The organism is Brevibacillus sp. NRRL NRS-603, assembly GCF_003013445.1.
Taxonomy (GTDB): Bacteria; Bacillota; Bacilli; order Brevibacillales; family Brevibacillaceae; genus Brevibacillus; species Brevibacillus formosus.
This window is the reverse complement of the sequence record NZ_PXZN01000039.1, coordinates 1-41,954: the sequence shown is the minus strand read 5'-3', so window position 1 is coordinate 41,954 and position 41,954 is coordinate 1. Positions and strand designations below refer to the sequence as shown.

The following is a 41,954-nucleotide window of genomic DNA, read 5'->3' as shown; positions in this document are numbered from 1 at the left end:
GGTGTGGAAGCGCGGTAACGCGTGGAGCTGACGAATACTAATCGGTCGAGGACTTATCCACACACTTAGCAATCATGCGTATTCAGTTTTGAAGGAATGAGACGAAAAGCTGTATTCCCGATTACTTGTAAAAGTAATGGAGAATGCAGCTTTTTTTGTTATGTAATAGGTTAACCGTGCAGATCGAATGCACGGTTTTTTCGTTTTCTTTTTTTGTCCCTCTATTCTCCCCTACGCTAGAAACAATGGAAGGAGGGGGAGAATGTCCATACATCCGTTACGACTTTTGGCTATATTGCTTCTCGTTACAAGTATTGGTGTAGCGACCTACAGCATTTTGAAGCCGCATCAAGTGACCTATATTCAATTGCGATCAACAGTAGAAAAAGAAAGTGGTCAATTACTTGAAGCAAGGGATATGGAGCCATTAACACTGAGACTAGGAGGGATCTTTCAACAACCCATTGCCCCAATTCCAGGCTTGATTCCATGGGAAGAAGGACAGAGTCTTGTCGGTTTAGCATTCACCCGTCAAGTGAAGGGAGGCCGACCGTTATTGCAAAGTGATTTGGAACTGACCAGTAATGCGCAAGGCAGCGGAGTGATCACAGAAAAAATGACAGGTATGAGCATCCCCGTAGACAATGTAGCAGGAGTTTCACCGCATGTATCAAGCGGAGAAAGGGTGCACGTCTATGCTTCCTTTGAAGATGAGACAGGAGCACATTCTGGACTCCTATTGCAAAACATGCCAATCATTGGCATTCAACGCGAAATGGAGGGAGATCATCCCAATTTGGTAGCTGTGACTCTCTCCCTGACACGAGATGAGGCTGTTCTGCTAACACACGCACTTCATTATGGAAAAATCAGATTGGGCTTAGCTGCAGTGAAGGATGAGGGAAATCCGGGAATAGGAGACGCAAAATTCGCTTCAGAGTTAATGAAGACGAAAACACGCTGGGGTATTAAAAAGGAGGAGCATGAGTGAAAAGACGTTTGCTCATAGTAGATGATGATCGAGATTCAGTTCGTTTGTTAACGGCGCAACTTATAAACAGCAGATGGATCGAAGTTTGCGGGGAAGCACTCGGAGTGGAAGAGGCATGGGCAAAATTACAGGCAAACCAACCCCATTTGGTGTTGCTGGGTGGTATAAAGGGAACGGAAAGAGGTGTGTTGTGTCAGCAATTTCGGCTAGCCTTTCCTCATCTTTCATTTATTGCTGCTTGCTCAAGCAATGAATTAATGTGGGAGCCTTTTTTCCGGAACTTAGGCTTATGGGTTATTGCCAAGCCCATTGAACCAGGGCAAATCGAAGCGTTAGCCATGATGATACAGCCTCCAGGCATGGTAGCAGAAGCTGCTCCAGAACACCACCAGTATGTAATCCAGGAACAGACCAAAAGCTATCCGAGCCAGCCGCCTTCATTCTCCGAGCCAACTACAGGTAGTCTGGTTCTTGAAATGACTCGTCCCAAACAGCTTATAACTGTTTACGGTCCCAAAGGCGGCGTTGGAAAAACATTTATTTCCCGTGAGCTAGCGATTTTCTTTTCCATGCAAAAAAGGGAAGGCGTCCCATTACGGGTAATCGCTGTTGACTTCAATCTTGATCTCGGTACATTTGCGACTACTTTGAATCTCCCCCGTACCCCGAATCTTTTTACATGGGTAAAGGATCTTGATACTCAGTTGCATTCGTATATTCAGGGTCAAGGAAAAGACCCGTATTCCATTAGCAGTGAGGAATGGCAGGAATACGCACAAGCCTTGCCGTTATCTCCTCAACAAATCGAGAAATATGTGGTTGCTCATCCTGATACGGGATTGCATGTACTTACGTCCCCCCGTGATATTCGGCAAAGCTTTGAAATCCGTGACTATCATTTATATCTGATTCTCGAAACGTTAAAACAAAGCAACTACGACGTCATTCTTATCGATACGGCTCCGGATACAACAGATGCAACGATTCAAGCTCTATTCTTTGCAGAACATGTCGTGATGGTGGGAAATCCGGTGGTAGACTCCATTGAAAATATTCAACGATTGCTGAAACTGTTGAGAGAAGCAGAGTATCCTGAAGAACGCATTCAAATTTGCATGAATCGTTTGCAGCGGAAAGAAATGTTTAGCTTAGATGAAATTCGGGCCTACTTCCAACTCCACCCTAACAAAAAAATCTTCTCCATACCTGACGATGTGGAAGTAAAAAAATCGATTAACACCGGAACGCCGGTCATGCTCCAGTCAGGGAGAATTCCGGCCAAGGAAGCCATTGAGACACTAGGAAAAGCACTGTTCCCCGTAGATGAGGAGCAAATGAAGGTGGATGGAAGAGAGAAACCAAAGGAGAAAACATCTCTCTTCAAGTGGTTGTGGGGATGAGGGAGGGTGTCATGTTCGATAAAAAACAGTTACTAGGTATTTCTAATCAAGTCCGTCCTGCGCAAGAATTACGATCAGCGGGGAGGGGAATGGCGGGAGTTCCTACGACGCTACACGAGAAAATGCAAGCCCCGGATCACGAGCGGACGAATGAAAAATGGATTGGGACAGATAGAGAAACGTCGATTCGTACCCAGATTGTCGAGAAATACGGAAAGCGATTATGGGAGGAAAAGCATTCCCCACTTTTTTTAGATGAGCTGACGGCAGATATTCGAATGCTGCTGGAGTCGCAAACCACCCTGACATCCATACAAATGGAAACAGAAGTAAAACGACTGCTGCATTCCTTGACGGGTTGGGGCCCATTAGACACTTTATTAGAGGATAACGACATCACGGAGATTCTTTTTCATCGATATAATTATCTCGTCATTGAAAGAAAAAGTACTGGTCGTCTTGAATCTCCGGACATTGCTGTTTTTCGCGATGAGGAAGAGCTGCTGCGCTTATTGGAACAGATTGCAGCGACAATGGGACGTGAGTTTAATGAAACAAAAGCAGAGTTGCATACACAGCTTCCGGACGGTTCCCGGGTTGCTGCTACGCATCGCTCTATTTCTCCCGATGGTCATATGCTCACGATCAGAAAACACCGTGAGCTACTCAGTGAATCCGATTATTTGCGGTACGGTTCCATTTGCGAGCCCATGCTTCTCTTTTTAAACAGAGCCGTACGTTTATCTCGTGCATCTGGCATTGTCAGTGGAGGAACAGGCTCAGGCAAGACACACATGCTCAATCTTATCTCCCAATACGTCCCTGATCATTTAAGTATTATTACGATCGAGGACGTTTTAGAGATGAAGCTTCAGCATCCCCTTGTGCGCAGATTTTTAGCGAAACCTGCAAATTACGAGGGGAAGGGTGGGTTTTCGATCAAGGATTGTGTTCGCTTGTCCTTGCGAAAAAGGCCGGATGTCATTATGGTCGGTGAGACACGAGGTGGGGAAATCGTAGATATGCTTTGGGCGATGAATACGGACCACCCTGGTAGCTGGAGCACAGCGCATGCAAACTCACCGCGTGCTTTGGTTGATTCAACATTGCCCATTTTATTTGGAAAAGCAGATGAAGGGTATAGTTCCGAAGAGCGCAATTTAATGATCGGTTCAGCACTGGATCTGATTGTTCAAGTAAAGCGTTTTGAAGAAGACGGAAGTCGCAAGGTGGTAGCGATAACGGAGGTAGTTGGGACGGGGCAATCGCATGAAGAATGGATAAAGCGAGCCTGCAATATTAAACAGGTTCTCCCTGATCGGGTGTATTTGCAGGATATATACGTGTACGAAGCAACAGGGGTGGAGAATGGGAGAGTAAAGGGTCACTTCAAATGGACAGGCTATCGCCCAGAGCGGCTGATTAAGCGATGGCTAGAGAAAGGGCTGTCGCGAGAGGAGATTGAGCAAGTCTTTTTCACCACACCAATACCGCTATAGGAGAGGAAAGCATGGACATTAGCTTACCTGTTGCACTCGGGATGGGGATGGCCATCCTGTTATTGATCTTACCCAACAAATTGTATATGCGAGAACCGATGGGGAAGCACGAAATCGTAGAAGTGCTGCAACAGGACAGAAAAACGATTTGGAAGCAGTTTGAGGAGAGGCTGGTCAAATCGCGCTCAGGGTGGGGGGTAAACCAGTATGTGACCCTCTCTTTTTTATTGGGGATCGCGTCCTTTGGTGTAAGTAGTCAGATCTTGCAGTCTTGGTGGATGGCACTGCCTGCTTTGCTTGCGGGGATTATGTTCACTGAACGATTAGTGAGTGTATGGGGAGCTCGTCGAAAGGACGAGTTCGAAGCAGGCAATGTAAAAGCAATTCGCCTCATGGCCAGTTCTTTACGTACTTCTCCATCGTATTTGCATGCGTTTGAACAGGTAGCAGCTAGTCCGTTTTTATCAGAAATCGTTTTAGAGGAATACAGGCGTATTGTAGAGCTATTGAGGGCACAAGTCCCGTTGGAGCACGTAATGAATCGATTCTTTGAACGCACAGGATCAGCAGATGTCAAATATTTAGCGACCATTGTCCACATTCAACGTGAGATGGGCGGAGATATGGCCAAAACGCTGGATTTGGCTGCCTCTTCGATATTGCGGCGCAGACAGTCGCTCCGTAGACAAAAAGCAGCTATGGCTCAAATCGTTGCACAAGTGAATTTACTAAGTGTCATGCCGTTTGTTTTTGTCATTGCGTTGTATGTGAATAATCCGAATCATTTTGACCCACTAACGGCCACAATGGGGGGACGGTTTCTTATTTTGGCAAGCTTGGCTTCTATTTTGATTGGGGGAGAAGCGATTCGTTATGTTGCGCATAAAAGCATAAGCAGGGGAGCATAGGAGAGGATGCAATGTTCGTTCTCGTTCTTAGTACATTGGTGAGTGTTGCTATATTTCTGTACGGCTTGCCGTATTGTGTGAGTAAAGGGGAACCAATCTCCGCCACTCTATCCGGCAGGATTGACTCCGAGAAACAAGCCAAGCTTGAGCAATCGTTTCGACAAGGACGAAAAAGGTGGACACTGGTTCAAAGCTTGGAGAAAAACCAAGTACTGCTACAGCATTTCTACAAATGGACGGGTATTGATAAGAAAAAAACAGGGGAAACATTGGCTCGTCTGGGGATCGACATCAGCCTGACAGAGATTGTTTTGTTCCGGCTCATCAGTATGTGTTTCATTGTTTCATCGCTATCTTCATTGTCAGTGAGCATGGTGAACGGTGAAAAAATTGGTACGGTGGATGGGCTTCCCTTAATGTTTAGCTTATTTTTGTACTTGCTGCCGAACATGCTGCTAGATCGGGCGGACAAGCGTGCAAAAGCTGAAATTCGGGAGCAGGTCCCTATCTTTTTCAGCATTGTGCAATCACTGGTGGAAGCAGGCACGCCATTGCAGCAAGCTGTTAAGCACACAGCGAGGCGTTTTGATGCAAGACTCGGCAGAGAGCTCGCGAGCCTAGAAATGGGAGAAAAAAAGCATGGGAACTGGAGAAAGGCGCTTGAAGAGTTGGCCTTTCGGTGGGAGGTAGATTCGTTGACTACCATCGCGCTGGAGATGAACGAGGCGATGAAAAAAGGGGTAAGCATATCACAAATGTTGTCTGTCCAAGTAGAGGAGCAAGTGAGACAACAAGAAGATGAAGCTGCTACCCATATGAATCGGTTAAATATTAGGTTATTGCCTTTTGTCATTTTGTTAATGGGTCTGCCGCTGTTGTTTTTAGTGATGGGTCCTGCATTCATCGGCATCGGGGAAAGCTTGTAGAAAAATAAGCACGTGTAAATATTTTTGCGAGAGGCACTGTCTTTTGGCAGAGTGAAAATAGAACCAAAATCTCAATGAGGAGTGAATGGAATGGGAACCATAGCAGATTACGTCAAGCGTTTTTGGTATGAGGAGGACGGTGTTACGATCGTTGAAATGGTCATTATCATTGCCGTCATCTTGATTGTGCTTATTCCGACACTGACACAATTAGGCACTGCCGAAGACGAGAAGCTGAAGGAACTGCAAGAAAAGATAAGCAAATGACAAACGTAGTCTTGCTAGGCGTATTAGGGGCGGCAGCATGGATGGATTGGAGACAAAGAAAAATACCGAATACTCTTGTTTTTCCAGTGATTGCTGTCGGCTTATTGTATCAGTGGGAAGGTGAATTATTAGCCGGAGCATTGTTAGGTGTGGCAGGAGCCTTTTTGTTGACAGTTGGCCCCGTATTCTTAAAAGGGATGGGGATGGGTGATCAAAAGCTACTAATGGCTGTTGGGGCTTGGACGAGCTGGAGTGTTGTGTATTCTTTGTTTTTGCATTCTATCATGTTGTGCCTCATTGTTATTGTGTTCTATCCACATAATTGGGCTCGCCTTCACAACAATCTTCAAATCATAGCAGCCGGATGGACAGCTCATCGACAAGTTTGGCTTCCAGGCAGGGAAAAAACAGCCTTTTCATTCCCCTACGCCGTATATTTGCTGGGTGCTTTTGTGTTCCAATTCGTATGTGATGTCATCGGAGCAAGCAGATGATCATACGCATGGGACGAATGATACGTGCGAGGGTGAAAGATGAGCGAGGCAGCCAAATGATCGAGTTTATTCTAGTGTTTCCTTTAGTTTGGATCTTGATCGTATTCTCCTTTGACCAATTCAGCATGATGTACAACAAGCAAAAGGCATTGGCGGCTGCGTATGAGGCGGGGAGAATTGCTGCAGTGCAGCCCAATTTCGGTTTGGCCAAATTCCATGCGAAACAGCGAGGTACATCCGAATTAGCACAAGGTATTGGAGTCTTTCACAAAGATGTGCAGCTGGAGCTTGATGGGAACGGCTGGAGAAAAGGTAGTCATGTAAAAGCTGAAGCAACAGTTTCATTTCGGCTTCTCGCTACGGGAGAATTATTCGAGATAACGGAAAGCTATCACATGATGGTTGAAAATGCGGAGGAGAAGCAATGAATGATTCGTTGCATCATTTTTTGATTCGAGTGAAGGAAGAGCGCGGGGCAACAATGATTACTGTGCTCTTCTTTCTCTTCTGCTTGGGCGGTCTGCTCTCTATCCTGTTATTTTTGGAGCAGACAGATTATCTAAAAATGAAGATGCAACATACAGCAGATCTGATTACCAAAGGAGCACGTACGGCTGGAAAATGGGAGTACGTGGATACAAACGGAGATAAGCAAACCAGATTGTTTGCGACAACAGAAGAAGCTGAACAGCGTGATGCGGATATCATTCGCGGGGCACGTGAAGAAGCGGGGATTCTTTGGAGGCTAAACAGGCCGAATCTAGAGGGGACAAGTGATAAGGTCTCTGTCATTCACCAAAAAGGTGAACGGCCTTATTTGTACTTGCAAGGAATCTATCATTTAGAAGTAAAGGTTGAAAAGAATATACCTGTATTTTGGGATGAGCTTTTTGTAAAAATGAACAGAGTCTCCCAGTCTGGGGTCTATGAATAAAGTCACGATTTTGAACAAAGGTACTGTTATTTTTGTCCTAATCCCGCATGGTAATTTAGTAGTATATTCCAAAAATGGGGATAGGAGTGAGATGACAGTGCCCTCAAAAATAGTTGATCGGTACAAACGAATTCTTAACGGAGAGCAAAAGCGTTTTTCCCCGTATGAGTTTGAAGATGTGATGTACCGAAAGCAAAAAGTCCAATTAGTTGTTAGATATGCGATTGAAAATGTAAAAAGATGGACTCCTGAGCAGGCGAGACGTGAATTGAGCTTGCAGGATGTCAAAGAACTGAAGCTGCATTTGGTGAGAGAATTTATTGAGCCGCCTATCGAGGCAAAGGCGGAGGATGTGTATTACTTCGTCGAATTCGCTTATCCGTATTTACCTCGGCTTTCAGAAGAACAACGAGTGTTATGGGTTTACCAAGAAGTTCTTTCAGGCATAAGACGTCATTTTCCCCCAGCTTATTTTCAGAGCATAAAGGGTGAGGAACGGGCAAAAATATGCGTCGACTACATGTGCAAGCATCTGCTAAAGCTGGCAGATTTGCGTCAACTACCAAGTATCTTCAGCAAAACAGAGAGAGCCTATACGCTCCTGAAAACATATAAACTCAAGATTCTCGTCGATACACTCTACTTTTCACCGTTTGATATGGTCACTGAAATGTATCCCGAACTGAGTGATCCCTCTTATTGGGAAGAGTTATAAAAATATTTGCACAACCCTGCTGTCTTTTTTTACGGTAGAGATAGTTTCATAGGCTTATAAGCAGATGAAACGGCCGTACTCTACAGGTGAGAGAAGGAGGCGTTGCGTATGGCAACAGTAGAGGCTCACCAGAAATGCTCTGCATCCGTGGAGCAGCTTCTAGGGCGACAAGTACGCTACCAGAAGCACAAACCCGGCAGACATCTTTCGGTGGAAAGAGTTCCGCAGGGAGCGTTCCAGATCGAATCCGTACATCGATTTGGAGACAGAGTAGTACTCAATGACGGGCTAATCGTAATGGAGAATGCTCCAACCGTCATGGAGCGCGGGGGAAGGATCGCTCTTCTTTTCGCGACCGGAGAAGAACTTTACTTTGTAACTGAGTAGGTTCTCTTAATCGCCTTGCACGGGTGCGTGTGAGGCGACCCATAAAGCGAAATGCCTGGTTTATCAGGCTAAATACGATTCATCGACGAGTTGAGAACGCTGTTGGAGAATATCTATCGTTCTATAAAAAGGAAAATGGGGGTATCTTGACGTGTTGGCAAAGAGTGCAATCGAATTAGTCAACCGCTGCTATGAGGAGACAAACAAGCTGACATTGTTGTCATTGGAAGAGTTTAAGGAATCCTTTATTGCTTTTGTTTTTGGAGATTACCAGGAAGAGTTTACGGTTCAGTATGATCTGGAAGAGTTTTATGAGCATCTGAATCAGCTTCAGCTATCGAATTGCCGGAGAGATTTTGATCGAGCAGTTGAGGAATGGTACATCACAGAGTATGGAAGCGGGTATAAAGGCGTCAATTATCATGACATTTTGTTTACGCTGGTAAAGGAAGCAGTCGTTCAATACCAATCGCCAAATCGGATAGCACTCATCCGAGACGTAACCAAGCTCCTAACTATGCCAAATGGATTTCTCGCCCGATGGCAAAATGGCCAGATACGTGAACGTCCCATCCCTACATATTTTAAATACTTGATGAAGCTCGGAGTACGTACACATGAAGATATTGAAACGTTGGTAGACATGTGGCTGGTAGAGTACCCAAACGCATTTAATAAGAAGCAGCAGGAGCTATTTGCCAATCCACCAAGAAGGGGAAGACCTAATAACGTCGAGCTCGCTCTGTTAATCGAGCTAGCCATGAAAGTGAGACCAGAAATGACAGCTCAGGAACGGGAGCGGCTTCGCAAAATATACTATTATCATCGCAAATCCCTCACTGTTCGAGAGATGGTTGAGAAATTTGAGAAATACATCGCCAGTAAAAATAAATCAAATGATTCCCAGGTGGGATAATCATGTTTCACCAAATGAGCCGCTTTGTCTCCAGGTTCCGTGATTTGGAGCAGCAGGAGTTTTCACAGTCTATTGAGGAAGAGCGGCAATGGAGATTACTTAAAGAAAAGCTTGCTTCTCCACAAATAGTTGATCAACAGGAGTCGTATCAGCGTAAATGTATTGCCGTTATGAGTTTGTATGCACAGGCTGGAGCTAGTTTTCTTGCGAGTAACCTAGCGTATTCATGGTCTGGAAAAGGCATTCCTGTTACCCTTTGCGAGTTGCCAAAAGTGACATCCTATTATTATTTTGCTCTGGATTTTGAACGTAGAGCTCAACAAAGAGTAAGAGACTCTCCTACATCATTGCTCCTCATGCAGAATAACCATCTTCGCATCCAGATAGAACCCCCAGCACAACTTCAGCACGAATCTTCTCAAGCAGATACAGCCAACTGGTTACTACGAGTTTGTAAGGATAGTCCCATTGTTGTCATTGATGTTTCTTCCTACTGGAATGATATCCACTCCAAACAAATTTTTGAGCATGCCGACGAAATATGGGTAGTTTTTGATGCCGATTTGGCTAGGCTTACCCGTTTATTCCTGGTAGAGCCTATCCCTGCTTGGTGGAAGACAGAAAGGAGAAAAATAAAAATGATAGCAAACAAGTGGAATAGCCAGTTGTCTCGGACAAGCATCATGAAAAAAGTAGAAGGAACTCTCTCCCTATGGGATCAGCAGTCTGGAGGTGTACAGGTAACTGACATGATTCCGTTGATGGATGGAGAGAAAACAGCAATGGCAAGCGCCAAAGCCAATCTACTTTTAGAGCTTTTCCCCGAGGAAGAGATTGAGTTTCAGTCATTGATTCATGCTTATAAAGGAAGGATGTTATGAAGAAGCAAACATTGCTTGTTATTTGCTTAATTTCGTTTTTGCTAGCAGGGTCGTCCTTTTATGCAGCGACTCAATATATTGACGCGATAGCTGCGGAAAAGCTGTTTGCCCCAGTCGTAAAGGTAGCCGCAGGGAAAGAAATATCAGCCTTTGAGCCAATTACACAAGATGACGTGATACTTGTACAGGAAGAGGTGGATGAAATTCTTCCAGGTTCAGCGCGTGATTTGGATACCGTTCTGGGGAAAAGGAGCACGCAGACTATATACGAAGGCGAGCAATTATTAGTGGAGAAGCTGACAGATTCACAGCTTTTACCGGAAAAAGGGGAGGCGCGTTACGAGTTCCCCCTACTATCCATTCATCCTTTAACGGAATTACGCAAGGGCGATCATGTGAAAATTTGGGTCAAATACAAGAGTCCCTCGGAACTGCAAGGCTATCTTACACCAATACATTTTCAAAAAACTAATGATACGGCAGATCTATTATTTGAAAGTCAGCTTGCAAGCGTGAGGGACAGTAATGGTATTGAGATCTATACATTGAAGCCGAGCTTGTTGCCATCGCCTGATCAGATGGATTCTATCTTTCATGGATCACGAGAAAAACCGTTGCAGAATGGCGAAAAACGATATCGTGACTACAGGGTTCAGCCAACAGCACTACCTGCTTTTATCGGCTTTAATTTGACAGACGAGGAGTATGTGATAGTAAGCGAGGCAATGTCATATGGGATGCTTCAGGTAGGTCATATTATGGGTTCGAAGGAGCAAGCGTCATGAAAATTTTAGTTTGTTATCCGATGAAGTCACTCGCCAAGACGTATATGCCTGTGTACAGTGATGTGCTGGTAGCTGAGTCGGCGGCGGAGTTTTCACGGCTTGTGCAGCTTTATATGCCAGAAGCTTCCGTGATCTTTTCCGAAATGTTCAACTCTCCCGTTTGGGAATGGCTTCCGGCACTGAAAGCACAACTCCCGCCTAACTCACCGTTAATTATTGTTCCTCTCTATCGGGATGAGAAGATGATTGAGAAGGTAGCCGAGGAATCTGGGCTAGAGCATGTATACCTGTTATCAGCCCATTTATCCCAAGAAGAAATACGCCATCAAATCAGTCTGATTCTAGGCTTCGTCAAAGAGTGTGTAGATATTGGATCGTCAAAAGAAAAGGGGCTCGTTTACGCTTTATTGAGCTACGGTGCTTCTGGCATTACTACTTTTTGTATTAATTATCCAGTCATACTAGCGAGGCAGCATCCTGAAAAGCGAATTGTCGTACTTGATATGAATGACGCTAAGCCCGATTTATCACGATTCTTCAAACTCCAACAACATCAATTATCTTTATTTCGCCCTGACTTTATCGATATACAAACAACTGCCAAGCGTAACTGGAGCAATGTCTGCAAACAGAGCGCTCACTTACCTAATTTGTATTACGCTCATGCTGCTAGCAAATGGAAAAGCTCAGAATTAAGCAATCTAATTAATGTGTTTCGCATGCAGTTTGACTATGTATACGTCGATTGGGGTTACTGCTTTCCTGAGTCTGAGACTCTACAGAGGTTGCTTCATACTGTTGACCGCAATCTTTTATTCGTGAGAGCTGATCCCTTTAGTATCGATAGTGCTAGAGAGTGGTTGTATAAATGGAGAGAAAGAGGAGTGAAATGCGAGGTTCTGCTCAGTCATTTAGATCCTGGACAACCTTTTCGAATCGGAGAGGATGTTTCAGTCTACGGTGTAGTACCACGCATTTCGGAGAGCAGGCTCATGCAATCTCATCAGAGCTGCAGTGTATTAATAGAAGAGTTTTTCGCTCCCAAATCGTACATCAGCAGTTTGAAGGAAATTGCTAAAGCACAATATATGGATAGAAGTGCGGTGTTTTGCTGATGAGAGGGATAGATAGAGAACAACCAGTTAAATCGGACATCCAAACCATCGAGGACATTAAACAAGTAGCAAGAGATTATTTAAATCATTTTGGCAAAACTCGAGAAGAGAAGCTAGAGATGCAGCGAATTCTCGCTCTGGCAGAACAGGGAGACCGTGATAGTCACAATCATATTATTCTTCGTTTACAGCATTATTTTGAGGAAGTCCTCCAACGACCGGTAACCGAACAAATTTTGCCGCATGTTAACGGTTACGAAGGTCTCGCCTTTTCTACTTACGGTTGGGGCATACTCGATGCCGTCCTCCATTTGTCTCCGTGGGTAGAGGAAGTGCGAATTTCTGCAAACCGCAACATTGCGTACTTGGAGCAAGGGGTCAAAAAATTTCTCTCTTACACACCAAGCTGGAAAGAGGTTGAAACCCTACAACAAAAATTGACCAATACAGCGGGTCTATCATTTAACGAAAAAAAACCAAGATTAAGCGGATACTTACATTCACTAAAAGCGAGATTGACCATGTTCACTTTCCCTTATTCCAGAGTACCAACCATTCTGGTTCGACGATTTACAACAACTGCGTTTTCGCTCGACCAACTCCGTACACAGCAACAGCCAGCCTTCGACCAAAGAATTCAATGGCTTATCGAACAGCAAGTGTACGGACGCAGTAATGTGCTGGTTATTGGACCGATGGCTGCAGGGAAAACAACGTTGATGATGTGTATGTTGAAGCTGAAGGACCCTCGGACAGAATATATCACGATCTTTGAAAGTGAACACGAGATGCGATTTGGTGATATTTGGCCAGGGGAAGTGATTGAACTCCAAAACGTGGAGGAAATCGGCATTGAATTAGGGCACTGCTTCAAAGACATGTACCGATCAACAGCAAATACGATTTTGATTGGAGAAATTCGTGAGCCTATAGAAGCGTACCATTTTATAAATGCCGGAATCAGAGGGACAGACGCTACAATCGGAGCAATGCACGAACGATTTGCTCATAGAGCGTTACATGATTTGACCGATCTTGTTTATCAATACGGAGGACGAAGTGTCGAGCTGACCCAGGAGCGAATTAGCAGGGCAGTCAATTTTGTCAATTCGCTTACATACCGCAACAGTGGTCACCGTTTTATTGATGCCATTCATACGACGGAATGGAATTCAGCTTTTAACCGAGTCGAATCTGTTCCCCTTGTAAGTCGCAACATGCAGACGGGAGCTTATGAATGGACGGGGAATCAGCTAAGCCCACATTTAGTTGAATACATGTGTTACGTCGGCAAAGCCGACATGGAAGTGTTGAAAGAGCTACGTCTCACCGATATAAGCAGGCAACTATGATTTACACGTTTCTTTTCCCAGTGTTTCTATGTCTCTTCTCTGGCTTTTTGTTTCTCGGCTTACACTTATATAAGGGATGGAGAATTCCGCGCGTATTCTTCCCGCGCACAGTTGAGGTATGGAGAGAGAAATTCTTAAGGCATTCCACCCGGCGCATGATGTATGAACGCTTCGAGCGTTGGTGTCAAATCGTGGGAGGTAAAACAGAAGGGTACTTATTACTATCTATGATTGGCGGGATAGCGGGATTCATCTCGGGTATTTTGCTAGGAAATATGATTGTATCCTTGTCGCTTTTTCTCTTATTCCTCTTGCTGCCAACACTGATTCTATACGCACGCTATACCGTACAAATGAATAAAAAAATTAGTTCATTCTGTCGCTTCGTAGAGTTGTTTGCCCGTTATTATAACAGTCGAAAAAACATTGTCCTTACTTTTCGCGAAATGATAGAGGAATGCCCCAAAGAGTTATTGCCTGACCTCCTTCTGCTAAACAATAGCCTTTCGGATGGGGGAAACTCGGTTGCGGCAGTGGAACAGTTTGCGCAGAGACTGGACCATCCGTGGGCTTTTGACTTTGCAACGTATATTTCCAGCGGTTTGGAAGGGGAGACAGAAGATATTCAATCACCACTAAATCGGTTAACGAATGAGATGTTTGTACAACAAGATGAAAAGCATGAGCGTGATAGTGAAATATACTCCATTTGGATCAGCCTGTTAATCGTCATAGCGATTTGCATTTGCTTGATCCCCTACAATCAAGGGTTGCTTCAGGATTCCTATCGTCTCTATTTCTACACGCCAGATGGACAAGCCATATTAGCGATTGCGGTGACGGTGTGGATTTTTTCGATCCTACTGGCTTTTATTTGGGGAAGGAGATATCGCTAATGCCAATGCTTATCATGTATACCTACCTTGGATTAGGCGCTCTATTTGTCTTTAGTGCAGCGTTTATGATCGGGAAGTATTTGTTTCACAAGCAAAAGCCAAAGCTGTTTGTTTCTGGGGTGTGGTGGGAAAAGTGGGAGCAGGCACTCAAGCCTGACGAAGACGACAAATGGGAGCAGTTACTATCACGAGCAGGAAGGCCTTTTGGATGGGGTAAACCGGAGTGGGTATTTCTGCAATTGTTGACTGGAAGTACCGTTTGCATCCTGATTCTTATGTGGGTCGTCGTGAGTCGAATGGAATCATTCCCAGTTCTGTCGATGTGTCTGGCATCTGCAGGCAGTTACATGCTTCCTTACATGGGCTTGAAGATGTGGGCAAACCACAGAGAGGACATGCTGAGCACAGATATCGCCAGATTTATCAATCGCTATGTGACCCTTCTGGAAAATCAGGTGCCCATTTACAATGCTATGGTCAAGGCTGCAAGACCGACTAGAAAGCTAAAGGAATATATCCCTACTTTATCCGAGTGGAACAGAGACCCTAATGATGCGCTTGAGAGCTTTAAACGGAAAATTGGCGTCGATGACGGAATTATCCTCGTATCAAGTATGCGTACAATTGAGACGCTGAGCGAAGGACAAGTAAGTGCAACTATGCAACGAATGGAGTGGGCTGTCGATCATCGAAGAATGTTTCGTCATCGAAAAAAGATAAAGTCTTTAGGGATTGGCTACACGGTCATTGTCTACCCGGCATTTTACATGGGGTTATTGGTAGCCATGTTTCCTTGGTATAAGCTGCTGACAGAAATACTGGATAAATATTTGACCTGAGGAGGAGCAACTTATGACGAAGCTATTATCTATCATCATGTGCATCGTTTTCTCTTTAGGAATAATTGTTTCTAGCCTGTCTGAAATAAACACATCGGTAGTGAGAGAAGACGGGCTGAGAGATAGAGCAGTTGGGTGGATCGACAAAGCCATACCTTAAATCACGTATGAGAAAAGGGGAAAATTGAAATGTCGAAAATGTTTTTTATATTTTTAGCATGCGTCATGGTGTTAGGGATCGGTGTTAGCAGTTATGGCAATGAGTTAAGCCCTGCGGCAAACGATTCTGCCGAGAGCATTAACCAATCCATCACATCGCTGAACTACGATACCCGAAATGAAAACATCAACTTTAGAATGCAAAACGGCACATCCTATACGTCGTCAAACTGATGTTGCACATCCACGTACTTCTCATCATTTCGATTATGGTAGGGAGCTTGTGCGCGGTGCTTTGGAATCTCCAACCAGAGGAGCAGCTTAAACAGACACAACAAGAAAGGGTGTATCGAGCAGCGACGGTCATCTTCCATTAAAGAAGAGCTGGCGTTTCTAAAACGATGGTGAAAGCAAAAGTCTTCCTTATTTGTCTACTGGTCCTTCTATTGATCACTTCCGCACTGGGAGCTTACCACTTGTACGCAATGGAAAGGGCGATTGCCCGTGGAATCTATGCTGACTTACTGGATGATATGCAGGACATCGGGTATTTGGAGCCGACGTTAGCAGATTACTATCTTCTGAAAATGAAAGAACTGGGTTGGGAAGTGACAGGGGATGCGTTTGCTGGGAGCTGGCCTCGAACCGAGAGCGAGCGGGCTCGCAAAGAGCGGCAGGAGGCGATTATCTTGTCGCTTACCATCCAGCCTTCAAAAGTGACCCAATGGCTGCAAACATTTGTGGAGGGGGATACGTCCTTTTCCTTTACGGGAAGCCGTCCGTCCGAATACTTTGATCCAGGGTGGTAGTGCATGAATAAAATGATTAGCATTTTGGCTGTAATGGCAATTGTTTTGCCTTTGACGGTAGGTTTGCTTCTCACCGGTCCGCAAAATCTCTTTTCGGCATGTACGCAATTTTTCGGTGATTTGCTCGCTGAAGTAACGCGTTTTGGTACAGGCTAATGGGTCAATTAATCGCTGTGATACTGAACATTATGGTTATGCTACTCGTTCCATTAGGGCTTTTACAGGTACATACGGTTGTTCAGGCCAGGAACGAATTATTGGAAGTGAGCGCGGTCGCTACAAAATACGTTAGCAACCACGGGGGGACGAGTGCAGCCAACCTGCAACAAGAGGTTCGGGCATTGATCGCTCGGGAGCTGCGAGAGAAAAAGTTCTCCTTTCCAGATCAGGAGCTATCTGTCAGTGTCACTCGCACTCGTTCGCTTGATCCCGTTCTGTGGAGCCATGAAGATGAGTTTGTCGTGGAGCTGGCAATTCCATACCCCCGCTTTACCTCGTGGATTCCAATGCCAGCTGATTCCTTGCAAGTCCAGAGAATAGGTACAGTTAACATCATGGACTACGATTTGTAAAAGCTCCCGTTAGGAGGCTATCGTTACGGGTATAAATATCTTATCCATTTCTACGATGTTGTTCTTTTTGCTGGTAGGTATGTTTATTGTAGATGCAGACATCGCCATGCAGAAAAAAACAGAACTGAAGATACTCCTGGAGTTGTCTAATCATCACGCTACCTTTGCTGTTGATCCTGTATTGAAAACAGAGGGTGTGATTGATCTGCTCGAAGACGAGGCTCTTGAACGTTTTGATGACAGAATGTATGAGAATGGTGGTTACCGTCGTGAGCAAGCCATGTTTGTCCCTCAAGCAGACAGTGTGACCACTGATCCCATTCCTTTCTCGCGCTATTATGTGGATTTCCGTTCGTGGCGCAATGACCTTCAATTACGCCTGCAGTACAATGGGACAACTCTCGTGACAGAGCGAGCAACGAAAGGGCCAGCGCGTCTGGGAGGTGGAATGCTGCAGATTACCGTCGTAACTGAGCGTGGGGAGGAACTGCAGCTTGCACCGAAAACGATGGTCGGTCCATCCCATGTCGTAGTTGCCTATATCGACGAGCGACCGTTTCTGCCGATACTGCCGTCGCATTCGTTTCCGGTCGTATCTGTAGAAGAACTGAAAGATTAGTCAGACTTATTTACAAATTGCAAATTCTTCTGGTACTATGTAGGAAAGTGCTTACCCAGCTTGCGATTGTGAGGAAGTCGCTCTCCGAACATCCCGTTTGCCGGTCCGTTAAGCATAGTAAAAGTGGGGTTATTGATTTGTTTGATAAAGATACCATTTATATCGTAGGCGATGCACAGTCCTCTTCGAACAATCCGATTACACAGCAATTCAGTGCTTTTTTTATTGGATTGGTTGTCGATACTTCCAACGACAAGATCGTAGATGCGGCTTGTTCCTCCACGGTCCAACTGACGTCTGACTTTGCTCGGTCGATCTTTATCGGTCATTCGATTATGGCGTCGGAGGAAATTGGCGAAGAGATTCGCTTTCGGTATTTTGGATCTTCCCAAAAAACATTGATCGCAGCGTTTAAGGACGCGCAAAAGAAGTACAAACAAGCAGTTTCCACGAGAAATAAAGCCACAGTCACCAAATGAATACACCCGCTGCTTTATTTATTCGTATGCACGGCATACACGTAAGTAAAACCCAGCAAATGCCATGATCGCGTGCATTTGCTGGGTTTTTTGCTTATTACGAGAGGTCAGTTTTTGATGAAAAGGAGGAGAGTCCTTGCTATCTTTTGTCTTCCGCAGATTTATCTCCATGATCGTGACGTTATGGCTCATCATTACCCTCACCTTTTTCCTGATGCATGCCGTTCCAGGATCTCCTTTTGAAAAAGAAGGAAAGGCACTAAACGAAGCTGTTGCTGCGAACCTCAATGCCTACTACAACCTGGATAAGCCACTACTCGTCCAATACGGATTGTACTTGCAAAAGCTGGTGCAGTTTGACCTTGGGCCATCGATTGCCAACAGCTCGGATACGGTCAACAAAATGATCGCCCGTGGATTTCCCGTTTCTTTTCAACTCGGACTGATTTCTGTTGTCTTTGCGATCGTCACCGGTATCGCGCTCGGTGTGATCGCCGCGCTGCGACATAATCGTCTCATTGATTATCTTGCCATGATTATTGCGGTTATTGGGATATCTGTTCCCAGCTTTGTTGTCGCCTCCTTATTAATCAAATATTTGGCGGTCGAATGGAAGCTGTTGCCGACCGCAACGTGGGGGACTTGGCAGCATGTAATTATGCCAGCTCTTGCATTGGCGTTTGGTCCGATTGCGATTATCGCTCGTTTGACTCGTACCAACATGCTGGAAGTGTTGACTCAGGAATACATTGAAACCGCTCGTGCAAAAGGGCTGTCTCCAGCGACGATCGTGTTGAAGCACGCACTTCGTAATGCGATTTTGCCTGTCGTTACGCTACTAGGCGCATTGATTGCCAACGTTTTAACGGGAAGCTTTGTGATTGAAAAAATATTTGCGATTCCTGGGATGGGGAAATATTTCGTCGCTGGCATTAATAACCGCGACTATTCCGTCATTATGGGAACGACAGTCTTCTATAGCGCACTTTTGATTTTCCTAATGTTTGTCGTCGATGTACTGTATGGCATCATTGATCCACGAATTAAGCTGCATCGAAAGGAGAGCGAAGGATGATCGTTTCTGATGATTTATTTGTCCCCATGCGAAAAGACAACCTCAATGCGGAAGCGATTGTGCGACCTCAACTGACGTTTTGGCAAGAAGCTTGGCTTCGCCTGAGAGGAAACAAGCTGGCTCTGATGGGGTTGGTGGTGATTATCTTGCTTGGGGTTATGGCTACGATTGGACCGCTGATCTCTGGTCATGAATACGCCAAACAGTCGATCATTATGAAAAATAAACCGCCATCGGAAGCGAACTGGTTTGGTACTGATGATTTTGGCCGCGATGTGTTCACTCGTGTTTGGTATGGTGCGCGCATTTCCCTGTTTGTGGGTTTGACAGCAGCACTTATCGATTTTTTCATTGGTGTCTTGTATGGAGGAATTGCCGGATATTTAGGCGGGCGAATCGATAACATCATGATGCGCTTCGTCGACATTTTGTACGGACTTCCTTATTTGTTGGTTGTGATTTTGCTGATGGTCGTTATGGGGCCAGGACTTTTAACCATTATTATCGCGTTGAGTGCGACAGGCTGGATTGGGATGGCCCGGACTGTGCGCGGACAGGTTCTGCAAATGAAAAACTCCGAGTACGTACTGGCGGCAAAAACAATGGGGGCAAAGCCTTTCTACATCATTCGCAAGCACCTGCTGCCCAACACAATTGGCATCATCATTGTATATGTCACGTTATCTGTTCCATCTGCGATTTTTGCAGAGGCGTTCCTGAGCTTCCTCGGTCTCGGCATCCAAGCACCGATGGCAAGCTGGGGGGTAATGGCGAACGATGGACTCCCAACCATTTTGTCCGGCCATTGGTGGCGGCTCTTTTTCCCTGCTTTCCTCATCTCGCTGACGATGCTCGCGTTCAACGTGCTCGGTGATGGTTTGCGCGATGCGTTCGATCCGAAGTCAAGGAGGTAGGCAACATGGATAAAACGGAAAAGCTGCTGGAAGTCAGTGGGCTTCGGGTCACATTCAAGACGCATGGCGGTGAAGTGAACGCCGTTCGGGACGTGAACTTTACCTTGAACAAAGGGGAGACACTGGCGATTGTTGGTGAATCCGGATGTGGGAAAAGCGTGACTGCAAGGAGCATTATGCGTCTGATCCCGGAGCATATCGGAAAAATCGCGGGTGGAAGCATTCATTTTAAAGGGCAGGACCTGGCAAAGCTGCCGGAAAAGCAGATGCGCGAGCTGCGTGGAAAAGAAATCTCCATGATCTTTCAAGATGCGATGACGTCGCTCAACCCGACCATCACCATTGGTGAGCAGATTATGGAAGGAATCATTCGCCATCAAAAGGTCGCCAGAAGCGAAGCCAAGCGGCAAGCTATTGAAATTCTCACCTTGGTCGGAATAGCCAATCCAGAAAGTCGTCTCAAGCAGTACTTACACCAGTTCAGTGGTGGGATGCGCCAACGAATCATGATTGCGATTGCGCTTGTCTGTAAGCCGTCTATTCTGATTGCGGATGAGCCTACGACAGCGTTGGATGTAACGATTCAGGCGCAAATCATCGCGCTGTTCAAAAGCATTCAGCAAAAGACGGGAGTCTCGATCATTATTATCACGCATGACTTGGGAGTCGTCGCCAAGATTGCGCATCGGGTCAACGTCATGTATGCCGGAAAAGTGGTAGAGTCCGGACCTGTTCGCGACATTTTTTACAACCCGCAGCATCCGTACACCAAAGGCTTGCTGGCGTCGATGCCTCGTCTGGATGCGGACCGCTCCATTCCGCTCAGCCCAATACCTGGAACACCCCCGGATTTGTTCAGCCCGCCAATTGGCTGTGCCTTCGCTGCGCGCTGTGACTACGCGTTGGAAGTATGTCGGAATTACCAGCCTGCGGAGACCCATGTCCACAGCAAACACGCGGTTTCCTGCTGGTTGCAGGACCCGAGGGCGAAGAAGTTGCTTGCGTCGATGCAACCGCCAACGGGAACTTGATTCATAGCTTTGGAGGGCAGTGCATTCGTGTAAAAGAGGGTGTCGTTGACGGCGCTATCCTTTTACGACATACAAAAAATAAGGGGGAAGAAACAGTGAAAAAACTATCAACATTGTTGCTGACGGCTACGCTGGGTGTGTCCATGCTCATAGCTGGATGTACGTCGGGTCAACCAGCTGCACCGAGTGAGCCTGCACCAGGCAACACGGCTCAGCCAAACGCTCCTACGCCGGGCGATCAAGCGGCAAAGCTCCTGTTGCTGAATAATATCAAGGAACCGACATCATTGGATCCGCCGATTGGCTTCGATGAGCCGTCCTATAACATTTTGAACAACTTGATGGAGGGCTTGACTCGCCTGGATGAAAATCAAAAGCCTCAACCAGCTGCCGCTTCCGAATGGACAATCTCCGAGGATGGAAAAACCTACACTTTTACCCTGCGTGAAAATAAATGGTCCAATGGTGAACCGGTAAAGGCTCAGGACTTCGAATTCGCGTGGAAACGCATGCTTGATCCTGCACTGGCATCTCCGGCAGCATCCCTCGCGTACATTATTGAGGGAGCGGAGGCATATAACAGCGGTAAAGGACCAGCGGATGGCGTAAAAGTAAAAGCGGTGGACGACAAAACACTAGAGGTCGTGCTCGCTCAACCAGCTTCCTGGACGCTCCTGTTGGCATCCAACCCAGCTTTCTTCCCTGTACACAAAGCAACTGTAGAAAAAGACCCGAAATGGGCAGCAGAAGCAGCAAGCTTTGTTGGAAACGGACCTTTCAAGCTGACAGAGTGGGCGCATGACAGTGAACTGAAAATGATGAAGAGCGATACGTACTGGGATGCAGCTAATGTAACCCTGCCTGGCGCTGTTTGGAAAATGATTGATGACGAGAATACCGAGTATCAAATGTTTACGAACGAGGAGCTGCACAGAACGACAACCGTTCCGGCAGACATGGCAGACCAATTGTTCAAAGAAGGCAAAGTATTCGTGCGTGATGGAGCAGGTACAGAGTTCTATCGTTTCAACGTAACGAAGGAGCCGTTTGATAACGCCAATATTCGTAAAGCCTTTAGCTTGGCGATTGACCGTAAGACACTGGTCGATCTGGTGCTGATGCGTCAACAAAAGCCGGGAACAGGCTTCGTTTCTTATGGTTTGCCTGATGCCAACGGTGAAGGACAATTCCGTGAAGTAGGCGGAGAATTGGTGAACTTCAACCCAGATGAAGCGAAGAAGCTCCTGGAACAAGGAATGAAAGAAAAAGGCTACACAAAGCTGCCAGAGGTTACACTTACCTACCGCAGCGGAACGGCTAACGAAAAAACGGCACAAGCCGCGCAAGAAATGTGGAAGCAGACGCTCGGTGTAGATGTGAAGCTGCAAAAGGTAGAAGGAAAAGTTTTGACGGATATGCAAAAGCAGTTGCAGTATCAAATTGCTCGTTCTTCCTGGTTGCCTGACTTCGGTGATGCGATCAACTTCCTCGATATTTTCCAATCGAAGGCAGCAAGCAATCGTACGGGCTGGAGCAATGCGCAATTCGACAAGCTGATCCAAGACGCATACAAGGAGCCAGACGATGTAAAACGTCTGAAGCTGCTGCATGATGCAGAAAAAATCTTGGTGGATGAAGCGCCAATCGCACCGCTTTATTTCTATAACACTTCCTTGCTATCAAGCGACAAAGTAAGTGGTATACAAAGCTCTTCACTGAGCTACACAGACCTGAGAAAAGCTGTCGTGAAGTAAGAAGGAGTAAGTTGGGAGAAGTCATTTCAGGCGGGTGGAATGACTCTCCCCCTTTTTTGCTAGAATTTTTAATAGTGCTATAATTTAGTATGTCTATTAGAAAAAACACAAGGAAAGAAAGCACGAGTGCTGGAGAAGATGGAGGAAAACATGATTATTCAAGCCATCGAAGTAAAACGAATATCTGTTCCATTGAAAAAGCCTTTTAAAACGGCTTTGCGAACGGTGCATAGTCTGGAATCGATTCTGGTGAAAATCACCTGCGACAACGGTATGGTCGGGTGGGGCGAAGCTTCGGCTACGGTCGTCATTACCGGAGACAGCATCGAAAGCATTGAGTCGGCGATTATGAATACGATGAGACCTCAGCTCATCGGCTTGAATTTGCTTGCCTATGAACGGGTTTTCCAAACCTTGCACCAATCCATGGTAGGAAATACGAGTGCGAAGGCAGCGGTGGACATTGCGTTGTACGATCTCATTTCTCAGCGCGCAGGAATGCCGTTGTATCAATTCCTCGGTGGCTACCGTGACCAATTGGAGACGGATTATACCGTCAGCGTGAACTCCCCCAAGGAAATGGGCGAGGATGCGGCCGCCTATCTCAAGCAAGGCTTTCATGTACTGAAAATCAAGGTCGGCAAGGACAATATCGAGGATGACATTTTGCGCATCCAGGAAATTCGCAAATCCGTGGGCAATCAGGTGAAGATTCGTCTTGATGCCAACCAGGGATGGAATGTAAAAGAAGCGATCCAATCCATTCGCAAAATGGAGGACATGGGTCTTGGCATCGAACTCATTGAGCAGCCTGTAAAAGCCCATGATTTAGAAGGTTTGAAGCGGGTAACAGATTCAGTCGATACGCCAATCATGGCTGACGAGAGTGTGTTTTCACCAGCGCAGGCCCTGCAGGTTTTGCAAAACCGTGCGGCTGACATGATTAATATCAAGCTGATGAAGGCTGGCGGCATTTACAAAGCACAATTAATCAACCAATTGGCTGAAGAACACGGTATTCCATGCATGGTTGGCAGCATGATCGAATCGCGTCTGGCTGTATCAGCAGCTGCTCATTTTGCAGCCAGCAAGAAAAACATCACACGCTTTGATTTTGATGCGCCGTTGATGCTTTTGCACGATGGTATAGAAGGTGGCGTAACGTACGAGGGCCGCTTGATGCGCATGCCAGAAGAGTCTGGGCTCGGTATTCGTTCCGTCAGCCTGTGGGAGGGGGAGAATTAAGATGAAATCTGCCATTGTTTCTGTCTCTGTCGCCACTGTGTGGACCAAGCCGGAGTCGCCGCGTGATATTGACCAAGTAGCGCTCCAATCCCCGGTAGATGCACGAAGCTGGCTCGCTTCCCTTACTGTTGAGGAGAAGCTCGGTTTTTACGACAATAACGCGATTCAAACCCAAGCGTTGTACGGTACACGCGTAGAGGTAGTGGAGGAGCAAGGGGAATGGTCACATATTCTGATTCCTGATCAGACTACGAACAAAAGCGCAACAGGCTATCCCGGCTGGGTTCCGTCTCGTCAGCTAGCACCGTGGTCAGATGCCTTTGAGGTACAGCAAGGCCAAAAGCTGGCGATGGTCACGGCGGCGTTTACCCATCTACACACAGCCGACAAGAAGCCAGACATGGAGCTTGCCTTTTTGACCAAACTGCCGCTGATCGAGGAAGCCGCAGACTGGGTAACGGTAGCGACACCGAGCGGCACAGGACTTTTGCCAAAAGCAGACGTCCAAATCTTCAAGGCAAACGAGCCCATCGAGCTTTCCGGAAATCGTGGAGAGGCAATCGTAGAAGCGGGCAAGCGATTCCTCAACCTGCATTATTTATGGGGCGGTATGTCCTCTTACGGGTATGACTGCTCAGGATTTGCGTACAACATGCACCGATCTGTCGGTCTCCAGATTCCGCGTGATGCATCTGATCAGGCAAAAGCTGGACAGCTCGTGGAAAAAGAAGCTTTGCTTCCGGGCGATCTGCTGTTTTTTGCCCATGAAGAGGGGAAAGGCAGAGTCCATCATGTGGGCATTTACATGGGGAATGGGGAAATGATTCATTCTCCGGATTCGCGAAGTGCCATCGAGATCGTCAAGCTGGATGGCTACAAGCTCGAAAAGGAACATTGCGTCTCCAGACGATACTGGTAAACGGATAACGGGGAGGAGTGGCCAGGTGCAACGAAAGAAGCTGGTCCAGGTAAAGAACCTGACAAAAACCTTTACGTTGGGTAAAGGTCTCTCACTTACGGCAGCGGACAATGTTTCCTTTGATATATACGAGGGGGAAACGTTTGGACTGGTAGGGGAATCTGGCTGCGGCAAATCGACCACAGGCCGTACAATCATCGGATTGTATCAACCGACGACAGGGGAGGTCATTTTTGACGGGCAAAACGTCCATCAGGCATCATCTGCTGAGCGGAGCAAGCTGACACGCCATATGCAAATGATTTTTCAGGATCCGTATGCTTCTCTGAACCCCCGAATGAACATTGCGGAAATCATTTCAGAGGGCCTGCATCTTAATGGGCTATATAAAGGGAAGGAACGAATGAAACGTGTAATCGAGCTGTTGGAGATGGTTGGTTTGCAAAAAGAGCATGCCAACCGTTTCCCGCACGAGTTCAGTGGTGGTCAGCGACAGCGGATAGGGATTGCGCGGGCGCTTGCCGTCAATCCTACCTTCATCATTGCCGATGAGCCGATTTCGGCACTCGATGTTTCCGTTCAGGCACAGGTCGTGAATTTAATGAAGAAATTGCAGCAGGAACAAAAGCTGACGTATTTGTTTATCGCGCATGATTTGGCGATGGTTAAGCACATCAGTGACCGTATTGGCGTCATGTACCTGGGCAATATGGTCGAGATGACTGCCAGTGAAATCCTTTACGAATCACCAAAGCATCCTTACACGCAGGCGTTGTTGTCGGCCATTCCTGTCCCCGATCCCGATTTGGAGAAAAGCCGTGAGCGCACTATTATCGAAGGTGACGTTCCGAGCCCGATCAATCCACCTAGCGGCTGTGTGTTCCGTACGCGCTGTCCGGTAGCCAAAGCAGTATGCGCCGAAAAGAAGCCTATCTGGCAGGAAGTAGACACCAACCACTTCGTCTCCTGTCACTTGTATCAGTAGTCTTCGATTTTATCAGAAGATTCGACACTGTCTTTTTGCCATCCTTGGTTATTAGGAATGGCTTTTTCTTCATAAACTCTTAATTCTATCGCATGAAAGGGCTTTCATCAACTGTTTGCAGAGGAGAACTGTTAATATTCTGTAAACTGGCAGGAATCGAACGGGTTTTGTCGAAATACGGATACAGTAAAACATTCCGTGACTCACCTACTTCATCGTGATCTTCCATTCCAGAGAAGTGAGGGTTGCATATGACTCTGAGTACCTCCTCGTTCCATTCAACTCCCCGTCGTTGGCGGGAAGTGGAGACACAGTTGGGAATTGTTGTCCCTCGATCGCTTCGATCGGACACTTCGGCTCTACTGTTTTTGGAAAGCGTCGCTGCAACACCCATGTTGGACAAAGAAGAAGAGCTTGCTTGCCTGATTCGCTATCAAAGGGATGGCGATCTTGAAGCACGTGAAACGATTGTGCGCGCCTATTTACGATACGTAGTTAGTACTGCTTTGCGCCATTTGAAAAGAGGGATGCCGTTCCTGGATTTGATTCAGGAGGGCACGATAGGTTTGTTTACCGCGATTGAAAAATTTGATGTGGGACGAGGCGTGCGTCTCTATCATTACTCGCACTGGTGGATCTCTCAAGCGATCACCCGTGCCATCAACGACAAAGCAACTTTGATTCGCATTCCTGTCCACATGCATGAGCAGATTCGCCAGTATCAGAAGCAAGTACTACATCTCGTCCATGCTTTGAACCGGACGCCAGATCGGCAGGAGATTGCCGTACTCTTGGATATTCCATTAGAAAAGGTGGAGGCCATCGAACTGGCTCTCATGATGAAGATGGAATCCATCGACGCTGAGCTGGATAGTGAGAAATGGCAAGCTTGGCATGAAGACGAGAGCTTGAGCTACGCAGAAATCATGGATGATGGGTTGTCCTCGCTGGATGACTGGATTGAAAAGGTAGACCTTCGCTCGCAAATGCGCGCTGCGTTGGAGCGACTTAGTCCCCGCGCGCAAGAAATTATCTCCATGCGTTATGGCCTCTATGATGATCAAGTGTATACCTTGGAGGAAGTGGGGAAAATGTTTGGTCTCACCCGCGAGCGTATTCGCCAGATTGAAGCGACGACGATTGACCGATTGCGAACGCAAAAAGCTTCACACGTATTAAAAGATTATTTAACCTAACATAGGATTTGGTTATTTCGGCCCCTCTTCGTACAGAGGGGTTTTTTCTGTCAGAAATGGTCGAATTCTCAAAGTGTCAGACTCACAGCGGGAGAAGCGTAGTCTTTTTCTCCTTGTGGTAAACTGGTAAGATAGCTTCATGATTTTTTCGCTATTTTAAAGAAGGAGTTCGAAAAGGAGGATCGCTATATGGGCGATTATATGATAAGAGCAACGGGTTTTAATGGGCATGTTCGTGCATTTGCCGCACGCACGACAGAATCTGTCGAAGATATGCGTCGTCGTCACGACATGTGGAATACAGCGACAGCAGCAGCGGGACGTACGCTGACTATTACCTTGATGATGGGGGCTATGTTAAAAGGAAACGAGAGCCTCCATGTCAAAGTAAAAGGAGGCGGACCAATCGGGCAGATCATGGCGGAAGCAAACGCACATGGTGAAGGAATCGCGTATGTATCCAACCCGCATGTCCACTTTGAGCTAAACGATAAAGGCAAGCTCGATGTAGCGCGTGCAGTGGGAACAGACGGGTTTGTGTACGTAACGAAAGATCTCGGTCTCAAGGAGCCGTATCAAGGCAGTGCGCCGATCGTCTCTGGTGAGATTGGGGAAGATTTCACTTATTATTTTGTGATGTCCGAGCAAACGCCTTCAGCAGTAGGTGTGGGTGTACTGGTGAATCCTGAAGACCGTTCTGTTTTGGCTGCGGGTGGATTTATTCTCCAGCTGTTGCCAAATACGCCTGAAGAGGTTGTGGCAGCAATTGAAGAGCGTTTGGGACAGCTTCCACAGGTTTCTCGCATGATTGGCGAAGGTTTGACTCCTGAAGAGATTTTGGCCCGCGTATTGGATGATCCAAAAATCCTGAGCCGCACGGAGATTCAATTTAGCTGCAAATGTACAGCGGATAAGGTAGTTCAGGCACTGATCAGCATGGGACGCGAAGAAATGGAAGGTCTGATTGAGGAACAGGGCGAAGCAGAAGTACACTGTCATTTCTGTAATGAACGTTACCATTATGACAGATCCGCGTTGGAAGACATCCTGAAAGACATGTAAGCGCGGCGTCAAGTAGGGGAGTGTTGGCATGACCAACGTAAAAGGGTTGTGGGCATTCATTGGGGCGCTTGTATTGTTGCTGCTTGCCGTTACCTGGGCATGGTACCAGGCATCAGGCAAGCTGCAGCCTGCCGCCATCGTAGGGGATAAGACGATTAGCAACGACGAGTATGTAACGGCGCTGAAGCAAAAGTTCGGTAAGCAAGTGCTAAACGACATGATTAACCGGGAAGTCGTTTTTCAAGAGGCGAAGAGATCCGGTATCACGGTTGATCCGAAGCAGCTGGAGCAAGAGCTTTCCCAGATTCGTGACAGTTACGGCAGTCGGACAGACAGTGAGTTTGAGGCTGCGCTGTTAAAACAAGCGGGGACGACCGTGGAAGCCCTGAAGCAGGAGATTTCTTACCAAATCCTGTTGCAAACCCTGGCAACGAAGGACATGACCATCAAGGATGAAGAGATATTAAAGGTCTATAATAGTCGATCTGACCGTTATACCCGACCGATGCAGATGCGTTTAGGGCAAATCGTCGTGGCTTCACAAAAAGAAGCGGAACAAGTTTTGGCTGATTTAAAAAACGGGGCCGACTTTCAGACGATTGCCAAAGAGCGTTCGATTGATGCGGATACAGCGGTGAATGGCGGCGATGTAGGCTGGGTTTCCATCAAGGATAATCGATTGCCTGACGAGGCGAAGCCCATTGTAGAAAAGCTGGAGAAAGACAAATATAGCGAAGCGATCAAAATAGAAGATCAATACGTCATTTACCAACTGATAGAGCGCAGGGAAGCCAGTCAACGGACGTTTGAAGAGGTAAAAGATGAGCTGCGCCGAGAAATCGCATTTGCCCAGGTCGAGTCGCTGGATGTCGTGCTGGAGCGATTGCGAAAATCGGTAGGGGTCCAGATTTCTGGGCAAATGCCTCATTGACCAAATAGGCTACCGTTGATATAATTATGTCAATAAATCCTAGCGTTTTACTCGGTTATGAAAAATAGGAGGGGCAGAACATATGCGCGTGGCTAATTCCATTACCGATTTGATTGGATTTACTCCGCTTGTAAAGCTGAATCGTGTTGTCACCGAAGATATTGCAGACATTTACTTGAAGCTGGAGTTCTTCAACCCGGGAAGCAGTGTAAAAGACCGAATTGCGTTGTCGATGATTGAGGCAGCAGAGGCAGATGGAAGTCTGAAACCGGGTGATACCATCATTGAACCTACGAGCGGAAATACCGGTATTGGACTCGCGATGGTTGCTGCTGCAAAAGGATATCGTGCTATTCTGGTCATGCCAGAGACGATGAGTATGGAACGCCGCAATCTATTGCGTGCATATGGTGCGGAGCTGGTTCTCACACCAGGCAGCGAAGGGATGGGCGGAGCGATTCGCAAAGCGGAAGAGCTGGCGAAAGAAGATAGCTCGTATTTCATTCCGCAGCAATTTAAAAACCTAGCAAACCCGGCCATTCACCGTGAGACGACTGCCCGTGAGCTGTTAGATCAAGCGAAGGAAATCGGCGGCGTAGATGCGTTTATTTCCGGTATCGGTACAGGCGGAACGATTACGGGTGTAGGGCAGGTTCTGCGCGAACACTATCCGAATGTACAAATCGTGGCTGTTGAACCTGCGGCTTCGCCAGTTTTGTCTGGCGGCAAACCAGGTCCACATAAGATCCAAGGGATCGGGGCTGGCTTTGTCCCAGAAATTCTCGATACACAAATTTACGACGAAATCATTAAGGTAGAAAACGAGGACGCTTTTGAAACCGCGCGTCGTGTTGCTCGTCAGGAAGGTATTCTCGGCGGTATTTCTTCTGGAGCAGCGATTCATGCGGCTCTGCAAGTAGCAGCGAAGCTCGGCAAAGGCAAAAAAGTGATCGCTATCATTCCTTCGAATGGGGAGCGTTATTTGTCCACGCCTCTGTATCAGTTCGAAGATTAATTGGAAAAAAATACCGCAAGACCACGGAGCGCCATGTTGGCTACGTGGTCTTTTCTTTTTGTATCAGGCAACTATATAATGAACGGATAAATAGTGAAAACCGGAGCGTGAAGAGGAAGAATGTTCCCTACCTTTGCTGATTGCCAGACGTATGCCTTATCTTATTCGTTGGTTCCCCTAGCCCTGCGTAAACCGTGGTCTTCGACGATTGATCCGTGGCAGGTGCTCACAAAACTACAGCCTTCCCTGCAAAATGCTGTCCTGTTGGAAAGTGGACGAGCTGGGCGGTATACCTTTTTGGCATATGAGCCTATCGCTACGCTGCGCAGTCAGCGAGGAGAAACCATCATTTCGTACCCGGAAGGAAAAATCGAGAGCATAGAGACTCACAACCCATTGAATGCTTTACGAGAGCTGCTATCTCGTTACCGTACGCCTGCGCTTCCAGGTATGCCGGATTTTTCCGGAGGGGCTGTAGGCTATATCAGCTATGAGATGAACCGCTTTTTTGAGCCCCGCTTGCCACAGATAGCGACTGACGACTTACAGTTGCCAGACCTGTATGTTATGATAATGCAAGACCTTCTTGTCTTTGATCATGAGACCCGAGAGATAATTTGCCTGACGCATTTGAACGCGGACAATTTGACCGAAGAGAGCTATCGACAAGCAGGACTCCAGCTGGAAAAACGGATGGACTCGATTGCTTCATTTGCGATGGATCACGATGAGACAGATTGGGAAGCTTTGCGCAAAAGACCGCTTGCCAAGCTGGTCCCAGCGTCAGTATCCTTTGCCAAAGACCAATTCGAGAATGCTGTTCGCCGGGTGCAGGAGTACATTGCCCAAGGGGATGTTTTTCAGGTCAATCTGTCGGTACGGCAAAGCAAGCCGGTGCAGGTGACAGCCCCAGAAGTGTACGATGTGCTTCGCAAGCTGAATCCGTCTCCATATATGGGCTATCTGAGCTTTCCTGAATTTCAATTGGTTAGTGCCTCGCCAGAGCTACTTGTAAAGGTAAAAGGCAAGGAAGTGCATACGCGTCCGATCGCTGGTACACGTCCGCGCGGATTAACGGACGAGCAAGACGATGCGTTGGCACGTGAGCTGATTGATAATGAAAAGGAACGCGCAGAGCATGTCATGCTGGTTGATTTGGAACGCAATGACATGGGCCGCGTCTGTCGCTTTGGCAGTGTGGAGGTCAGCGAATTCATGGTCGTGGAGAAATATTCCCACGTCATGCACATCGTCTCCCACGTCAAAGGAGAGCTGGCAGCTGGCAAGGATGCGCTTGATGCGATCGAGGCGACTTTTCCGGGAGGGACGATCACCGGAGCGCCCAAGGTTCGCACGATGGAAATCATCGAAGAGCTTGAGCCAGTCAAGCGAGGCGTCTATACGGGGTCAATCGGCTGGTTTGGCTTCAATGGCGATATCGAGGTCAACATTGCCATCCGCACTATGGTGATCAAGGATGGCGTAGCTCATGTGCAGGCGGGAGCGGGTATCGTGATTGACTCGGTTCCAGAGGCTGAGTATGCCGAGTCATTGAAAAAGGCAGAAGCGTTGTGGAAAGCGCTTGAGTTGAGCGAGCAGAGAACGATGAGTTGAGAGGAGATGAGTGTACGATGATTTTGATGATTGATAACTACGATTCCTTTACCTACAATTTGGTGCAGTATGTGGGAGAGCTTGGGGAAGAGCTGCAAGTGTATCGCAATGACAAAATTACACTGGAAGAAATCGAGCGATTGGCACCAGATTATTTGATGGTGTCTCCAGGGCCGTGCACACCAAATGAAGCGGGGATCAGCATGGATGCGATCCGCCATTTTGCCGGAAAAATTCCGATTATGGGTGTTTGCTTGGGCCATCAGTCCATTGGGCAAGTGTTTGGCGGAAAAGTCATTCGGGCCGAGCGCTTGATGCACGGAAAAACGTCGGAAGTTTTCCATGACGGCAAAACTATCTTTCAGGACATCCCTTCCCCTTTTACAGCGGCACGCTATCATTCCTTGATTATTGAGGAAGCGTCCATTCCGAGTGAGCTGGAAGTAACCGCCCGGACAGCGGAAGGCGAAATTATGGCTGTGCGCCATCGGGAGTACCCAATCGAAGGTGTCCAGTTCCACCCTGAATCGATTATTACCGAGCACGGCAAGCAATTGCTGAAGAACTTCCTTACTGCATACGCGCGCCATACGACAGGTTAACACATAGAGACGACAGGAAAACCGCCTTTTTTCGAGGGCGGTTTTTTATTTACATACTCTTTATACAACATTCATGGTTCCTCGATATACGGCTTGTACAATGAAACAGAAGAAGGCAAAAAAGGAGAGATAGTAAATGGATGTAAATCGTCGACAGTTTTTGACTTATCTCGGTGTAGGGACAGCGGCGTTGGCTTCGGTAGCAACAGGAATTCCTGCTCTGGCAGCTGGTAATACCCTATCAGGAAAAACAGCCGACCATCTGTTTGGTCTCGATACAAAAAAACATAACTTCAATCCAAAATTCAAAGAAATTCATCCGACTACGAAAGACGATGTTGTGCTGCCGGACGGCTTCAAATACGATGTAGTGGCTTCCTATGGCGATAAAATCAATGCAGCAGGAGATACCTTCGGATTCAACAATGACTTCACCTGTTTCCTGCCAATCGAAGGCAAGTCCGATCATGGCCTCCTTTGGGTGAATCACGAATATTTAGGTGAGTTGGAATATTACGTGAATGGCTATGACTATCTGAATGCAGATGAAGATGACAACAAACGTACCCCTGAGCAAATCAAGAAGTACTTGTATGCACTGGGCGGTTCCGTTATTGAAATCAAAAAAGAAAATGGCAGCTGGAAGCTTGTTTCTGATTCCGAATATGGCCGTCGGGTAAGCGGACTGACCAAGCATGTGTTGACTGGCCCAGCAGCTTCTATTGCTAAAGAAGTAACCGGAACATTTGCAAACTGCTCTGGCGGCGTGACGATGTGGAATACAATTCTTTCCTGCGAGGAAAACTACATGGACGTCGTCGGTGATTGCAAGCTGCCTGAAGCCGAGCATTATGGCTGGGTTGTTGAGGTTGATCCATTTGATCCGAAATCGACTCCGAAAAAGCATACAGCACTGGGCAGATTCTCCCACGAAAACACGGCGATGGTTCTGGCTCCATCTGGACAATTGGTCGTTTACATGGGGGATGATGCGAAGGACCAATACGTGTACAAGTATGTATCTAAAGGCAAGTACGATCCGAAGGTAGGGAAAAACAATTCCAAACTGCTGGAAGAGGGTACACTGTACGTTGCCAACTTCGGTAAGGGCAAGTGGATTGCGTTGGATTTCGCAACAAACGAAGCACTGAAAAAGGCAGTCGATGCAGATGGCAAACCGATGTTTGCTTCTCAGGCTGATGTGCTTCTCAACTGCCGAGATGCATCCAAAGCAGTAGGGGCTACCCCGATGGATCGCCCAGAAGACCTGGAAGTGCATCCGATTGATGGTTCCGTCTTCATTGCCTTGACCAACAACGACAAGCATGGAAACTTCTACGGACAAATCGTTCGCCTGTTCGAGAATGACAACAACCATGCAGGCTTGGAGTTTACGTTTGAGATTTTTGCAGCAGGTGGACCACAAAGCGGTTTTGCGGCGCCAGACAACATGGCTTTCGACAGCGCGGGTAACCTGTGGGTCGTGACAGATATCTCGTCCTCGTCAATGAACAGCGGTATTTATAAATCCTTTGGAAACAATGGGGTGTTTTTCATTCCAACAACGGGTAACAGCAAGGGAGAAGCCGCACAATTCGCGTCTGCACCAGTAGGCGCTGAAATGACAGGCCCTTGGTTCACCCCTGATGAAAAAACACTGTTCCTGGCGGTGCAGCATCCAGGTGAAAACCTGAAGTCGTATGACAAGCCGACCAGCCACTGGCCTAAAGGCGGAAATGCAGTAGCCATGCCGAGCGTGATTGCTATTACAGGTTTCTAGGACAAGGAGTGTAACAGATTATGCTGTCGAGCATCGGTATTCCTGGATTAATTCTGATCCTGATCATTGCTTTGGTGATTTTCGGGCCGAGTAAACTGCCAGAGATCGGTCGTGCTTTTGGACGAACCTTGACCGAATTTAAAACCGCAGCAAAAGATTTGACTAAAGACGATGATGAAAAAGAGAAGGCTCCAGAAGAAGCGTTGAAACGAATCAACTAATCCAGCCTGAGAGGAGGCGGTGCGTACACGAGACGCACTGCCTTTTTTCCGCGCATGAGGAGGAGTTAGAGTGAGCAAAGAGATGCCTATACTTGAGCATGTTACAGACATGCGCCGCAGAATTTTGCTTGTGCTGTCTGTCCTGGTTGTCAGTATGGTTATCTGCTTTTTGTTTGTGGACCATATTTATTTGGCGTTAGCGAATCATTCAGGGGAAAAGCTGGCGATTCTTGGGCCGGGAGATATCCTATCGATCTATGTGAAGTTGTCCGCAGTCGGTGCGCTTGCAATAACAATCCCGGTTGCCGCGTATCAAGTTTGGCGCTTCGTGGTGCCCGCATTGGAAGAACGAGAGCGAAAAGTGGCGCTCATGTATATCCCGGCTCTATTCCTGTTGTTTATTTTCGGGCTTTCCTTCGCCTACTTTGTGCTCTTTCCTATGATGTACAAATTTGTACTGGGGCTATCCAACGGGAATTTTGAACTGGTCATTACAGCGAACGATTATTTCACCTTTATGCTCAATCTGTGTCTGCCGTTTGGGTTGCTTTTTGAACTGCCAGTTATCGTTTTATTTTTGAGTCATTTGGGGATTCTCAACCCGCATCGCTTGGCTAAAATGCGCAAACCCGCCTATTTGGTGCTCGCGATTATCTCGATTACCATTACGCCGCCTGATTTTCTTTCCGATATTATGGTAATTGTGCCACTCATCGTTTTATATGAAATCTCCATTACTATCTCGCGTTTCGTACATGGCAAACGTGTGCAGGAGACAGCGGTTTCCTCGGAAAATATGATATGATGCTCTCGACTATATAATCGGGAGAGAGCGAAGATGCACGTTTATGTTAACGGGACGATATGTCCAGCTCACGAGGCTACAGTATCAGTATTGGACCACGGTTTTTTATACGGCATTGGTCTGTTTGAAACGTTACGTGTATATGACCGCAAGCTATTTTTATGGAATGACCATTACGCCCGGCTCTGTTCCGGGCTTTTGGCGTTGCAGATTCACCCTGCTTGGACCAAGGAAGAATTGGCTGAAGCCATTATGCAGACAATAGATGCCAATGATTTGCGTGATGCCTATGTCCGCTTGAGTATTACGGCTGGCGCAGAAGGAGTGGGCTTGGTAGCAGGGGGGTACGAGCGTCCGTCCTTATTTGTATTTGCCAAACCCGTAGCTCCTTTAGCAGTACCTCCTTCGCCAAAACGGTTGCAGACATTGGCGTTGGCAAGACAGACAGCAGAAGGCCAGCAGCGCTTTAAATCGCATAATTACTTAAACAATGCCCTTGCTCGACAAGAACTCGGCGCACGTCCAGATGTGGAGGGTCTGTTTTTGACGCATGATGGCTTCGTGGCAGAAGGAATTGTGAGCAATGTGTTCTGGGTCAAGAACGGCAGGTTGTTTACCCCTTCTATTGATACGGGCATTCTTGATGGTGTGACGAGGCGACATGTTTTGACTTTGGCACAGCAATTATCGATGCCTGTCGAAGAAGGTCGGTATCGCTTGGAAGAACTGCTCAACGCCGATGAAGTCTTTACGACAAATTCCGTGCAAGAGATCGTTCCGATTACCGAAATTGACGGGCAATCCGTTCCTTCGACATATGGTACATATTCGTGCGAACTGCACCGCGCCTACCGTCAGTCTGTAGCGGCTAGCGAGTAAATTATGGTATGCTACTATTCAATGTGCGAAGACGGAAAAAGGGAGTTTGGTCATGAAATACAATTCATTTCGAATCCATGCTGCGACCTTCGCTGAGATGGTATCGGAGCTTGTCAAAAGGGGAGTTCCTGTTCCTGAAGCCGAACGCATGACGGAAGCGGGGACGAGCCTGAAGATTCACACGGAAAACATGAGTGTGGCAACAGCACAGAGTGTGAGAGAGATTATGCACTCTTTCGAAGCGGAAGCAGTTATCTCAGACCAACCAGGTACTGCCGATAAAAAATACGTGCTGCTGTTGGCTTCACACAAGAAGATGGATTTGGCGTTGGATTATATGAAAACCCAAACGGAAGAACTGCGAGCGTTGGCGGCAGAGGTACGGGAAGTTTTAGCTATGCCTGCCAAGCTTCGTGCGCGCCGCGGACTGAACTGTGGCCAGTATGTCCTGCCATTGGGAGAGCGTACGCTAGTCATGGGTATTTTGAATGTGACACCTGATTCGTTCTCGGATGGCGGTCGCTATGTCGATGTGGAGGCAGCACTGGCACAAGCGCGTGCAATGGTTGAGGCAGGAGCTGACCTGATTGATATCGGGGGAGAATCGACACGTCCGGGGTCGGAAGCAGTCGATGAGGCGACGGAGCTGGACAGAGTGCTGCCAGTCATTCGGCTACTTTCGCAGGAATTATCTGTTCCGCTTTCCATCGACACGTACAAAGCGGCAGTTGCAGAACGCGCCATTTTAGAAGGGGCACATATCATTAATGATGTATGGGGAGCGAAGCGTGATCCGCGGATGGCAGAGGTAGCTGCTCGTCTCGATGTACCCATTATCCTGATGCACAATCGCGAAGACACGGACTATCACGATTTTTTCCCAAACTATATCAAAGACCTGCGTGAGTCAGTACAGATCGTCTTGCAGGCGGGGGTAAAACAGGAGCAAATCATTCTTGATCCGGGGATCGGGTTTGTAAAGACTGTCGAGCAAAATCTCGAAACGATGCGCAGGCTGGATGATCTGGTAGGGTTGGGCTACCCCGTTCTGCTCGCTACTTCACGCAAGCGGATGATCGGTCATGTTCTCGACTTGCCTGTAGATGAACGTGTTGAAGGTACGGCAGCGACAGTTGCTCTCGGGGCGGCAAAAGGCTGTCATATGGTACGGGTGCATGACGTCAAAGAAATGAAGCGCGTTACGAAGATGATGGATGCGATGCTAAAAGGGGGCATTTAACCTTGGATAAAATCTACTTCAATGGTATGTCTTTTTACGGATATCATGGTGTGTTTGGAGCAGAGGCTGAACTGGGCCAACGGTTTTATGTCGATTTGGAGCTATCGCTCGATTTATCCAAAGCCGGAGCAAGTGACGATCTTCACGATACAGTCAATTACGCCGATATCTTTACTTGTGTGCAAAAAATTGTCGAGGGTGAACGATTTCATCTGGTCGAAAAACTGACTGCTGTGATAGCAGAACGTCTATTGGAGCAATTCCCTTTGCATGAAGTCAAAGCAAAAGTAACCAAGCCAAATCCGCCGATCAATGGGCATTACGAGTCGGTTGCGATTGAGATGATCCGTAGAAGAGAGGATTTTGCTTCATGACAGTTTGTGCGTATTTAGCGCTAGGCTCCAATCTCGGGGATCGGGCGCAGAACTTGCGCCGGGCGATACAGAGATTGAATGAGCAACCTGGAATTCGCGTCCTTCGTGTCTCCTCTGTTTATGAGACGGATCCATTTGGTTACGTCGAACAAGACGCATTTCTGAATATGGCGATCGCTGTGGAAACAGAACAGACCCCAGATCAGCTGCTAGAGACGGCGTTGTCAGTAGAGCGAGAGCTGGGTCGTGTGCGAACAGTTCGATGGGGACCGCGCACGATTGATATTGACTTACTGTTGTACGGGACATCTCGTGTTTCGCAAGACAATCTCATGATTCCTCATCCCGGGCTGAGCGAGCGTGCTTTTGTACTCGTGCCGCTTCGAGACGTTTGGGAAGGCGGCGTTTTACCTGAGCATAACCAAACCATTGATCATTATCTTTCCTTATTGGTAGAAGATCACAAGGGGGTACGTGAGTGGGGAGCAATCAACTGGGAAATCGAATCCGGTCCTTCCGAAAGCTAAAAGGGTATACACAACAGTCCCTTTCGGAAAAGATGGGAGTGTCACTGTCGTTTGTTGGATCGCTAGAGAGAGGAACTCGTACGCCAACAGAGCCTGTATTACGCAAGATCGCCAGCACTTTACAGGTAGACTACGATGAATTATGTGCTATAAATAAGTGATGTAATGAAGTTTGGATAGGATTGTCCTCTCCAAGACCCCGACTAATCGGGAATAAGGAGGCGAAAATAGATGAAAATCGGCAATATCGAATTAAAGAACAACGTAGTTCTCGCTCCAATGGCAGGTGTCTGTAATCCTGCTTTTCGTCTGATTGCCAAGGAGTTCGGTACTGGATTGGTTTGCGCCGAGATGGTAAGCGACAAGGGCATTGTGCACGGAAACAAAAAAACGATGGATATGCTGTTTGTCGACGAACGCGAAAAACCACTAAGCTTGCAGATTTTTGGCGGAGACAAGGAAACCTTGGTGAGTGCGGCGAAATATGTAGACCAGCATACGAACGCGGATATCATTGATATCAACATGGGCTGTCCTGTGCCGAAAATTACGAGCTGTGATGCAGGTGCGCGTCTGTTGCTCGATCCAGATAAAATCTACGAAGTCGTATCTGCTGTAGTCGATGCGGTCGACAAGCCGGTTACCGTGAAGATGAGATTGGGCTGGGACGAAGATCATCTGTACGTACTGGATAACGCCAAGGCGGTAGAACGTGCAGGTGGCAAAGCGATTGCCGTTCATGGACGCACCCGCGTACAAATGTACAAAGGGAAAGCGGACTGGGACTGGATCCGTCGGGTGAAGGAAACCGTTTCGATCCCGGTGATTGGAAACGGGGATGTGGCTACTCCTGAGGATGCGAGACGCATGCTGGATACAACGGGTTGCGATGGTGTTATGATTGGACGTGCTGCTCTCGGAAATCCGTGGATGCTGTATCGCACCATTCAATACCTGACGACGGGCGAGCTTGGTCCAGAGCCAACCGCACGTGAAAAGATGAATATTTGTTTATTGCATGCAGAGCGTTTAATCGCTCTGAAGGGTCCGAGAGTGGGGGTCCTTGAGATGCGCAAGCACGCGGCGTATTACTTGAAAGGCTTGAAGGGCTCGACGCACACGAAAAATCTCGTAAATGCGGTTGAGACAGAAGAGGAGCTTCGCAGCGTCCTCATGAACTATGTCGACTGGATTGAAAACTACGCAGATGACAGCGAAGAACCGCTGGAAACAGAACGTGACGAGGCTGTCAGCTACTAAAATTGGTGGTTCATTCCAGACATTGACAAGGGTTCCTTCATATCCTATAATACTCCGTAATATTGGGAGCCGAGCTGCCAGTCCACACTGGCAGCTTTACCTTTGAACCTCAAAGACGATTGCATTCTGCTGTATATTGTATAGAACATCTACATATAATCCTTTGTACTTTACCCAGTATAAATGGAATCATTTTTTAAAACGGGGGAATTGAACCATGTCTGAAAAAGAAGTCATCCTTACACCAGAAGGTTTAACGAAGCTGGAACAAGAGCTTGAAGATTTGAAAACGGTTAAACGCAAGGAAGTAGCTGCTCGTATTAAAGAAGCGATTAGCTTTGGAGATATCAGTGAGAACTCTGAATATGAAGAGGCAAAGAATGAGCAAGCGTTCATCGAAGGCCGCATTCTGACACTGGAAAAAATGCTGCGTAATGCCCGCATCATCACAAATGAAGATGTAGATACAGGTGTTGTAAGCGTTGGTTCCCGTGTGAAGCTGAAAGACCTCGAGTTCGGTGATGTTGTCGATTACACGATTGTAGGTTCTGCTGAATCCGATCCGATGAACAACAAGATTTCCAACGAGTCCCCGGTAGGTCAAGCGCTCCTCGGCAAAGCAAAAGGCGCGATTGTTGACGTAAACGTACCGGCAGGAGTCATTCAGTACGAGATTCTTGATATTAACCTGTAAGCAGTCGATCTATGGCGTACCTTTTGCGAGGTACGCCGTATCGCTATTATAAAAGTCTGTACAAAATTGTTAATGCAGGCATTTTCTAGAGGAGTGAGTAAAATGGCAAACGAGCAAGACCTACAGCAAGAAGAACAGCAACAGGAAGGGCTCCACGAGCTACTTCAAGTGCGTCACGACAAAATGAATCAGTTGCGTGAGTGGGGCTTTGATCCGTTCGGTAAAAAATTCGAGCAAACGCATCATGCTGCAGATATAACGAAAGCTTTTAGCGAAAAGAGCAAGGAAGAGCTGGAAGCGGAAGAGAACGTGGTTACGATTGCAGGCCGTTTGATGGCGAAACGTGGAATGGGTAAGGCGAGCTTTGCTCAACTGCTGGATCGTTCCGGTCAAATTCAAATCTACGTCCGTCAGGATACTGTTGGCGAAGAACTGAGCAAAGTATTTGATTTGGCTGATATCGGTGACATGATCGGTGTAACTGGTGTTGTTTTCAAAACAAAAACCGGCGAGCTTAGTGTAAAAGCAAAGGAACTATCCTACCTGACCAAATCACTGCGTCCACTGCCTGAGAAATACCATGGTCTCAAAGATATCGAGACTCGCTACCGTAAGCGTTACGTGGATTTGATTGTGAATCCAGAAGTTCGCGACACGTTCATTACGCGTAGCCGCATTCTGACTTCGATGCGTCGTTATTTGGACAACCTGGGCTATCTGGAAGTAGAAACACCTACACTCCATGCGATTGCCGGTGGTGCATCTGCTCGTCCATTTATCACGCATCACAATGCATTGGATATGCAGCTATATATGCGTATTGCAATTGAGCTGCACTTGAAACGTCTGATTGTCGGTGGCCTGGAAAAGGTGTATGAGATCGGTCGCGTATACCGCAATGAAGGTATCTCTACTCGTCACAACCCTGAGTTCACGATGATTGAGCTGTACGAAGCATATGCCGACTACCAGGACATCATGAGCCTGACTGAAGAAATGGTTGCTCATATTGCACAGGAAGTATTGGGCACTATGAAAATTCAATACCAAGGCAATGAGATTGACCTGACACCAAAATGGCGCCGTGTACACATGGTAGATTTGATTAAGGAAAATCTCGGTGTCGATTTCTGGAAGGAAATGAGCGACGATGAAGCGCGTGCTTTGGCAAAAGAGCATGGCGTATCCGTTGAGCCTCACCATACGTTCGGACATGTAGTGAATGAATTCTTTGAGCAAAAGCTGGAGCATACGTTGATTCAGCCTACCTTTGTTTATGGTCACCCTGTGGCGATTTCGCCATTGGCGAAGAAAAATGACCAGGATCCGCGATTCACGGATCGTTTTGAGTTGTTTATCGTAGCTCGTGAGCATGCTAATGCATTTACAGAGCTCAATGATCCAATTGACCAGCGCGAACGTTTTGAAGCACAGCTCTTGGAAAAAGAAGCTGGTAACGACGAAGCGCATGATATGGACGACGATTTCATTGAAGCGCTGGAGTACGGTATGCCGCCAACTGGAGGATTAGGAATCGGAATCGACCGTCTGGTAATGCTGTTGACCAACTCTCCTTCTATTCGCGACGTACTGCTGTTCCCTCATATGCGTAACCGCGACTAGTCTAGCAGAATAAAACCATCTGAGAAAAACTCAGGTGGTTTTATTTTTTTACTTGCACTTAAAAAGGTTAAGTGTTATATTAATACCTGTTCTTCTTTTTTACTTAATCGATCACAAAAATGATGTGAAAATAGTTCTTGCTTTTCCTTCAAGGAATGTGATAGATTAATGAGGTCGCTGAAAAACACGTTAAAAAAACTTGTTGACACGACTTGGACAACCTGATAAGATAAAGAGGTTGTTGTGAAAATGCTCTTTGAAAACT

48 protein-coding genes are annotated in these 41,954 nt (G+C 47.0%); all 48 read left to right on the top strand.

Annotation, left to right across the window (positions count from 1 at the left end; all coding sequences use genetic code 11):
- Positions 1-262: 262 nt before the first annotated feature.
- The 48 genes from cpaB to lysS all read left to right on the top strand — a co-directional run bounded on the left by cpaB (position 263) and on the right by lysS (position 41,689).
- Positions 263-991 carry a Flp pilus assembly protein CpaB gene (cpaB, locus tag C7R94_RS24850; protein ID WP_106785369.1) on the top strand — a complete coding sequence of 243 codons (729 nt, stop codon included), beginning with the start codon at positions 263-265 and terminating at the stop codon, positions 989-991.
- On the top strand, positions 988-2,391 hold the full coding sequence (locus C7R94_RS24845) for a CpaE/TadZ family protein (protein ID WP_106785368.1): 1,404 nt from the start codon (positions 988-990) through the stop codon (positions 2,389-2,391). Before cpaB ends, C7R94_RS24845 begins: the two co-directional genes overlap by 4 nt.
- An 11-nt stretch (positions 2,392-2,402) precedes the next feature.
- Complete coding sequence (locus C7R94_RS24840; protein ID WP_106785367.1) at positions 2,403-3,890, top strand: TadA family conjugal transfer-associated ATPase; 1,488 nt, start codon at positions 2,403-2,405, stop codon at positions 3,888-3,890.
- A gap of 11 nt (positions 3,891-3,901) precedes the next feature.
- Positions 3,902-4,798 (top strand): type II secretion system F family protein, encoded by an 897-nt coding sequence (locus tag C7R94_RS24835; protein WP_106785366.1) that lies wholly within the window; start codon positions 3,902-3,904, stop codon positions 4,796-4,798.
- An 11-nt stretch (positions 4,799-4,809) separates the two neighbouring features.
- Positions 4,810-5,724 carry a type II secretion system F family protein gene (locus C7R94_RS24830; RefSeq protein ID WP_106785365.1) on the top strand — a complete coding sequence of 305 codons (915 nt, stop codon included), beginning with the start codon at positions 4,810-4,812 and terminating at the stop codon, positions 5,722-5,724.
- A gap of 90 nt (positions 5,725-5,814) precedes the next feature.
- Entirely contained in the window at positions 5,815-5,991 is a 177-nt protein-coding gene (locus tag C7R94_RS24825) for a hypothetical protein (RefSeq protein WP_012683911.1), read from the top strand.
- The gene (locus C7R94_RS24820; protein WP_106785364.1) at positions 5,988-6,485 is read left to right on the top strand and encodes an A24 family peptidase; all 498 of its coding nucleotides are present in this window, start codon (positions 5,988-5,990) and stop codon (positions 6,483-6,485) included. The genes C7R94_RS24825 and C7R94_RS24820 overlap by 4 nt, the downstream gene beginning before the upstream one ends.
- On the top strand, positions 6,482-6,913 hold the full coding sequence (locus tag C7R94_RS24815; protein WP_106785363.1) for a TadE/TadG family type IV pilus assembly protein: 432 nt from the start codon (positions 6,482-6,484) through the stop codon (positions 6,911-6,913). The genes C7R94_RS24820 and C7R94_RS24815 overlap by 4 nt, the downstream gene beginning before the upstream one ends.
- Positions 6,910-7,419, top strand: coding sequence for a hypothetical protein (locus C7R94_RS24810; protein ID WP_106785362.1), 510 nt, complete (start codon positions 6,910-6,912; stop codon positions 7,417-7,419). Before C7R94_RS24815 ends, C7R94_RS24810 begins: the two co-directional genes overlap by 4 nt.
- A 97-nt stretch (positions 7,420-7,516) precedes the next feature.
- Positions 7,517-8,134 (top strand): DUF4046 domain-containing protein, encoded by a 618-nt coding sequence (locus tag C7R94_RS24805; protein WP_047074848.1) that lies wholly within the window; start codon positions 7,517-7,519, stop codon positions 8,132-8,134.
- A 108-nt stretch (positions 8,135-8,242) separates the two neighbouring features.
- Entirely contained in the window at positions 8,243-8,521 is a 279-nt protein-coding gene (locus tag C7R94_RS24800; RefSeq protein WP_047074827.1) for a hypothetical protein, read from the top strand.
- 151 nt (positions 8,522-8,672) lie between these two features.
- Positions 8,673-9,437, top strand: coding sequence for a hypothetical protein (locus tag C7R94_RS24795; protein WP_106785361.1), 765 nt, complete (start codon positions 8,673-8,675; stop codon positions 9,435-9,437).
- A gap of 2 nt (positions 9,438-9,439) precedes the next feature.
- Complete coding sequence (locus C7R94_RS24790; protein WP_106785360.1) at positions 9,440-10,318, top strand: CpaE/TadZ family protein; 879 nt, start codon at positions 9,440-9,442, stop codon at positions 10,316-10,318.
- Positions 10,315-11,103, top strand: a complete 789-nt coding sequence (locus tag C7R94_RS24785) for an SAF domain-containing protein (RefSeq protein ID WP_106785359.1) — start codon at positions 10,315-10,317, stop codon at positions 11,101-11,103. Before C7R94_RS24790 ends, C7R94_RS24785 begins: the two co-directional genes overlap by 4 nt.
- Positions 11,100-12,218 carry a hypothetical protein gene (locus C7R94_RS24780; protein ID WP_106785358.1) on the top strand — a complete coding sequence of 373 codons (1,119 nt, stop codon included), beginning with the start codon at positions 11,100-11,102 and terminating at the stop codon, positions 12,216-12,218. The genes C7R94_RS24785 and C7R94_RS24780 overlap by 4 nt, the downstream gene beginning before the upstream one ends.
- The gene (locus C7R94_RS24775; protein WP_106785372.1) at positions 12,218-13,570 is read left to right on the top strand and encodes an ATPase, T2SS/T4P/T4SS family; all 1,353 of its coding nucleotides are present in this window, start codon (positions 12,218-12,220) and stop codon (positions 13,568-13,570) included. The genes C7R94_RS24780 and C7R94_RS24775 overlap by 1 nt, the downstream gene beginning before the upstream one ends.
- A gap of 191 nt (positions 13,571-13,761) precedes the next feature.
- Entirely contained in the window at positions 13,762-14,466 is a 705-nt protein-coding gene (locus C7R94_RS24770) for a hypothetical protein (RefSeq protein WP_233220655.1), read from the top strand.
- Positions 14,466-15,305, top strand: a complete 840-nt coding sequence (locus tag C7R94_RS24765) for a hypothetical protein (protein WP_106785356.1) — start codon at positions 14,466-14,468, stop codon at positions 15,303-15,305. Before C7R94_RS24770 ends, C7R94_RS24765 begins: the two co-directional genes overlap by 1 nt.
- A 13-nt stretch (positions 15,306-15,318) precedes the next feature.
- The gene (locus C7R94_RS30400; protein WP_007725181.1) at positions 15,319-15,465 is read left to right on the top strand and encodes a hypothetical protein; all 147 of its coding nucleotides are present in this window, start codon (positions 15,319-15,321) and stop codon (positions 15,463-15,465) included.
- 484 nt (positions 15,466-15,949) lie between these two features.
- The gene (locus C7R94_RS24755; protein ID WP_233220656.1) at positions 15,950-16,273 is read left to right on the top strand and encodes a hypothetical protein; all 324 of its coding nucleotides are present in this window, start codon (positions 15,950-15,952) and stop codon (positions 16,271-16,273) included.
- A 3-nt stretch (positions 16,274-16,276) separates the two neighbouring features.
- The gene (locus C7R94_RS30395; RefSeq protein ID WP_012683926.1) at positions 16,277-16,429 is read left to right on the top strand and encodes a hypothetical protein; all 153 of its coding nucleotides are present in this window, start codon (positions 16,277-16,279) and stop codon (positions 16,427-16,429) included.
- Positions 16,429-16,845 (top strand): hypothetical protein, encoded by a 417-nt coding sequence (locus tag C7R94_RS24750; RefSeq protein WP_106785354.1) that lies wholly within the window; start codon positions 16,429-16,431, stop codon positions 16,843-16,845. The genes C7R94_RS30395 and C7R94_RS24750 overlap by 1 nt, the downstream gene beginning before the upstream one ends.
- 55 nt (positions 16,846-16,900) lie before the next feature.
- Positions 16,901-17,464: a hypothetical protein gene (locus C7R94_RS24745; RefSeq protein WP_106785353.1), complete on the top strand. Its 564-nt coding sequence runs from the start codon at positions 16,901-16,903 to the stop codon at positions 17,462-17,464.
- 137 nt (positions 17,465-17,601) lie between these two features.
- Complete coding sequence (locus C7R94_RS24740; RefSeq protein WP_012683929.1) at positions 17,602-17,943, top strand: DUF3870 domain-containing protein; 342 nt, start codon at positions 17,602-17,604, stop codon at positions 17,941-17,943.
- Between the two features lie 136 nt (positions 17,944-18,079).
- Complete coding sequence (locus C7R94_RS24735; RefSeq protein WP_047074807.1) at positions 18,080-19,018, top strand: ABC transporter permease; 939 nt, start codon at positions 18,080-18,082, stop codon at positions 19,016-19,018.
- A complete protein-coding gene (locus C7R94_RS24730; protein WP_106785352.1) occupies positions 19,015-19,932 on the top strand; it encodes an ABC transporter permease in 918 nt (305 codons plus the stop codon). Before C7R94_RS24735 ends, C7R94_RS24730 begins: the two co-directional genes overlap by 4 nt.
- Before the next feature lie 5 nt (positions 19,933-19,937).
- Positions 19,938-20,963: an ABC transporter ATP-binding protein gene (locus C7R94_RS24725; protein ID WP_106785351.1), complete on the top strand. Its 1,026-nt coding sequence runs from the start codon at positions 19,938-19,940 to the stop codon at positions 20,961-20,963.
- Positions 20,964-21,058: 95 nt separating this feature from the next.
- Positions 21,059-22,717: a peptide ABC transporter substrate-binding protein gene (locus tag C7R94_RS24720; RefSeq protein WP_106785350.1), complete on the top strand. Its 1,659-nt coding sequence runs from the start codon at positions 21,059-21,061 to the stop codon at positions 22,715-22,717.
- A 150-nt stretch (positions 22,718-22,867) separates the two neighbouring features.
- Positions 22,868-23,962: a dipeptide epimerase gene (locus C7R94_RS24715; RefSeq protein WP_106785371.1), complete on the top strand. Its 1,095-nt coding sequence runs from the start codon at positions 22,868-22,870 to the stop codon at positions 23,960-23,962.
- 1 nt (position 23,963) lies between these two features.
- Positions 23,964-24,881, top strand: a complete 918-nt coding sequence (locus C7R94_RS24710) for a C40 family peptidase (protein WP_106785349.1) — start codon at positions 23,964-23,966, stop codon at positions 24,879-24,881.
- 25 nt (positions 24,882-24,906) lie between these two features.
- On the top strand, positions 24,907-25,866 hold the full coding sequence (locus C7R94_RS24705; RefSeq protein WP_106785348.1) for an ABC transporter ATP-binding protein: 960 nt from the start codon (positions 24,907-24,909) through the stop codon (positions 25,864-25,866).
- 251 nt (positions 25,867-26,117) lie between these two features.
- Complete coding sequence (locus C7R94_RS24700) at positions 26,118-27,062, top strand: sigma-70 family RNA polymerase sigma factor (RefSeq protein ID WP_047074793.1); 945 nt, start codon at positions 26,118-26,120, stop codon at positions 27,060-27,062.
- A 189-nt stretch (positions 27,063-27,251) separates the two neighbouring features.
- Positions 27,252-28,124: an Hsp33 family molecular chaperone HslO gene (gene hslO / locus C7R94_RS24695; RefSeq protein WP_106785347.1), complete on the top strand. Its 873-nt coding sequence runs from the start codon at positions 27,252-27,254 to the stop codon at positions 28,122-28,124.
- A 28-nt stretch (positions 28,125-28,152) separates the two neighbouring features.
- The gene (locus C7R94_RS24690) at positions 28,153-29,055 is read left to right on the top strand and encodes a peptidyl-prolyl cis-trans isomerase (RefSeq protein WP_047074789.1); all 903 of its coding nucleotides are present in this window, start codon (positions 28,153-28,155) and stop codon (positions 29,053-29,055) included.
- Positions 29,056-29,137: 82 nt separating this feature from the next.
- On the top strand, positions 29,138-30,070 hold the full coding sequence (gene cysK / locus C7R94_RS24685; RefSeq protein WP_047074787.1) for a cysteine synthase A: 933 nt from the start codon (positions 29,138-29,140) through the stop codon (positions 30,068-30,070).
- Positions 30,071-30,190: 120 nt separating this feature from the next.
- Positions 30,191-31,684 (top strand): anthranilate synthase component I family protein, encoded by a 1,494-nt coding sequence (locus C7R94_RS24680; RefSeq protein WP_106785346.1) that lies wholly within the window; start codon positions 30,191-30,193, stop codon positions 31,682-31,684.
- Between the two features lie 17 nt (positions 31,685-31,701).
- On the top strand, positions 31,702-32,286 hold the full coding sequence (gene pabA / locus C7R94_RS24675; RefSeq protein ID WP_012683942.1) for an aminodeoxychorismate/anthranilate synthase component II: 585 nt from the start codon (positions 31,702-31,704) through the stop codon (positions 32,284-32,286).
- Positions 32,287-32,422: 136 nt separating this feature from the next.
- Positions 32,423-34,066, top strand: a complete 1,644-nt coding sequence (locus C7R94_RS24670) for a PhoX family protein (protein ID WP_106785345.1) — start codon at positions 32,423-32,425, stop codon at positions 34,064-34,066.
- Between the two features lie 20 nt (positions 34,067-34,086).
- On the top strand, positions 34,087-34,287 hold the full coding sequence (gene tatA, locus C7R94_RS24665; protein ID WP_017247013.1) for a twin-arginine translocase TatA/TatE family subunit: 201 nt from the start codon (positions 34,087-34,089) through the stop codon (positions 34,285-34,287).
- 70 nt (positions 34,288-34,357) lie between these two features.
- A complete protein-coding gene (tatC, locus tag C7R94_RS24660; protein WP_047074782.1) occupies positions 34,358-35,092 on the top strand; it encodes a twin-arginine translocase subunit TatC in 735 nt (244 codons plus the stop codon).
- Positions 35,093-35,125: 33 nt separating this feature from the next.
- Positions 35,126-35,971 carry an aminodeoxychorismate lyase gene (pabC, locus tag C7R94_RS24655; RefSeq protein ID WP_106785344.1) on the top strand — a complete coding sequence of 282 codons (846 nt, stop codon included), beginning with the start codon at positions 35,126-35,128 and terminating at the stop codon, positions 35,969-35,971.
- Positions 35,972-36,023: 52 nt separating this feature from the next.
- Positions 36,024-37,211 carry a dihydropteroate synthase gene (folP, locus tag C7R94_RS24650; protein WP_197238006.1) on the top strand — a complete coding sequence of 396 codons (1,188 nt, stop codon included), beginning with the start codon at positions 36,024-36,026 and terminating at the stop codon, positions 37,209-37,211.
- A 2-nt stretch (positions 37,212-37,213) separates the two neighbouring features.
- On the top strand, positions 37,214-37,585 hold the full coding sequence (gene folB / locus C7R94_RS24645) for a dihydroneopterin aldolase (protein ID WP_064203224.1): 372 nt from the start codon (positions 37,214-37,216) through the stop codon (positions 37,583-37,585).
- Positions 37,582-38,112 carry a 2-amino-4-hydroxy-6-hydroxymethyldihydropteridine diphosphokinase gene (folK, locus tag C7R94_RS24640; protein WP_106656090.1) on the top strand — a complete coding sequence of 177 codons (531 nt, stop codon included), beginning with the start codon at positions 37,582-37,584 and terminating at the stop codon, positions 38,110-38,112. The genes folB and folK overlap by 4 nt, the downstream gene beginning before the upstream one ends.
- The gene (locus C7R94_RS24635) at positions 38,064-38,273 is read left to right on the top strand and encodes a helix-turn-helix domain-containing protein (RefSeq protein WP_047074774.1); all 210 of its coding nucleotides are present in this window, start codon (positions 38,064-38,066) and stop codon (positions 38,271-38,273) included. Before folK ends, C7R94_RS24635 begins: the two co-directional genes overlap by 49 nt.
- A 70-nt stretch (positions 38,274-38,343) precedes the next feature.
- Positions 38,344-39,372, top strand: a complete 1,029-nt coding sequence (gene dusB, locus C7R94_RS24630) for a tRNA dihydrouridine synthase DusB (RefSeq protein WP_047074772.1) — start codon at positions 38,344-38,346, stop codon at positions 39,370-39,372.
- Positions 39,373-39,589: 217 nt separating this feature from the next.
- Positions 39,590-40,066 (top strand): transcription elongation factor GreA, encoded by a 477-nt coding sequence (gene greA / locus C7R94_RS24625; RefSeq protein ID WP_047074771.1) that lies wholly within the window; start codon positions 39,590-39,592, stop codon positions 40,064-40,066.
- A gap of 102 nt (positions 40,067-40,168) precedes the next feature.
- A complete protein-coding gene (gene lysS, locus C7R94_RS24620; RefSeq protein WP_012683951.1) occupies positions 40,169-41,689 on the top strand; it encodes a lysine--tRNA ligase in 1,521 nt (506 codons plus the stop codon).
- Positions 41,690-41,954 lie beyond the last annotated feature (265 nt).

What these genes read in the sequence shown, in the direction of transcription:
- C7R94_RS24755 (WP_233220656.1), top strand. Translation starts at nt 15,950, where the DNA reads ATGGAAAGGGCGATTGCCCGTGGAATCTATGCTGACTTACTGGATGAT.
- C7R94_RS24710 (WP_106785349.1), top strand. Translation starts at nt 23,964, where the DNA reads ATGAAATCTGCCATTGTTTCTGTCTCTGTCGCCACTGTGTGGACCAAG.
- C7R94_RS24765 (WP_106785356.1), top strand. Translation starts at nt 14,466, where the DNA reads ATGCCAATGCTTATCATGTATACCTACCTTGGATTAGGCGCTCTATTT.
- C7R94_RS24715 (WP_106785371.1), top strand. Translation starts at nt 22,868, where the DNA reads ATGATTATTCAAGCCATCGAAGTAAAACGAATATCTGTTCCATTGAAA.
- hslO (WP_106785347.1), top strand. Translation starts at nt 27,252, where the DNA reads ATGGGCGATTATATGATAAGAGCAACGGGTTTTAATGGGCATGTTCGT.
- folK (WP_106656090.1), top strand. Translation starts at nt 37,582, where the DNA reads ATGACAGTTTGTGCGTATTTAGCGCTAGGCTCCAATCTCGGGGATCGG.
- pabA (WP_012683942.1), top strand. Translation starts at nt 31,702, where the DNA reads ATGATTTTGATGATTGATAACTACGATTCCTTTACCTACAATTTGGTG.
- C7R94_RS24745 (WP_106785353.1), top strand. Translation starts at nt 16,901, where the DNA reads ATGTTGTTCTTTTTGCTGGTAGGTATGTTTATTGTAGATGCAGACATC.
- C7R94_RS24680 (WP_106785346.1), top strand. Translation starts at nt 30,191, where the DNA reads ATGTTCCCTACCTTTGCTGATTGCCAGACGTATGCCTTATCTTATTCG.
- C7R94_RS24820 (WP_106785364.1), top strand. Translation starts at nt 5,988, where the DNA reads ATGACAAACGTAGTCTTGCTAGGCGTATTAGGGGCGGCAGCATGGATG.
- cpaB (WP_106785369.1), top strand. Translation starts at nt 263, where the DNA reads ATGTCCATACATCCGTTACGACTTTTGGCTATATTGCTTCTCGTTACA.
- C7R94_RS24700 (WP_047074793.1), top strand. Translation starts at nt 26,118, where the DNA reads ATGACTCTGAGTACCTCCTCGTTCCATTCAACTCCCCGTCGTTGGCGG.
- C7R94_RS24750 (WP_106785354.1), top strand. Translation starts at nt 16,429, where the DNA reads ATGGGTCAATTAATCGCTGTGATACTGAACATTATGGTTATGCTACTC.
- C7R94_RS24830 (WP_106785365.1), top strand. Translation starts at nt 4,810, where the DNA reads ATGTTCGTTCTCGTTCTTAGTACATTGGTGAGTGTTGCTATATTTCTG.
- C7R94_RS24775 (WP_106785372.1), top strand. Translation starts at nt 12,218, where the DNA reads ATGAGAGGGATAGATAGAGAACAACCAGTTAAATCGGACATCCAAACC.
- C7R94_RS24825 (WP_012683911.1), top strand. Translation starts at nt 5,815, where the DNA reads ATGGGAACCATAGCAGATTACGTCAAGCGTTTTTGGTATGAGGAGGAC.
- C7R94_RS24730 (WP_106785352.1), top strand. Translation starts at nt 19,015, where the DNA reads ATGATCGTTTCTGATGATTTATTTGTCCCCATGCGAAAAGACAACCTC.
- C7R94_RS24800 (WP_047074827.1), top strand. Translation starts at nt 8,243, where the DNA reads ATGGCAACAGTAGAGGCTCACCAGAAATGCTCTGCATCCGTGGAGCAG.
- lysS (WP_012683951.1), top strand. Translation starts at nt 40,169, where the DNA reads ATGGCAAACGAGCAAGACCTACAGCAAGAAGAACAGCAACAGGAAGGG.
- C7R94_RS24785 (WP_106785359.1), top strand. Translation starts at nt 10,315, where the DNA reads ATGAAGAAGCAAACATTGCTTGTTATTTGCTTAATTTCGTTTTTGCTA.
- C7R94_RS24780 (WP_106785358.1), top strand. Translation starts at nt 11,100, where the DNA reads ATGAAAATTTTAGTTTGTTATCCGATGAAGTCACTCGCCAAGACGTAT.
- C7R94_RS24810 (WP_106785362.1), top strand. Translation starts at nt 6,910, where the DNA reads ATGAATGATTCGTTGCATCATTTTTTGATTCGAGTGAAGGAAGAGCGC.
- C7R94_RS30395 (WP_012683926.1), top strand. Translation starts at nt 16,277, where the DNA reads ATGAATAAAATGATTAGCATTTTGGCTGTAATGGCAATTGTTTTGCCT.
- C7R94_RS24725 (WP_106785351.1), top strand. Translation starts at nt 19,938, where the DNA reads ATGGATAAAACGGAAAAGCTGCTGGAAGTCAGTGGGCTTCGGGTCACA.
- C7R94_RS24835 (WP_106785366.1), top strand. Translation starts at nt 3,902, where the DNA reads ATGGACATTAGCTTACCTGTTGCACTCGGGATGGGGATGGCCATCCTG.
- C7R94_RS24790 (WP_106785360.1), top strand. Translation starts at nt 9,440, where the DNA reads ATGTTTCACCAAATGAGCCGCTTTGTCTCCAGGTTCCGTGATTTGGAG.
- C7R94_RS24690 (WP_047074789.1), top strand. Translation starts at nt 28,153, where the DNA reads ATGACCAACGTAAAAGGGTTGTGGGCATTCATTGGGGCGCTTGTATTG.
- greA (WP_047074771.1), top strand. Translation starts at nt 39,590, where the DNA reads ATGTCTGAAAAAGAAGTCATCCTTACACCAGAAGGTTTAACGAAGCTG.
- C7R94_RS24840 (WP_106785367.1), top strand. Translation starts at nt 2,403, where the DNA reads ATGTTCGATAAAAAACAGTTACTAGGTATTTCTAATCAAGTCCGTCCT.
- C7R94_RS24670 (WP_106785345.1), top strand. Translation starts at nt 32,423, where the DNA reads ATGGATGTAAATCGTCGACAGTTTTTGACTTATCTCGGTGTAGGGACA.
- dusB (WP_047074772.1), top strand. Translation starts at nt 38,344, where the DNA reads ATGAAAATCGGCAATATCGAATTAAAGAACAACGTAGTTCTCGCTCCA.
- cysK (WP_047074787.1), top strand. Translation starts at nt 29,138, where the DNA reads ATGCGCGTGGCTAATTCCATTACCGATTTGATTGGATTTACTCCGCTT.
- C7R94_RS30400 (WP_007725181.1), top strand. Translation starts at nt 15,319, where the DNA reads ATGACGAAGCTATTATCTATCATCATGTGCATCGTTTTCTCTTTAGGA.
- tatA (WP_017247013.1), top strand. Translation starts at nt 34,087, where the DNA reads ATGCTGTCGAGCATCGGTATTCCTGGATTAATTCTGATCCTGATCATT.
- C7R94_RS24815 (WP_106785363.1), top strand. Translation starts at nt 6,482, where the DNA reads ATGATCATACGCATGGGACGAATGATACGTGCGAGGGTGAAAGATGAG.
- pabC (WP_106785344.1), top strand. Translation starts at nt 35,126, where the DNA reads ATGCACGTTTATGTTAACGGGACGATATGTCCAGCTCACGAGGCTACA.
- folP (WP_197238006.1), top strand. Translation starts at nt 36,024, where the DNA reads ATGAAATACAATTCATTTCGAATCCATGCTGCGACCTTCGCTGAGATG.